General features: G+C 61.8%; 51 protein-coding genes, 3 tRNA genes and 1 riboswitch (2 of these 55 only partly in view). Of the genes, 31 read left to right on the top strand and 23 right to left on the bottom strand.

Features of this window, described 5'->3' with window-relative positions; translation table 11 throughout:
* Together ACUTQY_RS03665 and ACUTQY_RS03660 are read left to right on the top strand one after the other, a co-directional pair.
* On the top strand, window positions 1-286 hold the 3' end of the coding sequence (locus tag ACUTQY_RS03665) for an MDR family NADP-dependent oxidoreductase (protein ID WP_046687422.1). 746 nt of this gene lie to the left of the window's left edge; only the last 286 of its 1,032 coding nucleotides appear in the window; its start codon lies beyond the left edge, outside the window; it ends in the stop codon at window positions 284-286.
* 156 nt (window positions 287-442) lie between these two features.
* Window positions 443-1,231, top strand: a complete 789-nt coding sequence (locus tag ACUTQY_RS03660; RefSeq protein WP_033643720.1) for an alpha/beta fold hydrolase — start codon at window positions 443-445, stop codon at window positions 1,229-1,231.
* Window positions 1,232-1,366: 135 nt separating this feature from the next.
* Here the strand turns inward: ACUTQY_RS03660 and ACUTQY_RS03655 are convergent, their stop codons facing one another.
* Entirely contained in the window at window positions 1,367-2,287 is a 921-nt protein-coding gene (locus ACUTQY_RS03655; protein ID WP_046687421.1) for an AraC family transcriptional regulator, read from the bottom strand.
* A 105-nt stretch (window positions 2,288-2,392) separates the two neighbouring features.
* Here ACUTQY_RS03655 and ACUTQY_RS03650 point away from each other — a divergent pair, with 105 nt between their 5' ends.
* Complete coding sequence (locus ACUTQY_RS03650) at window positions 2,393-3,226, top strand: oxidoreductase (protein WP_033644318.1); 834 nt, start codon at window positions 2,393-2,395, stop codon at window positions 3,224-3,226.
* Window positions 3,227-3,323: 97 nt separating this feature from the next.
* Here ACUTQY_RS03650 and ACUTQY_RS03645 read toward each other — a convergent pair.
* From ACUTQY_RS03645 to dpiA, 3 genes are all read right to left on the bottom strand, one after another.
* Window positions 3,324-3,399 (bottom strand) — tRNA-Asn (locus ACUTQY_RS03645).
* A 114-nt stretch (window positions 3,400-3,513) separates the two neighbouring features.
* Entirely contained in the window at window positions 3,514-6,603 is a 3,090-nt protein-coding gene (locus ACUTQY_RS03640) for a beta-galactosidase (protein ID WP_046687420.1), read from the bottom strand.
* Between the two features lie 102 nt (window positions 6,604-6,705).
* Window positions 6,706-7,392, bottom strand: coding sequence for a two-component response regulator DpiA (gene dpiA, locus ACUTQY_RS03635; protein WP_033654924.1), 687 nt, complete (start codon window positions 7,390-7,392; stop codon window positions 6,706-6,708).
* A gap of 313 nt (window positions 7,393-7,705) precedes the next feature.
* Here dpiA and citC point away from each other — a divergent pair, with 313 nt between their 5' ends.
* The 11 genes from citC (at window position 7,706) to dhbA (ending at window position 18,868) form a co-directional block, all read left to right on the top strand.
* Window positions 7,706-8,776 (top strand): [citrate (pro-3S)-lyase] ligase, encoded by a 1,071-nt coding sequence (gene citC / locus ACUTQY_RS03630; protein WP_046687419.1) that lies wholly within the window; start codon window positions 7,706-7,708, stop codon window positions 8,774-8,776.
* Window positions 8,776-9,084 carry a citrate lyase acyl carrier protein gene (gene citD / locus ACUTQY_RS03625; protein ID WP_046687418.1) on the top strand — a complete coding sequence of 103 codons (309 nt, stop codon included), beginning with the start codon at window positions 8,776-8,778 and terminating at the stop codon, window positions 9,082-9,084. The genes citC and citD overlap by 1 nt, the downstream gene beginning before the upstream one ends.
* A complete protein-coding gene (citE, locus tag ACUTQY_RS03620) occupies window positions 9,068-9,988 on the top strand; it encodes a citrate (pro-3S)-lyase subunit beta (protein WP_016927085.1) in 921 nt (306 codons plus the stop codon). The genes citD and citE overlap by 17 nt, the downstream gene beginning before the upstream one ends.
* Window positions 9,988-11,493, top strand: coding sequence for a citrate lyase subunit alpha (gene citF, locus ACUTQY_RS03615; RefSeq protein ID WP_028130661.1), 1,506 nt, complete (start codon window positions 9,988-9,990; stop codon window positions 11,491-11,493). The genes citE and citF overlap by 1 nt, the downstream gene beginning before the upstream one ends.
* 3 nt (window positions 11,494-11,496) lie before the next feature.
* On the top strand, window positions 11,497-12,045 hold the full coding sequence (gene citX, locus ACUTQY_RS03610) for a citrate lyase holo-[acyl-carrier protein] synthase (protein ID WP_046687416.1): 549 nt from the start codon (window positions 11,497-11,499) through the stop codon (window positions 12,043-12,045).
* Complete coding sequence (gene citG / locus ACUTQY_RS03605) at window positions 12,026-12,910, top strand: triphosphoribosyl-dephospho-CoA synthase CitG (RefSeq protein ID WP_046687415.1); 885 nt, start codon at window positions 12,026-12,028, stop codon at window positions 12,908-12,910. The genes citX and citG overlap by 20 nt, the downstream gene beginning before the upstream one ends.
* Before the next feature lie 25 nt (window positions 12,911-12,935).
* Entirely contained in the window at window positions 12,936-14,399 is a 1,464-nt protein-coding gene (locus ACUTQY_RS03600) for an anion permease (protein ID WP_033643712.1), read from the top strand.
* Window positions 14,400-14,545: 146 nt separating this feature from the next.
* Entirely contained in the window at window positions 14,546-15,775 is a 1,230-nt protein-coding gene (gene agp, locus ACUTQY_RS03595) for a bifunctional glucose-1-phosphatase/inositol phosphatase (RefSeq protein WP_342188159.1), read from the top strand.
* A 161-nt stretch (window positions 15,776-15,936) separates the two neighbouring features.
* The gene (locus ACUTQY_RS03590) at window positions 15,937-16,629 is read left to right on the top strand and encodes a 4'-phosphopantetheinyl transferase family protein (RefSeq protein WP_084710300.1); all 693 of its coding nucleotides are present in this window, start codon (window positions 15,937-15,939) and stop codon (window positions 16,627-16,629) included.
* Between the two features lie 189 nt (window positions 16,630-16,818).
* On the top strand, window positions 16,819-18,009 hold the full coding sequence (locus ACUTQY_RS03585) for an isochorismate synthase (protein WP_047025376.1): 1,191 nt from the start codon (window positions 16,819-16,821) through the stop codon (window positions 18,007-18,009).
* A 100-nt stretch (window positions 18,010-18,109) separates the two neighbouring features.
* Window positions 18,110-18,868, top strand: a complete 759-nt coding sequence (gene dhbA, locus ACUTQY_RS03580) for a 2,3-dihydro-2,3-dihydroxybenzoate dehydrogenase (protein WP_039565253.1) — start codon at window positions 18,110-18,112, stop codon at window positions 18,866-18,868.
* 1 nt (window position 18,869) lies between these two features.
* Here dhbA and rarD read toward each other — a convergent pair whose 3' ends face one another.
* Window positions 18,870-19,748, bottom strand: coding sequence for an EamA family transporter RarD (gene rarD, locus ACUTQY_RS03575; protein ID WP_033643705.1), 879 nt, complete (start codon window positions 19,746-19,748; stop codon window positions 18,870-18,872).
* A gap of 139 nt (window positions 19,749-19,887) precedes the next feature.
* Between rarD and alkB the strand changes: the two genes are divergently transcribed.
* Window positions 19,888-20,535: a DNA oxidative demethylase AlkB gene (alkB, locus tag ACUTQY_RS03570; RefSeq protein WP_033643703.1), complete on the top strand. Its 648-nt coding sequence runs from the start codon at window positions 19,888-19,890 to the stop codon at window positions 20,533-20,535.
* Here the strand turns inward: alkB and ACUTQY_RS03565 are convergent.
* Complete coding sequence (locus ACUTQY_RS03565; protein ID WP_047574552.1) at window positions 20,518-21,453, bottom strand: LysR family transcriptional regulator; 936 nt, start codon at window positions 21,451-21,453, stop codon at window positions 20,518-20,520. The genes alkB and ACUTQY_RS03565 overlap by 18 nt on opposite strands.
* 85 nt (window positions 21,454-21,538) lie before the next feature.
* On the opposite strand from ACUTQY_RS03565, the gene ACUTQY_RS03560 reads away from it, so the two are divergent.
* On the top strand, window positions 21,539-22,168 hold the full coding sequence (locus ACUTQY_RS03560; RefSeq protein WP_033651838.1) for a serine-tRNA(Ala) deacylase AlaX: 630 nt from the start codon (window positions 21,539-21,541) through the stop codon (window positions 22,166-22,168).
* A gap of 5 nt (window positions 22,169-22,173) precedes the next feature.
* Here the strand turns inward: ACUTQY_RS03560 and ACUTQY_RS03555 are convergent, their stop codons facing one another.
* On the bottom strand, window positions 22,174-22,416 hold the full coding sequence (locus ACUTQY_RS03555; protein WP_015378427.1) for a hypothetical protein: 243 nt from the start codon (window positions 22,414-22,416) through the stop codon (window positions 22,174-22,176).
* 319 nt (window positions 22,417-22,735) lie between these two features.
* Here ACUTQY_RS03555 and ACUTQY_RS03550 point away from each other — a divergent pair, with 319 nt between their 5' ends.
* The gene (locus ACUTQY_RS03550; protein ID WP_046687411.1) at window positions 22,736-23,491 is read left to right on the top strand and encodes a glycosyltransferase family 2 protein; all 756 of its coding nucleotides are present in this window, start codon (window positions 22,736-22,738) and stop codon (window positions 23,489-23,491) included.
* A gap of 110 nt (window positions 23,492-23,601) precedes the next feature.
* On the opposite strand, the gene ACUTQY_RS03545 is transcribed toward ACUTQY_RS03550, so the two are convergent.
* The 4 genes from ACUTQY_RS03545 to ACUTQY_RS03530 form a co-directional block, all read right to left on the bottom strand.
* On the bottom strand, window positions 23,602-25,242 hold the full coding sequence (locus tag ACUTQY_RS03545) for a Na+/H+ antiporter (RefSeq protein WP_016927100.1): 1,641 nt from the start codon (window positions 25,240-25,242) through the stop codon (window positions 23,602-23,604).
* A 194-nt stretch (window positions 25,243-25,436) separates the two neighbouring features.
* Window positions 25,437-27,776, bottom strand: coding sequence for a membrane-bound PQQ-dependent dehydrogenase, glucose/quinate/shikimate family (locus ACUTQY_RS03540; RefSeq protein WP_060660524.1), 2,340 nt, complete (start codon window positions 27,774-27,776; stop codon window positions 25,437-25,439).
* Between the two features lie 457 nt (window positions 27,777-28,233).
* Window positions 28,234-28,407, bottom strand: a complete 174-nt coding sequence (locus ACUTQY_RS03535; protein WP_154219870.1) for a hypothetical protein — start codon at window positions 28,405-28,407, stop codon at window positions 28,234-28,236.
* A gap of 495 nt (window positions 28,408-28,902) precedes the next feature.
* Window positions 28,903-29,790 (bottom strand): helix-turn-helix domain-containing protein, encoded by an 888-nt coding sequence (locus ACUTQY_RS03530; protein WP_033643699.1) that lies wholly within the window; start codon window positions 29,788-29,790, stop codon window positions 28,903-28,905.
* Window positions 29,791-30,487: 697 nt separating this feature from the next.
* Here ACUTQY_RS03530 and ACUTQY_RS03525 point away from each other — a divergent pair.
* Window positions 30,488-31,336, top strand: a complete 849-nt coding sequence (locus ACUTQY_RS03525; protein ID WP_342188160.1) for a helix-turn-helix domain-containing protein — start codon at window positions 30,488-30,490, stop codon at window positions 31,334-31,336.
* A 719-nt stretch (window positions 31,337-32,055) separates the two neighbouring features.
* Here ACUTQY_RS03525 and ACUTQY_RS03520 read toward each other — a convergent pair.
* Window positions 32,056-33,975 (bottom strand): sigma-54-dependent Fis family transcriptional regulator, encoded by a 1,920-nt coding sequence (locus ACUTQY_RS03520; protein WP_046687409.1) that lies wholly within the window; start codon window positions 33,973-33,975, stop codon window positions 32,056-32,058.
* A gap of 279 nt (window positions 33,976-34,254) precedes the next feature.
* Here ACUTQY_RS03520 and ssuD point away from each other — a divergent pair, with 279 nt between their 5' ends.
* A complete protein-coding gene (gene ssuD / locus ACUTQY_RS03515; protein ID WP_033643695.1) occupies window positions 34,255-35,427 on the top strand; it encodes an FMNH2-dependent alkanesulfonate monooxygenase in 1,173 nt (390 codons plus the stop codon).
* Window positions 35,427-36,806: an FAD/NAD(P)-binding protein gene (locus ACUTQY_RS03510; protein ID WP_046687408.1), complete on the top strand. Its 1,380-nt coding sequence runs from the start codon at window positions 35,427-35,429 to the stop codon at window positions 36,804-36,806. The genes ssuD and ACUTQY_RS03510 overlap by 1 nt, the downstream gene beginning before the upstream one ends.
* A 28-nt stretch (window positions 36,807-36,834) precedes the next feature.
* On the opposite strand, the gene ACUTQY_RS03505 is transcribed toward ACUTQY_RS03510, so the two are convergent.
* On the bottom strand, window positions 36,835-37,470 hold the full coding sequence (locus ACUTQY_RS03505) for a flavodoxin family protein (RefSeq protein WP_046687407.1): 636 nt from the start codon (window positions 37,468-37,470) through the stop codon (window positions 36,835-36,837).
* A gap of 115 nt (window positions 37,471-37,585) precedes the next feature.
* Between ACUTQY_RS03505 and ACUTQY_RS03500 the strand changes: the two genes are divergently transcribed.
* From ACUTQY_RS03500 to ACUTQY_RS03490, 3 genes are all read left to right on the top strand, one after another.
* Entirely contained in the window at window positions 37,586-38,482 is an 897-nt protein-coding gene (locus tag ACUTQY_RS03500) for a LysR substrate-binding domain-containing protein (RefSeq protein ID WP_033643692.1), read from the top strand.
* Window positions 38,483-38,551: 69 nt separating this feature from the next.
* The gene (locus tag ACUTQY_RS03495; RefSeq protein ID WP_033643691.1) at window positions 38,552-39,139 is read left to right on the top strand and encodes a nitroreductase family protein; all 588 of its coding nucleotides are present in this window, start codon (window positions 38,552-38,554) and stop codon (window positions 39,137-39,139) included.
* 130 nt (window positions 39,140-39,269) lie between these two features.
* Window positions 39,270-39,563: a DUF2623 family protein gene (locus ACUTQY_RS03490; protein WP_033643690.1), complete on the top strand. Its 294-nt coding sequence runs from the start codon at window positions 39,270-39,272 to the stop codon at window positions 39,561-39,563.
* Between the two features lie 12 nt (window positions 39,564-39,575).
* On the opposite strand, the gene ACUTQY_RS03485 is transcribed toward ACUTQY_RS03490, so the two are convergent.
* Window positions 39,576-40,145 (bottom strand): helix-turn-helix domain-containing protein, encoded by a 570-nt coding sequence (locus tag ACUTQY_RS03485; protein WP_033643689.1) that lies wholly within the window; start codon window positions 40,143-40,145, stop codon window positions 39,576-39,578.
* A 38-nt stretch (window positions 40,146-40,183) separates the two neighbouring features.
* On the opposite strand from ACUTQY_RS03485, the gene ACUTQY_RS03480 reads away from it, so the two are divergent.
* Window positions 40,184-40,702 (top strand): GNAT family N-acetyltransferase, encoded by a 519-nt coding sequence (locus tag ACUTQY_RS03480; protein ID WP_046687406.1) that lies wholly within the window; start codon window positions 40,184-40,186, stop codon window positions 40,700-40,702.
* A gap of 17 nt (window positions 40,703-40,719) precedes the next feature.
* Window positions 40,720-41,160, top strand: a complete 441-nt coding sequence (locus ACUTQY_RS03475) for a DMT family transporter (RefSeq protein ID WP_043143187.1) — start codon at window positions 40,720-40,722, stop codon at window positions 41,158-41,160.
* Window positions 41,161-41,217: 57 nt separating this feature from the next.
* Here ACUTQY_RS03475 and ACUTQY_RS03470 read toward each other — a convergent pair.
* Window positions 41,218-41,293 (bottom strand) — tRNA-Asn (locus ACUTQY_RS03470).
* A gap of 328 nt (window positions 41,294-41,621) precedes the next feature.
* Between ACUTQY_RS03470 and nac the strand changes: the two genes are divergently transcribed.
* On the top strand, window positions 41,622-42,545 hold the full coding sequence (gene nac, locus ACUTQY_RS03465; protein ID WP_046687405.1) for a nitrogen assimilation transcriptional regulator NAC: 924 nt from the start codon (window positions 41,622-41,624) through the stop codon (window positions 42,543-42,545).
* 36 nt (window positions 42,546-42,581) lie between these two features.
* Here nac and ACUTQY_RS03460 read toward each other — a convergent pair whose 3' ends face one another.
* On the bottom strand, window positions 42,582-44,045 hold the full coding sequence (locus tag ACUTQY_RS03460; RefSeq protein WP_033643685.1) for an AMP nucleosidase: 1,464 nt from the start codon (window positions 44,043-44,045) through the stop codon (window positions 42,582-42,584).
* 139 nt (window positions 44,046-44,184) lie between these two features.
* Window positions 44,185-46,488, bottom strand: a complete 2,304-nt coding sequence (gene opgB / locus ACUTQY_RS03455) for a phosphatidylglycerol--membrane-oligosaccharide glycerophosphotransferase (RefSeq protein WP_046687404.1) — start codon at window positions 46,486-46,488, stop codon at window positions 44,185-44,187.
* 285 nt (window positions 46,489-46,773) lie between these two features.
* On the opposite strand from opgB, the gene ACUTQY_RS03450 reads away from it, so the two are divergent.
* Window positions 46,774-47,514, top strand: coding sequence for a transporter substrate-binding domain-containing protein (locus tag ACUTQY_RS03450; protein ID WP_046687403.1), 741 nt, complete (start codon window positions 46,774-46,776; stop codon window positions 47,512-47,514).
* Here the strand turns inward: ACUTQY_RS03450 and ACUTQY_RS03445 are convergent, their stop codons facing one another.
* From ACUTQY_RS03445 to tenA, 4 genes are read right to left on the bottom strand one after another with little or no spacing between them, the layout of a single operon-like run.
* Window positions 47,515-48,450 carry an ABC transporter substrate-binding protein gene (locus ACUTQY_RS03445; RefSeq protein WP_046687402.1) on the bottom strand — a complete coding sequence of 312 codons (936 nt, stop codon included), beginning with the start codon at window positions 48,448-48,450 and terminating at the stop codon, window positions 47,515-47,517.
* 35 nt (window positions 48,451-48,485) lie between these two features.
* Window positions 48,486-49,253, bottom strand: a complete 768-nt coding sequence (locus ACUTQY_RS03440; protein ID WP_046687401.1) for an ABC transporter permease — start codon at window positions 49,251-49,253, stop codon at window positions 48,486-48,488.
* The gene (locus ACUTQY_RS03435; RefSeq protein WP_046687400.1) at window positions 49,250-49,990 is read right to left on the bottom strand and encodes an ABC transporter ATP-binding protein; all 741 of its coding nucleotides are present in this window, start codon (window positions 49,988-49,990) and stop codon (window positions 49,250-49,252) included. Before ACUTQY_RS03435 ends, ACUTQY_RS03440 begins: the two co-directional genes overlap by 4 nt.
* The gene (tenA, locus tag ACUTQY_RS03430) at window positions 49,987-50,670 is read right to left on the bottom strand and encodes a thiaminase II (protein ID WP_046687399.1); all 684 of its coding nucleotides are present in this window, start codon (window positions 50,668-50,670) and stop codon (window positions 49,987-49,989) included. The genes ACUTQY_RS03435 and tenA overlap by 4 nt, the downstream gene beginning before the upstream one ends.
* A 62-nt stretch (window positions 50,671-50,732) precedes the next feature.
* A riboswitch (TPP riboswitch) is annotated at window positions 50,733-50,835 on the bottom strand.
* 149 nt (window positions 50,836-50,984) lie between these two features.
* Between tenA and ACUTQY_RS03425 the strand changes: the two genes are divergently transcribed.
* From ACUTQY_RS03425 to gap, 4 genes are all read left to right on the top strand, one after another.
* On the top strand, window positions 50,985-52,007 hold the full coding sequence (locus ACUTQY_RS03425) for an LLM class flavin-dependent oxidoreductase (RefSeq protein ID WP_046687398.1): 1,023 nt from the start codon (window positions 50,985-50,987) through the stop codon (window positions 52,005-52,007).
* Between the two features lie 13 nt (window positions 52,008-52,020).
* Entirely contained in the window at window positions 52,021-52,755 is a 735-nt protein-coding gene (locus ACUTQY_RS03420; RefSeq protein WP_033643677.1) for an SDR family NAD(P)-dependent oxidoreductase, read from the top strand.
* 125 nt (window positions 52,756-52,880) lie between these two features.
* Entirely contained in the window at window positions 52,881-53,855 is a 975-nt protein-coding gene (locus tag ACUTQY_RS03415) for a GlxA family transcriptional regulator (protein ID WP_046688511.1), read from the top strand.
* A 77-nt stretch (window positions 53,856-53,932) separates the two neighbouring features.
* On the top strand, window positions 53,933-54,943 hold the full coding sequence (gene gap / locus ACUTQY_RS03410; protein ID WP_015378397.1) for a type I glyceraldehyde-3-phosphate dehydrogenase: 1,011 nt from the start codon (window positions 53,933-53,935) through the stop codon (window positions 54,941-54,943).
* A 54-nt stretch (window positions 54,944-54,997) separates the two neighbouring features.
* Here gap and ACUTQY_RS03405 read toward each other — a convergent pair.
* A tRNA-Asn gene (locus ACUTQY_RS03405) sits at window positions 54,998-55,073 on the bottom strand.
* Between the two features lie 99 nt (window positions 55,074-55,172).
* Window positions 55,173-55,879 carry the 3' portion of a DgsA anti-repressor MtfA gene (gene mtfA, locus ACUTQY_RS03400; RefSeq protein ID WP_046687397.1) on the bottom strand. Its footprint extends 94 nt past the window's final position, so the window shows 707 of its 801 coding nt (coding positions 95-801); its start codon lies off the right edge, out of view; it ends in the stop codon at window positions 55,173-55,175.

The raw sequence follows: 55,879 nt of genomic DNA, 5'->3' as shown, positions 1-55,879 counted from the left end.
GCTCGGTGCGCTCACCGCTGAGCTGAACGCAGAAAAGGCGTCTTTGCAGGCTCCGGTTACATTGGACAGCTTTCAAATCATCTTCAAAGGTATGACATTACGCGGCTTCAGCGCGGATCATTCGCCCGATGCGTTTGGATTCTGGTTACGCGATCTGAAGACATGGAAGCGTGACGGACGCATTCATCTTACGTCCACGACCTTCAAGGGAATTGAAAGCTCGATATCTGCATTGCAGGAAGCCTGTGCCGGTCGCCTCAAAGGCGTGGTCCTGATCGAGCTATAAAACGGACGTCGTCATCTGGCATAGCCGTTCGGATGACTTACCCGCCATTCCTAAGCCTTATCGGTTAAATCGTCGTGTGATGGCGCAATGGCGTCTACGGAAAGTTCACGTCACGCAGGCTGAAAACCACATTTTTCTCACATTGGAGTCAACAATATGACTAACACATATCATCGCGTGGGCAACGGACCCCACCCCGTTCTCGTGCTTCACGGTTGGTTCGGTGACGCGCACTCGTTCGAAGAGATTGAACCCTGGTTGAATGTCCACGCGTTCAACTATGTGTTCATGGATTATCGTGGCTACGGGGGCATGCAGGAAACGCGCGGCGCATACACGATCGATGAGATTGCCTCCGATGCGCTGGCGCTTATTGACGCTCTTGGCTTTCACGACTTCAGCCTGATAGGTCATTCGATGGGGGGGATGGTGATTGAGCGGATTGCAACGCGCGCGCCCGATCGAGTGCGGGCACTCGTTGCCGTTGCACCCGTTCCTTGCGGCGGCATTTCGTACGATGCTACGACGCGCCGTCTGCTTGAAGATGCTGCTGAGCAACTGGACAATCGAAAAGCCATCATAGACCGCAGTACTGGCGGACGGTTGCCCTTATCCTGGGTCGAATGGAAAGCAGCGTATTCGGTATCGCATTCCTCTCAGGAAGCATTTTCTGCGTATTTTCATGCATGGGCCGATACCGATTTCAGCGATGAGATTGTCGGTTCGCATCCGATAAAGGTGCTTGTGGGTGAGCACGATCCAACATTCAATGCCGGGTTAATGGCCAAAACCTATCTTCAACGCTATCCCCATGCAACGGTTGAGATTCTGGAAAACGCCGGCCACTATCCGATGAACGAGACACCGCTCGCGCTTGTCAGGGCTATCGAATCCTTCCTTGCCGAAACAGCCACTGTCGGGCATATCCCCTCGTCCGCTCGGTGACGAGGGTAAGAGGCACAGAGGGCCTTAACTTGTCGGCATCTTTCATTCCGGCGGTGACTGGAATCGTTCGCGTTCTTATGCGCCAGAAGCGGGCACTCCATACCTCAAGGTAGAGTGTGCCATACCAAATAAGCCTCAGTGCGATGAAACAAATACCGAGGCAGGCTGCGCGGGTGGAATGGCGAAGTGATGCTGCATACGCTTTATCTCCTCTGCCGGTGGCAGGCCAAACAGACGCTTGAATTCGCGGTTAAATTGCGATGGACTTTCATAGCCAACGGCGTAACTCGCGGCGGCGGCGGTGATTTGTTGGCGTACCATCAGCATCCGTGCCTGGTGCAGGCGTACCGATTTTACATACTGCATTGGCGGCATCTGCGTTATCGCTTTGAAATGGCTATGAAAGGTCGGCACGCTCATGCCGGCCATCATCGCCAGCTGCGTCAGCGTTAACGGCTCCGCGTAAGCGGCATGGATGTGCTGCAACGCTTTACCGATTTTGCCAAATTGGCCCTGCAAGGCCAGCGCGGCACGCATTGCGTTGCCCTGTGCGCCTGTCAGCACGCGAAAATAAAGCTCACGCACCCGCGCCGGGCCGAGGATCGCCGCCTCAAGTGGGTTAGCCAGGACTTCAAGTAAGCGAAGTACGGCCATTTTTACCGCGCTGTCCATGGGGCTCGACATCATGCTTTGCGGCGCGACGGGAGGATGCGGGGCGCCATGCTGTTCAATCTGCAACATCAGTTCCGCGGCAAGCTGAAAATCCAGATGCATATAAATCGCCAGCAGCGGATGTGCTGCCGACGCGTTGGTTTCCATCACAAACGGCACCGGCACCGAAACCGCCAGGTAGTGCTGCTCATCATATAAATAGGTCTGTTGACCGAAATAGCCGCGTTTGCTGCCCTGGCAGACGATCACGATCCCCGGATCGTAAAGCACCGGCGTTCTGGCAAGCGGGCGATCGGAACGCAAAATTCGCACATCAGGTAGGGCAGTGAGGTTGTATCCCTCTTGCACCGCAAGTCTATTCATCAGGGCAATCATGTCGGACATCCCACCACCTCATAAAATCAGGCAAGAAAAAGAGAAAATACGGCCTAAAAATACGGCAGGGAAGAGAATACCATGCAACCTTCATGGTTCATGGGAGTTCTTTTTATGGCATCTGCAAAAACGATTTTAATTACCGGCGTCAGCAGTGGCTTTGGTCAGGCGCTGGCGCGGGAAGCCCTCGCCGTAGGGCATCGGGTTGTAGGGACGGTGCGCAACAGCGAAGCACTGCAGGCTTTCGCCGCGCTCGATACGCAGCGGGCTTTTGGCTATCTGCTTGATGTCACGGACGATGAACGTATTGATGAGGTGGTTGGAGAGATAGAGTCCGCCGTCGGTCCGATAGATGTGCTGGTGAACAATGCCGGTTACGGCCATGAAGGCATTCTGGAAGAATCCCCGCTTGCAGAGCTGCGCCGCCAGTTTGACGTCAATGTGTTTGGTGCGGTGGCAATGATCAAAGCCGTGCTACCGGGCATGCGCCAGCGCCGTCGGGGCCACATTATCAATATCACCTCAATGGGCAGTTTCATTACCTTGCCCGGTATCAGCTATTACTGCGGCAGCAAATTTGCACTGGAAGGAATATCAGAAACCTTAAGTAAAGAGCTTGCCCCGTTCAACCTACACGTGACCGCCGTGGCGCCTGGCTCGTTTCGGACGGACTGGGCCGGGCGTTCAATGGTGCGCAGCCCTCGTCGTCTTCCGGACTATGACGCGTTATTTGAACCTGTTCGTCAGGCGCGCCAGGAAAAAAGCGGCAAGCAACTCGGCGATCCGGTTAAGGCGGCTCACGCCATGCTGGCATTGATCGAGAGCGGGAACCCGCCTACGCATCTGTTGTTAGGCAGTGACGCATTAAGTTTGGTGCGGCAAAAGCTCGAGGCGTTAGGTCAGGAAATTGAACAATGGGAGAAACTCACCCGTTCAACGGATGGCTGAACGGTGTCGGGTAGCGAGAGCGTAGGGGATCGCCGATTATGATCCGCCCAACAGCAAAAAGCCCGCTCAGGTTTCCCTGAGCGGGCTTCTCTAAATATGGCTCCTCTGACTGGACTCGAACCAGTGACATACGGATTAACAGTCCGCCGTTCTACCGACTGAACTACAGAGGAATCGTGTGAACGGGGCGAATAATAGCGAGGCGCCGTCGGCATGTCAAAGGCGGATTACACATTCTGTGACTGTTTGCTTACAGAATGCGCAACCCGTTGAGTTTTTTGGCAGATTTAGCCCTCTGGCGCTCGCTGCAGGCGCAGCTGATAGCGGTAAACGCCGGCGGTGAGCAGGTAATCCCGGTGCACGCTCGGGCTCCAGGAATCGTCGCCGCCCACCCCCATGTGGAAGCCGTCCAGATGCAGCCAGGTGCCTGCTTCCGGCTGCAGCAGGTGCTGGTGGCTGCAGGCCATCAGCTGTTGCAGGCCGTAGCGGCTGAGCGAGAAGTGGAAGCGGCCGTCGATGCGCCAGCCGCCGTAGCGCAGGCTGCGGGTGTCGCAGCGCAGGCCGTTCTCGCCGGGGAAAATATACGGCGTGTGCAGATCTGCCAGCGGCAGGCGCCAGCGCCCGTATTGCGCGGCCAGGCGGCGATCCGGGTAGTTCTCGTGCGGGCCCAGGCCCAGCCATTCCGCCTGCGGTTGCACCGTTGCCAGTTGGCAGTGCAGGCCGATGCGCGCCGGCGGCGGCAGAGTATCGGCCACCTCGACCTCCACGCTCACGCTCACCGCGCCCAGCGCGTCGAACAGCCACTGCTTGCGGCTAATCAGCAAAATCTGTCCGTCCACGCCGAACTGGTGTTCGCTCACCACCCGCACGCCGTTTTGCAGCGCATCGGCCTGCAGCCGCGTGCAGCGCTCCTCCAGCCGGTACAGGCCCGCCAGCTTCCAGCGTTCGACCCAGGCGTTGGGATCGATATGGTCCGCTTCGCTGACGCCGATGTCGTTATCGATCGGCGCGCGCGCAAAACCGTCGCGCAGCGGCGTCAGCAGCTGCGGTTGCTCATTCTGCCACCACTGCGTCAGGTGGCCGCTGCTGCGCTCGAAGCGCCAGCGCTGGTCGCCGTGGGTGAGGGTCAGCCCCTGATCGTCTTCAATCAGCGTGGGCGGCACGCCCTGCGCCGGCGGCGGGGCGGGATGCAGCGCGCGCGGCACCCGCCACTGATCCCAGGCGCAGCGGTGGTGCGCTTCGGACCAGTCGGTGGCCTGCGGCTGCACCACCTCCACGTTCAGCCACAGCTCGCCGGGCTGGTGCAGCATCGGCAGGCGATCGAGCAGCGTGAAGCGAGTGCTGCCCCGCGGCGGCAGCGCCAGATCGAAGCTGCCGCTGGCGCGCTCCACGCCGTCCAGCTCCAGCCGCCAGTTGAGCTGCTCGTTGTCGGTGTGGCGGAACAGGTAATCGCTGGTGACGGTCAGCGTCAGCGAGGCAGCGTCGAAGGCGAAGCGGAACAGCTGCTGCGCCCGCTGCGCTTCGAACAGCGCCGGGTGCGGGATGCGATCCGCGAACACCAGCCCGTTCAGGCAGAACTGGCGATCGTTGGGGGTGTCGCCGAAGTCGCCGCCGTAGGCCCAGAACTCTTCGCCGCGATCGTCGCGTTTGATCAGCGCCTGATCGACCCAGTCCCAGACAAAGCCGCCCTGCAGGCGCGGATGTGCGTGGAACGCGCGCCAGTAGCGCTCGAAACCGCCGAAACTGTTGCCCATCGCGTGGGCGTATTCGCACAGGATCAGCGGGCGCGGCTCCTCCGGCAGGCCGATCCACTTGCCGATCGCCCATTTGGGCACCGCCGGGAACGGCTGATCCTGATCCACTCGCGCATACATCGGGCAGATGATGTCGGTGGCGGCGGTGTCGGCGCCGCCGCCTTCATATTGCACCGGGCGGGTCGGATCCTGGCTTTTCACCCAGCGGTACAGCGCGTCGTGGTTCGCGCCGTGGCCGGACTCGTTGCCCAGCGACCAGATAATGATGCAAGGATGGTTGCGATCGCGTTGCACCATGCGCGTGACGCGCTCGCTCATCGCCGGCAGCCACAGCGGATCGTCAGCCAGGCGGTTCATCGGCTGCATGCCGTGGGTTTCGATATTGGCTTCGTCCATCACGTACAGCCCGTAGCGGTCGCACAACCGGTACCACAGCGGGTGGTTGGGGTAATGCGAGCAGCGCACCGCGTTGAAGTTGTGCTGCTTCATCAGCAGGATATCGTGGCGCATCGTCGCCTCGTCCATCACCTGGCCGTGGCGCGGATGATGCTCGTGGCGGTTAACGCCGCGGATCAGCAGCGGCTGCCCGTTGAGCTTCAACAGCCCGCCGCTGATCTCTACCTGACGGAAGCCGACGTCATAGGCCTCCACCTCGATAATCTCCCCTTCGGGCGAGAGCAGGGCGACGGTGGCGCGATACAGCGCGGGCGTTTCGGCGCTCCACAGCGCCGGGCGCTCCACCGGCAGCCGCAGGGTGACGCGATCGTCATAGGCGCCGCGCTCGTCCACGATCTCGCTGCCGAGCGGTTGGGTGCGTTCGGCCACTCGCGCGCCGTCGCGCCACAGCTGAATCTGCACCTGCAGCGGGCCGGGCCGGCTGGCGCGCGCCGTCACCACCAGTTCGCCGCGGGTAAAGCTGTCATGCAGCGGCGTGGTGATGCGCACATCGCTCAGGTGCGCGGCGGGTTTGTGCAGCAGGCTGACGTCGCGGAAGATGCCGCTCATGCGCCACATGTCCTGATCTTCCAGATAGCTGCCGTCGCACCAGCGCAGCACCATCACCGCCAGCCGGTTTTCACCCGGCCGCAGCCACGGGCTGAGATCGAACTCCGCCGGCAGGCGGCTGTCCTGAGAATAGCCGACCCAGTGGCCGTTGCACCATAAATAGAACGCCGAGTTGACGCCGTCGAAGATGACGCGCGTCTGACCGGCGGCCAGCCAGGCCGGATCGACGCTGAAGGCGCGCGAGTAGCAGCCGGTCGGGTTGTCTTCCGGTACGCGCGGCGGATCGACCGGGAACGGGTAGCGCACGTTGGTGTAGATCGGCGCGTCGTAGCCGGCGAGCTGCCAGTTGCCCGGCACCGCCAGCGGGGCGGCGTCCGGCAGATCCTGCTGCAACCAGCTCTCCGGCGCGGCCTCTGGGCGCGGGAAATAGCTGAAGCGCCACTCGCCGTTCAGCGATCGGCGGCTGGCGCTGGGGGCGTCGTCGCGCGCGTCTTCCACCGTGCGCCAGCTGGCGAAAGGCGGGTGGGCGTCCAGCCGGCGGTAGTGGGTGCAGGCGGGGTTTTGCCAGTCACGGCGGGCAAGGATCTCGGTCAGGGAAGCTAGGGGCGCAGCAGGCATCGGCGATCGTCCAGTCGGCTAGGTGATGCTCACCAAGATGCTGACCGGCGCATAAAAAGTAAAGCGGTTACACGCAACCTTGCAAGGGCGATCAAATAACCGTTAATGCGGTTCGCCGGCGCGATAGATCCGCTGTGGGCGGCCTACCTTGCCGTAAATGATCTCGGCGCGCAGCTGCTGCGCGGCGGTGCAAAACTCCAGATAACGGCGCGCGGTGGTGCGGCTGAGCCCCATTTTTTGCGCAACGCTTTCAGCGGTGTGCCGCGCGGCGGGTTCGGCGAACAGCGCGCGGACCTTGCCCAGCGTCAGCTCGTCGATGCCGGCGGGCAGCGCCGCCTGCTGCTCGCCGCGGGCGTAGGTATTGAACATCTCGTCGATGCGGCGCTGGTTGAGGCGCGCTTTGTCCTTCAACGCTTCGCGGCGCTGGCTGAAGCGCAGCAGCGTCTGGCTCAGCCGGTCATAGGCCAGCGGTTTGATCAGGTAGTCGAACACGCCGTAGCGCAACGCCTCGGCCACGGTGGCCATGTCGCTGGCGGCGGTGATGAACACGATGCCGCCGCGATAACCGCTCAGCGTCAGTTCGCGCAGCAGGGTGATGCCCTGGCCGTCCGGCAGAAAGTTGTCCAGCAGGATCAGATCCGGCTTGAAGCGTTCGGTCATGGCGCGCGCCTGCGCCAGCGTGCCGGCCAGCCAAATCTGGCGGCAGCCGCCGTTCTGGCGGATAAACTCCGCGTGCATCTCCGCCAGCGGCGTTTCGTCTTCAACGATCAGGATGTTCAGCCATTCCATAGTGCGACCCGTAATTGCAATAAAAATGCTAAGTGAATGTAAGTGAATTGCGGCGCCAAATAAAGATTATCTCAATAATAAACACCATAAGATTAATTAAGCAAATAAAGAACATTAAATAACTTATTAACCGGGATCGGTTTGTGAAATAGGTCAATAATCCGCGTTTTTTTTCTGCTTACCATGGGTTTATCGAACGAGAGGGCGATTTTATCTTCATGGTTTTTAAGGTTTTAATTGTCATTCCTGATGTTAATTAAAATGCCTTTTTGTATTTCATTTGTTGTTTGCCAGTTAACCCAGAGAGCGTGTTATGTTAGGCGATGCCGTATTTAATCGGGTAAAGCGATCGGATCATAAAGCGATTTCGGAAATAAGCGCCTTCTTGCGCAGTAACGATCTGAATATCGATACCACGGTTGAAATATTTATTACCGTTACCCAGTACGACAAATTGGTCGCCTGCGGCGGCATCGCCGACAATATTATCAAATGCGTCGCCATCAGCCCGCTGATGCGCGGCGAAGGGTTGGCGCTGGCGCTGGCGACCGAGCTGGTGAACCTGGCCTACGAGCGCCACCACACCCAGCTGTTTATCTACACCAAGGTGCAGAACGAGCCGCTGTTCCGCCAGTGCGGTTTCTACCCGATCGCCACCGTGCCGGGCATCGTGGTGCTGATGGAAAACAGCCCGTGCCGCCTGAAGCGCTACGCCGCCCAGCTGGCGAGCCAGCGCCGGCCGGGCGACACCATCGGCAGCATCGTGATGAACGCCAACCCCTTCACCCGCGGGCATCAGTATCTGGTGCGTCAGGCGGCCAAGCGCTGCGACTGGCTGCACCTGTTTCTGGTGAAGGAAAACACCTCGCGCTTCAGCTATGAAGATCGACGCCGGCTGGTGCTGGCCGGCACCGCCGACATCCCCAACCTCACGGTACACGAAGGCTCGCAGTACGTGATCTCGCGCGCCACCTTCCCCTGTTACTTCATCAAGGACCAGGGCGTGGCCGACGACTGTTACACCGAAATCGATCTGAAGATCTTCCGCCAGTATCTGGCGCCCGCGCTGGGCATCACCCACCGCTTCGTCGGCAACGAGCCGTTCTGCGCGGTGACCGCGAAATACAACCGCGACATGCGCTACTGGCTGGAAACGCCGGCGCTGCCCAGCCCGCCGATCGCGCTGGTGGAAATCGAGCGTTTGCAATATCAGGGCACGGCGATCTCCGCCTCCTGGGTGCGCAAGCTGCTGGCGGCGGGGGACTTCCACGCCGCCGCGCCGCTGGTGCCGCCGGACACCCTGTACTACCTGCAGGATCTGCAAACGCAGCGCCGGGCCAAGACGGCCCCGCATCCTTTTGAGTCCGCACAATCAGGTGAATGATGAAAATTATCCGAGAAGCAATGGCCGGCACGCTGGAATCCAGCGATGTCATGGTGCGCATCGCGCCCGCCGAGGGGCCGCAGCACGATCTGTTGATCGCCAGCAGCGTGGAAAAACAGTTCGGCGCGGCGATCCGCCGCACCCTGCTGGAGGTGCTGCAGCGTTATGAGGTGGAGCCGGTGCAGGTGATCGTCGACGACAAAGGGGCGCTGGACTGCGTGCTGCGCGCCCGGCTGGAAACCGCGCTGATGCGCGCCTGCGAGAGCGGCCAACTGCCGTGGGAGGCGAAAGATGAAAACGCTGAATAAAACCCGGCTGCGCCGCAGCATGCTGTTCGTTCCCGGCGCCAACGCGGCGATGGTCAGCAACGCCTTTATCTATCAGGCCGATGCGCTGATGTTCGATCTGGAAGACTCGGTGATCCTGCGTGAAAAAGACGCGGCGCGCCGGCTGGTGTACCACGCGCTGCAGCATCCGCTGTACCAGGAGGTGGAAACCATCGTGCGCGTCAATGCGCTCGACTCCGCCTACGGCCTGGCGGACTTGCAGGCGGTGGTACGCGGCGGCGCGGACATCGTGCGCCTGCCGAAGACCGACAGCGCGCAGGACGTTGTTGACATGGAGCGCGAGATCGCCGCCATCGAGGCGGCCTGCGGCCGGCCGGTAGGCAGCACCGGGCTGCTGGCGGCGATCGAATCGGCACAGGGCATCACCAACGCGGTGGCGATCGCGCACGCTTCGCCGCGGCTTATCGGCATCGCGCTGGGGGCGGAAGACTATGTGCGCAACCTGCGCACCGAACGCTCGCCGGAGGGCATTGAGCTGCTGTTCGCCCGCTGCTCGCTGCTGCAGGCGGCGCGCGCCGCCGGCATTCAGGCGTTCGACACCGTCTACTCCGACGCCAACAACGAGGCCGGCTTCCTGCAGGAAGCGGCGCTGATCAAACAGCTCGGCTTCGACGGCAAATCGCTGATCAACCCGCGCCAGATTGAGCTGCTGCACAACCTGTATGCGCCGACCGCCAAAGAGGTGGCGCACGCGCAGCGGGTGGTGGACGCCGCCGAAGCGGCGGAGCGGGAAGGGCGCGGCGTGGTGTCGCTCAACGGAAAAATGGTCGACAGCCCGGTGATTGAACGCGCCCGGCTGGTGCTGGAGCGCGCCGCGCTGTCCGGCTTACGGGAAGAACCGGCGCAGCACGGGGAGGAAGCATGATGAACCGCCAACAACGATTGATGACCTTCGCCAACCCGGCGGATCTGCCGGGTTATCAGGACGTGTCCAAAGCCAACCTGCAGGCGCGTAAACCGCGCGATCTCAAGCTGTGCGACTCCTTGCAGGAAGCGGTGCGCCGCAGCGGGCTGCAGGACGGCATGACCATCTCCTTCCACCATGCGTTTCGCGGCGGCGATCTGGCGCTCAATCAGGTGATGGAGACGCTGGCGGCGATGGGGTTCCGCAACCTGACGCTGGCCTCCAGCTCGCTGACCGACTGCCATGCGCCGTTGGTTGAGCATATCCGCCACGGCGTGGTGAGCCGCATTTACACCTCCGGGCTGCGCGGCCCGCTGGCGGACGCCGTATCGCGCGGCCTGCTGGCGGAGCCGGTGCAAATTCACTCGCACGGCGGCCGGGTCAATCTGATCGAATCCGGCGAGCTGAAGATAGACGTGGCCTTCCTCGGCGTGCCGGCCTGCGATGAGTTCGGCAACGCCAACGGCTACAGCGGTGAAGCCTGCTGCGGCTCGCTCGGCTATGCGCGGGTGGACGCCGAGGCGGCGGGCACCGTGGTGCTGCTGACCGAGCAGCTGGTGCCGTATCCGCATCATCCCGCCAGCCTGGCGCAGGATCGGGTGGATCTGATCGTGCAGCTGGAGCGGGTGGGCGACGCCGACAAGATCGGCGCTGACGCCACGCGCATGACCTCGAACCCGCGCGAGCTGCTGATCGCCCGCCGCGCCGCCGAGGTGATCGCCGGTTCAGGCTACTTCACCGAAGGGTTTTCACTGCAAACCGGCACCGGCGGCGCCTCGCTGGCGGTGACCCGTTTCCTGGAGGACAAGATGCGCGCCCGCGGCATTCGCGCCGCGTTCGCCCTCGGCGGCATCACCTCGACCATGGTGGATCTGCACGAGAAAGGGTTGATCGGCAAGCTGCTGGACGTGCAGAGCTTCGATCGGGCGGCGGCGACCTCGCTGGCGCGCAACCCGCGCCATATCGAAATCAGCGCCAACCAGTACGCCAACTTCAGCTCCAAGGGCGCGTCGGTCGATCGGCTCGACGTGGTGGTGCTGAGCGCGCTGGAAATCGACACCGGCTTCAACGTTAACGTGCTGACCGGCTCCGACGGCGTGCTGCGCGGCGCGTCCGGCGGCCACTGCGACACCGCCGCCGCTGCGCGGCTGGCGATCATCGTCGCGCCGCTGGTGCGCGGGCGCATCCCGACGCTGGTGGAGCAGGTGACCACCTGCGTCACGCCGGGCTCCAGCATCGACATTCTGGTGACCGACCACGGCATCGCCGTCAACCCGGCGCGGCCGGAGCTGGCGCAGCGCCTGCGGGAGGCCGGGCTCGAGGTGGTGAGCATCGACTGGCTGCGCGCCCGTGCGCTGCAGCTGACCGGCGAACCGCAGCCGATCGCGTTTACCGACAAGGTGGTGGCGGTGGTGCGCTACCGCGACGGCTCGGTGATCGACGTGGTGCATCAGGTGGCGGAGTAAACGATGGCCGCCGTCGATCCTCAACTGGCCGCCGAACGTGCGGTCAGCCTGCCGGAGCTGCTCACCAGCCGCGAATGCCGTCAGGCGCGCCAGCAGGCGTGGCTGGCGCAGCACGAGTGCACGCTGCTGGTGCTGACGCTGGTGGTGCCCGGCCCGGTGAAGGACAGCGCGTTGACGCGCGGCATTTTCAACCTCGGGTGGGCGGCGCTGCTGCGGCTGTGCGCCGAACAGGGCTGGCCGAGCCCGCAGACCGAGGCGCTGGCGCTCGCCACCGGCTGCGAAGGGTTTGTGGCGCTGCGCGCCGACGCCCAACGGGTGAAAGATTGCGCCATGCAGCTGGAGGTGAGCCGCCCGATCGGCCGGCTGTGGGATATCGACGTGCTGGATGCGCAGGGGCGAATCCTGTCGCGCCGCGATATCGGCCTGCCGGCGCGGCGCTGCCTGCTGTGCGGCCAACCGGCCAAGATCTGCGCCCGCCAGCGGCGGCATGGCAGCGAGCAGCTGCTGCAAGAAATGGAAAGGATGTTCAACGATGCGATCTCTGCCGATTAATCCACCCGCCCGCCGAGCCGAGCCGGCCTGCGACTTCGCCCGCGCCGCCTTTCGCGCGCTGTTGGTGGAGGTCAACCTCACGCCCAAACCGGGGCTGGTGGATCGCCATAACACCGGCGCCCATCGCGACATGGATCTTGGGCATTTCTACCGCAGCGCCCGCGCCATCGGCGTGTGGCTGCCGCGTTTTATCCAGCGCGGACGGGAAGACGCGGCTTTGCCGGCCGAGCGGCAGCTGGCGCGGCTGCGGCCGCTCGGCCTGGCCTGCGAAAACCAGATGTTTCGCGCCACCGGCGGCATTAACACCCACAAGGGCAGCGTGTTCTCACTCGGGTTGCTGTGCGCCGCCTTCGGCCGCCTGCAGCAGCAGGGCCGGACCATCAGCGCCGCATCGTTATGCGCCGAAGTGGCGGCGATGTGCCGAGGGCTGGTGGACAGCGAACTGCGATGCAACAACGCCGGGCAGACCGCCGGCCAGCGCTTGTTCGCTGCGTATGGCCTCAGCGGCGCGCGCGGCGAGGCGGAATCCGGTTTTCGGTTGGTGCTTGACGGCGCGCTGCCGCTGTATCGGCAACGGCTGGCCGCCGGCGGCGACGAACAGCGGGCGCTGCTGGACAGCCTGCTGTGGCTGATGGCCCACAACGATGACACCAACGTCGCCTCGCGCGGCGGCCTGCGCGGGCTGCGCTGGCTGCGGCGCCGGGCGGCCTTGCTGCTGGCGCAGGGCGGCTCGGCGGGGGAGGCGGGCCTGGCGCGCCTGCGGCGCTTCGATGCCGATTGCATTGCCCGCAACCTCAGCCCCGGCGGCAGCGCCGACTTGTTGATAGTGACCTGGCTGCTGGCGCAGCTGGGTGCCCAAGAATAATAACCAAGCCTTCAGGAGAGTCCCTATGTCCCAAACCCAGGAAAAGATCTGGAAAGCGATAGCGCCGCTGGCGGTGCTCGCGATCCTGTTATTGATACCGGTGCCCGACGGCATGCCGCCGCAGGCGTGGCACTATTTCGCCATCTTTGTGGCGATGATCGTCGGCATGATTCTGGAGCCGATCCCGGCCACCGCCATCAGCTTTATCGCGGTGACCGTCAGCGTGCTGAGCGCCAACTGGGTGCTGTTCGGCGCGCAGGAACTGGCGGAGCCGGGCTTCAAGGCCGGTAAAGAGGCGCTGAAATGGGGGCTGGCAGGCTTCTCCAGCACCACCGTCTGGCTGGTGTTCGGCGCCTTTATCTTCGCGCTGGGCTACGAGGCCACCGGGCTGGGGCGGCGCATCGCGCTGTTCCTGGTGAAATTCATGGGCAAGCGCACGCTGACGCTGGGCTATGCGGTGGTGATCATCGATATCCTGCTGGCGCCGTTCACGCCGTCCAACACCGCGCGCACCGGCGGCACGGTGTTCCCGGTGGTGAAAAACCTGCCGCCGCTGTTCGATTCCTTCCCTAACGATCCCTCTTCGCGCCGCATCGGCGGCTACCTGATGTGGATGATGGTGGTCGGCACCAGCATCAGCTCCTCGATGTTCGTCACCGGCGCCGCGCCGAACGTGCTGGGCATCGAGTTCGTCGGCAAGATAGCCGGGGTGCACATCAGCTGGATGCAGTGGTTCCTGGCGTTCCTGCCGGTCGGCCTGCTGCTGCTGATCATCGCGCCGTTGATCTCCTACTACCTCTACAAACCGGGCGTGACCCACAGCAGCGAAGTGGCCGCCTGGGCGAATACCGCGCTGGGGGAAATGGGTAAGCTGACGCGCAAGGAGTACACCCTGATCGGCCTGGTGCTGCTCAGCCTGTGCCTGTGGGTGTTCGGCGGCAAGGTGCTGGACGCCACCGCGGTGTGCCTGTTGGCGGTGTCGCTGATGCTGGCGCTGCACGTGGTGTCGTGGAAAGACATTACCAAATACTCCAGCGCCTGGAATACGCTGGTTAACCTGGCGACGCTGGTGGTGATGGCCAACGGCCTGACGCGCTCCGGCTTTATCGACTGGTTCGCCCAGACCATGAGCACCCACCTGGACGGCTTCTCGCCGAACATGACGGTAGTGGCGCTGGTGCTGGTGTTCTACTTCGCCCACTACCTGTTTGCCAGCCTGTCGGCGCACACCGCCACCATGCTGCCGGTGATCCTGGCGGTCGGCAAAGGGTTGCCGGGCGTGCCGATGGAGCAGCTGTCGATGCTGCTGGTGCTGTCGATCGGCATCATGGGCGTGCTGACGCCGTACGCCACCGGGCCAGGGGTGATCATCTACGGCTGCGGCTATGTGAAGTCGAAAGACTACTGGCGCCTGGGGGGCATTCTCGGCGTGGTGTACATCGCCGCGCTGCTGCTGATCGGCTGGCCAATCATGAGCCTGTGGTACTGAGTTGACGCACAGCGGCCGCCGCCCGGTGGCCGCTGGTACGATCTTTTCCCGTGAACCCTGTCACACACTTGTCACACTAACCCCGCCATCATACGCAGGCAAACGCTAACACCTTAAAAATAATCATTTTCCGGGAGCCTCTGCGGATGAGAAAAAAAACGTTATTGCTGTGCCTGCCTTTGTTATTCACCGGGAACGCGCTGGCGGACGCCGGTGGTTATCAACTGGAACAGGTGCTGGTGATGAGCCGCCATAACCTGCGCGCGCCGCTGGCCAACAACGGCAGCGTGCTGGCGCAGTCCACGCCGAAGGCCTGGCCGGCCTGGGAAACGCCGGGCGGCCAGCTGACCACCAAGGGCGGGGTGCTGGAAGTGTATATGGGGCACTATTTCAACGCCTGGCTGAAGCAGACCGGCCTGTTGCCGCAAGAGGGCTGCCCGACCGCCGGCAGCGTGTACGTCTACGCCAACAGCCTGCAGCGCACGGTGGCCACCGCGCAGTTCTTCAGCAATGGCGCGTTCCCCGGCTGCGACGTCAGCGTGCACCATCAGGACAAGATGGGCGAGATGGATCCGACCTTCAACCCGATCATCACCGACACCAGCGAAGCCTTCAACCAGCAGGCGCTGGCGGCGATGAACGCCGCGCTGGGATCGCTGAAGCTGGACGCCTCTTATCAGCAGTTGGCGAAGATCATCGACTACAAGGATTCCGCCGCCTGCAAGACCGACAAACACTGCGACCTGAACAAAGAAGCCAGCGTGATGAGCGCGGTGCCGGGCAAAGAGCCGGGCGTCTCCGGCCCGCTGCGGGTGGGCAACTCGCTGGTGGACGCCTTTATGCTGCAGTACTACGAAGGTTTCCCGATGAAAGAGGTGGCCTGGGGCAAAATCGCCACGCCGCACCAGTGGCAGCAGCTGGCGCAGTTGAAAGACGGCTATCAGGATTCGCTGTTCACCTCGCCGGTGGTGGCGCAGAACGTCGCCAAGCCGCTGCTGACCTACATCAACAACGCGCTGCTGGGCGAGCGCAAACCGGACGCGCCGAAGCTGACGGTGCTGGTGGGCCACGACTCCAATATCGCCTCGCTGCTGTCGGCCATGCAGTTCCAGCCGTATCAGCTGCCGCAGCAGTACGAGAAAACGCCGATCGGCGGCAAACTGGTATTCCAGCGTTGGCGCGACGCGCAGAACGACCGTGAATTGCTGAAGATCGAGTACGTCTATCAGTCCACCGAGCAGTTGCGCAAGGCGACGCCGCTGACGCTGCAAACCCCGCCGCAGCGCGTGACGCTGGCGCTGAAAGGCTGCCCGATCGATAAAGACGGCTTCTGCGCCTGGAGCGATTTCGAGAAGACCATGAAAGGCATCTTGTAATGCCCGGCCTCTCTCCCGAATGCGGGGGAGAGGCCTTTTCCCACTTCGTCCAACGCGCCGCCGCGCGGGACTTAACGCCATTTATTTTGCCCAGGGTCATTGTTGCAGGCCGTTTCGGGGGCTAACATCATCAGCCTGCCTGCTTATCATGGATACCGCCGTTGCCCACTTTTATCCGCAATATCGAATTTTTCACGCCGGACGGCTATCCGGGCCAGGTGGCGTGCTGCCAGTTTGCGCTGGCGGAGTATCGCGACGACAGTTTTCCCGAGGCGGGATTTGCGCTGCCGGACCATCTGGCGCGCGCGGTGCCGAAACGCCGTGCGGAGTATCTGGCCGGGCGTGTGCTGGCACGGCAGCTGCTGGCGCCGCTCGGTTTCGCCGACTTCACCCTGGCGCGCGGCGAAGATCGCGCGCCGCAGTGGCCGCCGGGCATCGCCGGGGCGCTGAGCCATAATTCGCATACCGCGTTGTGCGCCGTACACCGAGAGAGCGGGCTGGGCGGCGTTGGGCTGGATGTGGAGACGCTGCTGTCCGTGGCGCGAGCGGAGGAGCTGTGGAGCGCGATCGTTTCACCGGTGGAGCGCGAGACGTTGCTGGGCGAAACGCTGCCGTTCAACGAGCTGCTGACGCTGACGTTTTCCGCCAAAGAGAGCCTGTTCAAAGCGCTGTACCCGCAGGTGCGCCGATATTTCGATTTTCTTGATGCGCGGATGGTGGCGGTGGATGCGCAGCGGCAGACGTTCGAATTGGCGCTGCTCACCACGTTGACGCCGCATTGCTGCGCCGGACGGCGTTTCGCCGGGCGGTTTTGGCGTGAAGGTGACGATGTCACGACTTTTATTTTTTGCTAAAACACAATAATAACAGTGTGTTATTTCTTGTTGTGGCGTAACGCGAATTTGCCGCGGCGTGCGGAAAGATTCATTCATCGGAGATTGACCGACGGTGGGGATCCGGTGTAATTTACCCACCCTTTACAGCTAATGATAATTATTCGCATAAACATTATCATTGGTGAGGCGCAACAAAGGAGTGGTCTTGTGGCGACACTGACGACAGAAAACCAAACCTTCTCCGGGTTTGAGTACGCCGAACAATCGACCTTTTTGTACCGGTCAGAATTCCGTTCCCTCTCCGCCCACGGCGTGTTTGAGCGTATCGAGACGCCGGCGTTCGGCGGCGAGCAGGAAGGCAGCGCGCTGGCGCAGCATATTCGCCAGGCGCTGGCGCGCGCCAAAGCCGCCGGCCAGGCGGCTCCGGTGGTGGTGGGCGCCATTCCGTTCGACACGCGCCGGCCTTCCTGCCTGTATATACCTGAAGAAAGCCGATTCGTCGCCAACGACAGCTTTATCCGCGCCGCGCGCCCGATGCTGCAACAGCCGCATCGCCTGGTCGCCTGCACCAGTATTCCAGACGAACCGCGATTCAAACACGCGGTCGCGGAAGCGGTCAGCCGCTTTAAACAAGGCAAGCTGGACAAGGCGGTGCTGTCGCGCATCCTCGATATCGAGCTGGAGCAGCCGGTGGCCGGCCACCGGATCCTCAATAACCTGATGGTGCAGAACCCGACCGGTTACCACTTCTCCCTGCCGCTGGCCGATGGCAGCGTGTTGATCGGCGCCAGCCCTGAACTGCTGATCCGCAAGCAGGGCGGCGAGATCCACACCAATCCGCTGGCGGGCTCGGCGCGCCGGCAGGACGATCCGCAGCAGGATCGCCTCGGCAGCGAGCGCCTGATGCGCTCGACCAAAGACAAATACGAACACAAGCTGGTGATCGACGATATTCGTCGGCATCTGACGCCGCTGTGCGCCACCCTGAGCGTACCCAGCGGCCCGTCGCTGCTCAGCACCGGCACCATGTGGCACCTGTCCACCCGCATTCGCGGCGAGTTGCTGAATCCGGATCTCAACGTGATGCAGCTGGCCTGCCTGCTGCATCCGACGCCGGCGCTGTGCGGCTTCCCGACCGAAAGCGCCCGCCAGCTGATCGCCGCTCTGGAACCGCACGATCGCGGCTTGTTCAGCGGCATCGTCGGCTGGTGCGACGCCAACGGCGACGGCGAGTGGGCGATCGTCATCCGCAGCGGGCTGCTGCGCGGCAACCGGGTGCGGCTGTTCGCCGGCGCGGGCATCGTCGCCGCCTCGACGCCGCAGTCCGAGTGGATGGAAACCACCGCCAAACTGGGCACCATGCTCAACGCTTTCGGCCTGAACAGCGGCGCGCTGTAGGCCTCTTTGCGGCGCAGTCCGCGCCGCGTCATAGCCTTTCGCAGGAGACAACGATGAACAACAACATGACCCGGCGGTGCGCCCGGATGGCGGTGCGCGCATGAGCATTCAGATGGATTTCACCGGCAAACGCGTGTGGGTGACCGGCGCGGCGCGCGGCATCGGCGAGCAGATCGCCCGCCACTTTTTAACCCAGGGCGCCGAGGTGGTGGGGTTTGACCGAGAATTCGCCAATCCGGATCTGCCTTACCCCTGCGTGACGTTGGACATCAGCCGGCCGGAGCAGGTGGAGGCGGTGTGCCGCCAACAGCTGGCGGAGAACCCGCGACTGGACGTGTTGGTCAACGCCGCCGGCATTCTGCGCATGGGCAATACCGAAGATCTGAGCGTGGATGACTGGCACCAGTGCATCAACGTCAACGCCTCGGGGGCGTTTTACCTGTTCCGCGCCGTGCTGCCGCACTTCAAGGCGCAGCGCAGCGGGGCGATCGTCAGCATCGGCTCCAACGCCGCGCACGTGCCGCGCGCGCAGATGGCGGCCTACTGCGCCTCCAAGGCGGCGCTGACCAGCCTGAACCACTGCGTGGGGTTGGAGATGGCGCCGTTCGGCGTGCGGTGCAATCTGGTGTCGCCGGGCTCGACCGACACGCCGATGCAGCGCGGCATGTGGCAGACCGACGATGCGCAGCAACGCACCATCGCCGGCTTCCCCGAGATGTTCAAGTTGGGGATCCCGCTGGGCAAAATCGCCCGCCCGGATGAGATCGCCAACGCGGTGCTGTTCCTGGCCTCGGATTTGGCCAGCCACATCACCATGCAGGACATCGTGATCGACGGCGGCGCCACGCTGGCCGCCTGAGTCAGACCCGCTGGCGGCGCAGCAGGTGCCGCGCGCCCTCCGCCGCCAGCAGCAGCACCGCCAGCCAGATCGCCAGATAGGTTGGCCATTCGCTTTGGCTGATGCTCTCGCCGAGCAGCAGCGCGACGAGCACCAGCAGCACCGGTTCCACATAGCTCAGCAGGCCGAACAGGCTGAACGGCAGCATGCGGCTGGCGAGGATGTAACACACCAGCGCCACGGCGCTGATGACGCCGAGCAGCGGAATGCGCCAATACAGCTCGGCATTGATCTGCAGCGCCGCCGCGCCGCCGTCGCCGAAGGCGAACCAGGCCGCCGCCGGCAGCATCAGCGTCAGCTCGCACCACAGGCCGCCGAGATTGTCGGTGCCGAAACGCCGCCGCAAAATAAAGTAGAGCGGATACCCCAGCGCTACCACCAGCGTCGGCCACGATACGCCGCCCGCCTGATACAGTTCATTGCCCACCCCCGCCACGGCGCACGCCACCGCCAGTTTTTGCAGCAGCGACAGCCGATCGCGGTAGATCAAACGGCCCGCCAGCACCATGGTCAGCGGCAGCAGAAAATAGCCGAGCGACACGTCGAGCGCCTTGCCGTGCAGCGGCGCCCACAGGAACAGCCACAGCTGCACTCCCAGCAGCGCCGAGGTGAGCAGCAGGCCCAGCAGACGCGGCGGCCGTTGGCCTATCCCGACCAGCGTGTCGCTCACCTTGCGCCAATCGCCGGACAGCGCCATGAACAGCGTCAGGAACGGCAGCGTCAGCAGCGTGCGCCAGCCGTAGACCTGTTCGCCGTTCAGCGGGGTGAGGGTAGAGGTGAAGTAATACATCGCGCCGAACAAGATGGAGGCGACGACCGAAAGAGTGATGCCCTTAATCACACGCATTCCTGGTGAGTGATTGATTTTATGGCGGCTACTGTAGAGAAATTTGCCGCCAACGACAATGGCGCAGCCGGGCGCTGGACAATCGGCGGCGGCGGGTTACAATGGATACTGTGTATTCATACAGGCTTTGGCGATGACAATCGATCTTTTTGAAGACGCGCTGCCGCCGCCGTGGCGTGAAGAGATCGCCCCCGGCGCGGTGGTGATGCACGGCTTTGTGCGCGATCACGGGCCGGCACTGCTGGCGGCGGTGCAGGGCGTGGTGGCGCAGGTGCCGTGGCAGCATTTGACCACCCCCGGCGGGCACGTGATGTCGGTGGCGATGAGCTGGTGCGGCAACGGCTGGACCAGCGACAGCCGCGGCTACCGTTACTCGGAACGCGACGCGCGCAGCGGCAAACGCTGGCCGCCGATCCCGCCTATTCTGATGGCGTTGGCGGACGAAGCCGCGCAGCAGGCGGGCTTTGGCCCCTTCGTGCCGGATTCCTGTTTGATGAACCGTTACGATCCGGGCAGCAAGCTGTCGCTGCATCAGGATAAAGACGAGCACGACTTCGGCGCGCCGATCGTCTCGGTGTCGCTCGGGTTGCCGGCAGTGTTTCAGTTCGGCGGGCTGCAACGCAGCGACCGGGCGCGGCGCATCCCATTGGCGCACGGCGACGTGGTGGTGTGGGGCGGCCCGTCGCGGCTCTGTTTCCACGGCATCCTGCCGGTCAAGGAAGGCTACCACTCGCTGGTGGGGCCGCACCGCATCAACATCACGCTACGCAAGGCGCTTTAGCTGCGGCTCCTGCGCCAGGCAGGCGACGAGATAGTCGATAAACACCCGCAGTTTGGGCGGCAGATACTGGTTGGGCGCGTAAAGCAACCACAGGCCGCCGTGATAGCTGCTGAGGAAATCCCATTCCGGCAGTACCTGCACGATCTCGCCCTCGTCGAGCGCCTGGCGGGCGGTAAAGTACGGCAGGCTGCCGATGCCGATATGCCGTTTCACCGCGTCCAGCCGCACGCCGGTGTGGTTGGCGGCGTAGCGGCCGCGCACCTTGACCGTCACCGTTTTGCCGCTGCGGCGGAACTTCCATTGCGCGTCGCTCGGCGTTTCTCCCAGATAGATGCAGCTGTGCGCCGCCAAATCGTGCGGGTGCTGCGGCGCGCCGTGCTGCGCCAGATAGTGCGGCGTGGCGCACAGCAGGTGGTCTATTCGCATCAGCTGACGGCCGATCAAGCCCGGCGACGGGCGATCGGTAATGCGTAGCGCCAGATCGACGCGGTCGTCGATCAGATCCATATAACGATCTTCCAGCCGCAGCCTCACGTCCACCTTCGGGTAACGTCGCAGGAACGCCGGCATGTGCGGATGCAGCACGAAACGGCCTACCGCCTTGGGCACGCTGACGCTGACCAGCCCTTCGGGCTCTGCGGCGCCGCGCCCGCCGATCGCCATCACCGCGTCGGCCGCCGCCAGCAGGGTGCGGCAGTGCGCAAACGCCTCTTCGCCGCTTTCGCTCAGCCGCAGTTTACGGGTGGTGCGATGCAGCAGCTGCAGCGCCAGCGCCTGTTCGAGCTTCGCCACGCTGCGGCTGACGGCGGAAGGTGAAGCGCCCAGTTTGCGGGCGGCGGCGGAAAAGCTGCCGCTCTCCACGACCTGGACGAAAACGGCCATTTCGGCCAACAGCGCGTAAGAAAGATTTGTGCTCATGACGCAAAGGTCCATTGTGATGGCGACGGATTATGCTCCGATTATGACATGAATATAATGGCTCTTCGAACCGAGGAGAAAAATGATGACCGAGCGACGTTATTACTACAGCGACGATTTACAGGGCCAGGCGCAGGTATTGAGCTGTGAGCCGGCCGAGGCGGGCGCTTACGCCGTGGAACTGGACGCCACGCTGTTTCACCCGCAGGGCGGCGGGCAGCCGGCCGACGTGGGAGCGTTGAACGGCGTCGCCGTGTTGCGGGTGCAGCAGCAGGGGGATAGGGTGTTGCACTATACCGCGGCGCCGCTGCCGATCGGGCCGGTCAATATGCAGGTCGACGAAGCGCAACGCCGGCTGCACGCCCGCTGGCACTCCGGCGGCCATCTGATCGGCTGGCTGGGGGAAACCCGCGGTTGGCGGCCGATGAAAGCGCATCATTGGCCGGGAGAAGGGCGCATCACGTTCACGCCGGGGCCGGACGTACAGACGCTGGAGGCGGCGTTTTTACACGCGGAGCTGGCGCGCCTGATCGCCGCCGATTTGCCGCGTCGCCAACAGGCGGTGGACGGGATGCGCCAGATCGGTTTCGGCGATCTGCCCGCCTACGGCTGCGGCGGCACGCATGTCGCCACGTTGGGCGAGGTGGGCGCGATCGCGATTACCGGCGTAAAGATGAAGAAAGGGCAGCTGATCGTGCAGTATGCGCTGGAATAAAAGCGTCAGCGCCCGGCCTGCCGCAGCTGGGTGCAGAAGGCGCACTGGCATCCCGCCACCGGCACCGCCTCACAGCGGCCGATATTCACCGGCTGGGCATCCATAGCGTGAAAGCCGTAAAACAGATTTTCGATGTTCTGTTCCGCCGCACGCGCCTGTTCGGTGCGTGGCTCGGGCACTTTTGACTGAAACGCCGCAGCCTTGCCGGCCAACAGGCTGAGAAACAGCAGCGACAGCTGGATTTTCATCGTCGTCTTCCCTTTACTTTTTTTGATACGTTATAACAAAACCAAAGCGCCGCCAAGCGCCGCTCTCGCGCTCGGCGCCCGCCGGCGCGTGAGCCGGTGCGGTGAACGCCTGAGCTAAATTCGGATTAATCGTTGATTTTATTGAAATTGATGAAATAGTCAGATGCCATCATCCAGGGCATGACAGGGCAGCCAATATTCTAAATACTTAATTGAAGAGGCGCTCGGGGCAGGAGAAGCGCTTTGGGCGCGCGCTTTTGCACGGTGCGCCCGCCGTTTTTGGCATGGACTGCATTTTCTCAGTGTCGTGGATTGTAAAATGGATTTTTGTAACCGGATTTCCGTGTGTTTATTGACGTTTAATTCATCGCGCCTGCTGCGTGACGTGTTGCAACCTGTGGCGGCGTTCGCCGATGAAATCATCGTGGTGGATTCGGGCAGTACTGACGGCACCTTGGCCATTTGCGACGACTTCAATATCAAGCCTCTTTATCACCCGTTTGAAACCCATGGCCGGCAAATGAATTACGCCATATCCCGCGCGCGATATGACTGGGTTTTGTGCCTGGACAGCGATGAGATCATGGATGATGAAGCGGTCGACGCGATGCGGCTTTTCAAGCGCACCCCAGGCCCCGACAAAAATAACGCCTATCGCATTCGTCGCGATTGGTTTGTGTTGGGACAGGCGGTCAGAACGCTTTATCCCGTCTCGTCACCGGATTTCCCCATTCGCTTTTTTCATCGCCAGGTGGTGAAGTTCAATGATGCGCCGGTAGATGATGCGGCGGAAGGGGGCACATCCACCTTGATACTGGCCGGGCACGTTAAACACGACACTTTTTTCTCAATCGAGGAAGTGTTTGTCAAGCTGAACAGCTATACGGCGCGCGTGGTGAAATACAAGGCGATAAGGCCATCGATTCTCCGTGGGGTGATTAGCGCCATCGGCGCATTTTTCAAGTGGTACATTTTCAGCGGCGCCTGGAAAGCGGGCCGGGTCGGGGCTGTGACCGGCGTTTACGCGGTGTCCTACAGCTTTTTGAAGTATTTCAAGGCGTGGTACCACAGATAGCCGAACGGCGGGCGTGGCGTGAGCTCCCGTTCGATTGCGGCGCGCGATTACGGCGTTGGGCCGGCAATCGCGCGCCGAAGGCGGGGGGCGAACCGCCTTCATCTCCTCGTTTAAACGCTGTCTTCAGCGATCAGCACCTCAGTAATATCAATGCGATGCAGCAGCTTTCTCTGTTTCTCATGGCTGATTTTCTTCATGCGGCGCAGCCGATACAGCTCTTCTCTTTCCGCGTGCAACGAGGCTAAGTACAGCTGCTTTTCCAGCCGCTTCAGCGCCACGATATTCTTAACGTCTTCTTTAGTCAGAATTTTACGTTGCAGCACGTCCAGCATCCGCCGCGTCGTTTCTTCAATCAGTTCCGGCGTGGCGTCGTCCGGCGGGGCGACGAGCAGCTTTTCCTTGGTTTCGTTGACGGCCTTGGTCGCCGCGCTCGCCAAGGCTTCTGAAACGGAGAAAGCCTCTTCCTGATCTTCTTCCGGCGGCAGATTGCCGCGCAACAGGAAGGGCAGCGTGACGATGCCGACGACGATCGACAGCAAGATGACTCCCGAGGCGATAAACACCAGCTGATACCGCCCCGGGAATGGCGAGCCATCCAATAGAAACAGCGGAATTGACAGCACGCCCGCCAGGGTCACCGCCCCTCGCACCCCGGCAAAGGCGGCGACGAACAGATCGCGCGTGCTGAATTTCGAAAATAACAGCGGATCTTTGCGCATCAGGGTCGCGCTGCCGACCTTCATCAGCCACAGCCAAATCAAACGCACGGCGATCAAACTAAAATAGATGATCACCACGTAAGCCAGCAGTGTCTCCAGGCTGATGGAATGATCGATACCGGTTTGCGCCACGGTGAAGTTCAAGATGCCCGGCAGCTGCAGCCCAAGCAGAATAAACACCATGCCGTTAAACACGAACTCGAGCATTTCCCAAATATTATTGGTGCGTAAACGCACCAGCGGCATGCTGCGATTCACTTTGGATTGGCCAATCATCATGCCGGCGCTGACGGCGGCCAGGATGCCGGATACGCCGATTCTTTCCGCAATCAGATAGCAGGAAAAGGGCAGTAACAGCGAGAAAATAATCTGGGTGGCGGAATCGTTATACATCCATTTATGGATGAACTTAACCATTTGATTATAGAGAAAGACAATAATGATGCCGCACAGCACCCCGCCAATCGATACCTGAAGAAAGGTCAGAAAGGCGCTCTCCAGGGTAAACGCCATCGCGCCGAGCGCGACAGCGATGGAGAAGTTGAGGGAAACCAACCCGGAGGCGTCGTTCATCAGCGCCTCCCCTTCAATTACGCTCATCACGGGTTTGGGCATGCGTCCTTTACCGACGATGCCGGACAGCGCCACGGCGTCCGTTGGCGACAGAACGGCGGCCAGGGCAAATGCGGCGGCGAGGGGGATTGACGGGAGCAGGAAGTGGATCAGATAACCCACCCCGACGACCGTGATGATCACCAGCACCAGGGCCAGACAAAGGATTTCTCTGCCGTAATGGATGAACTCTTGCGCCGGCGTTTTCCAACCGTCGGCGAACAGCAGCGGGGGAATAAACAGCATCAAGAAAAGCTCGGGATTGAAGTCGATATGCAACCCAAACTGCGGCCAGGCCAACACGGCGCCAACGATGATTTGCATCAGCGGAAGCGGGATTTGGAAGGGCAATATGCGCGTCACGACGCCGGACAACGAGACGGTGAGCAATAAGATCAATATGGTGAAGAATGTTTCCATCGTGAACCTTTTGTGGATTTAATTTTTCTCGCCGTTATCAAACGGTTTTTCTGCATGCCGCCCCTCTGGCGGGCTCGTCGGCCAAGGCTGAGCAGCGGCCACGGCGGCCGCTGTCGATAAAGAAAGCGCAGTTGAGCAAGGCCGGTCTTCGCCCCGCTGGCCTGTGTGATGGCGCAGGCAAACGGGGCAAAGGGTTAAGGCAGCGCAAACGCCATCACGTAATCGCCGGTTTCTGACGAATGCGCGGCGCCGCCGACCACAATAACAATGTATTGCTTGCCGGTTTTAGGCGAAACGTAGCTCATCGGCGTCGCGCTCGCGCCGACCGGCAGCGCATATTTCCAGACTTCTTTGCCGGTGCTGCTGTTATAGGCGCGCAGATAATAGTCCTGGAAGCCGGCGAAGAAGACCAGGCCGCCGGCGGTCGTCATGGTGCCCGCGTAGGTGGGCATGCCAACCGGCATCGGCAGGTGCGATCTGATGCCCAGCGGCCCCATTTTTTCGGCGGTGCCGGCCGGTATCTGCCAGGCGATCTTTTTGTTTTTGTAATCGACGGCGGTGATCGTGCCGTAAGGGGGTTGGTTGCAAGGCACTTCGAGCGGCGACATCCACATCAACGTGATCATGCCGTATGGCGTGCCGATCATGGGAGAAGGCCCGTGGCCATCGATCACTTTTTGCGGGTACTGCTTCGCGACGCGTTCATAGCTGTCGCGCGCCACTAACCAAAACACATTCGGGATGCGCACATCGTTCATGTAAGCCATATGGTTTACAGGATCAATCGACATGCTCCCCCAGTTGAGTCCGCCTAAATTGCCGGGCTGCTCGAGCGTTGGGCGGGTGCCGATCGGGGTCATGTCGCCCTGGTAATTCATCTGTTTGAACAGGATGCGGCAGGCCATCTGGTCAAACAGGGTGGTGCCCCACATTTTTTCTTCGGTCAGGCGCTCGGCGCCAATGGTCGGCATGCCGACGGAGAACGGCTGGGTTGGCGAGAGGCGCTCTTCCTCTGCGGCGCCTTGGGTCGGCACGGCTTTCTCTTCAACCTGCGCCAGCGGTTTGCCGGTCTCCCGGTTCAGGTAGAAAATCTGCCCGCGTTTGGTGCCGAGCAAAAGGGCGGGCACCGGGCGATGTTGCTCATCAAAACCGTCTACCAGCGCGGGTTGGGACGCGAGGTCATAATCCCAAATGTCGTGATGCGTGGTTTGGAATTTCCAGCGCTCACGGCCTGTTTCAATATCAATGGCGACCAGGGCAGAGTTGTACTCATCCGAATTTTCCGGGCGATTCATGCCGTAATAGTCGGGCGTTGCATTGCCAAGCGGCGCATACAACAAGCCTAATTTGTCGTCATAGGCGGCGGTGGTCCACATATTCGGCGTGCCGCGCGTATAGGTGCTTCCGGCCGGCGGCGCCTTGGTGATGCCCGGATTGCCTAAGTCCCACGCCCAGTCCAACTCGCCGGTTTTGGCGTCGAACGCCCTGATGACGCCGGAAGGCTCGCCTTTCATTACGTTATCGATAACCCAGCCGCCGACGATAATCTTCCCTCTGGCGATGGTCGGCGCCGAGGTTTGGAAGTAATAACCCGGTTTGACTTCCCCCATATGCTGGCCGAGATTCACCTCACCGTTTTGACCGAAGGCGGGGCATTTCTGGCCCGTTTTGGCATCCAGCGCAATTAGGCGGGCATCGATCGTGGTGTGAACGATCGTTTTCTCGCACAGAGCGCCTGGCGCAACATCCTCATTTTTGTAGTAGCCAAGCCCGCGGCAGCGTTGCCAAACGGGGGAGGTGGAATGCGAGTCAAATTTCCAGCGCGCTTTACCCGTATCGGCATCGATAGCGGTGATAAGACCGTTGGGCGTGCAGCTATACACCACATCATCAATCGCGAGCGGGGTATTTTGGTCCACGCCCGGCCGGAAATCGCCGGTGCGATACACCCAGGCGAGTTTCAGATCTTTGACGGTTGAACGGTTCACCTGATTGAACGGCGCGTAGCGCGTTCCTTCCGTCGTGCGGCCATAGGCGCTCCAATCGGCAGGCGCATTGTCGCTTTTGCTCTCGATAAACGTCACGTCGCCAGCAGGGGTAATTTCGCCATGGGGAAAGAAGGCGCCGATAAAGAAAGCGACAAAGGCCACGGATAATGCCGAACCGGCGATGTAAGCCTGCTTTCGACTCTTGGCGCCGTGCAGGTACGAGGGAAGTAAAAACGCGGCGATAATAGAGAGGCCGGCGGGCACCAGCAGACGAGGGAACAATGCCCAGTAGTTAAGCCCCGACTCCCAAAGCGCCCACAGCACCGTCATCAAAAACAGCAGGCCGGTTAAGTAACAAGCCGATTTGCTGCGCTTGAGGACCAGCACTGCGGCGGCGATGTAGCCTATCCCGGTAATGGCATAGTAGAACGATCCGCCGAGGGCGATCAGCCAAATTCCCCCCACGGTTAACGCGACGCCAGAAAAAACCAGCAAGCAAAAGAACGTGATTATTGCGGCTCTCTTACCAAACGATGTTCTAATCATATGTTTTCCTTTGACTTTTAAATCCACATTGGATCACCATCCCATCGCTGCCAACGCCTGAAAATGCCGGCGCGAAAGGCAAGGCATGTCCCGCCTTGAGACTTTTTATTCTTTAACGCTTTAGGGGCATTGAGTTGTCGTTTTGATATCCATTTCAACAGTGGCCATTGCGGCTTGGATCAGTCGCCAGACCAAGATAAGGGGTTTTTATTGGGCGATGACAGAACGCGCGCGATAAAAATAACCATCAACATTTTTATTTAATACCGGGTTGTAACCGTCTCGCAGAGATACGGTTTTGGGTGCGCTGGGCAATCCGATATTTTATTGCAGTGATAAGCGCATTGAATGAAAGAGCCTCTCTGGACTAATTATTTAGAGTGATGATGAATGCGAAATTGCTTTTAATCACGAGGTTGCGTAGAGGTTTACCCTGCGTTGAGTTCAGGGTGAAACATCATTCTTTATCAAGCCGGTGTCGATAGAAACGGCGAAAAAAATGATTTAATGCCATTCTTTCCCCATCGACATAGACAATATAACCTTTCCCGCGTTCGCCGACGGTGACTTTTTCAACATTAACATTAGGATAGTGTTTTTTTAGGTTTTTAGACCATACTTGAATACTCATAATTCTATTTTCCTGACGCGCTTTATTCTTGTTTAAGGCATATTGATAGCACCCGTAAAAATAAGTCTCGTAGAAATAAAATATCGTCACTACCTGGGGATGTCTACAAGCGTGCGGGCGGGATAAAGCGAAAAATGCCGGTTGCGCTCAGGCGGGGTATTTAGTGCAAATAGAATAAAAACAATAAGTTATCCAATCGGCCGCACAAAAAGTAAATGTGGGTAACACATTGATATTTAAGGTTTTGGTACGTAAGTCATATCGAAGTCAACGCTTAACGGATAAGCGGTGATTCCTTGTGGGGGCGAGAAGAACTCATCTTGGCGCGATCTTCATGGCGATATTGACGTGTTTTCCAATTAGATAAGTCTTAAAGTTGGCGCTTTGCAGCGAGTGGGTAATGAGTGGTTTTGAGCCTAAATTCATCATAACTCTTTATTGTTTAATATAAATCATTACTCTTTTTAATAAATGGCAACGCCGATAGTGACAGGGTTACCGCGCTGGCCCTGGCGCTACCTCTTTCTCTCTGTGCTTGATAGGGAAGACAATGGGGATATAGGTCTTCATCTCTATTCTATCGCCGCCTTTGGGGGTGATAATTTCAATGAGAAAGCGATCGATCATGCCAACTTTATTTATCGGGAATGATTTGGTGTAGATACTTTGCGTGAATTTTTGCGCCTCATCGCTTGCGCCGTCATAACTGAACTCTGCATAAAGTTGCATGTCTTTTTTTCCCTGGGCGTCGGCCAGAGAGGCAAGCACGCTGCCAAGACAGTCTTCTTCAGAAATATAGAGGGTCTTCAAATAGATGCTGACGTAATTCTCTTTCTTGATGCTCGCGCCAAAATTGAAAAAGTTAATCACGCCGCTATCCGTTTTTTTCATGTTATCAATTGCCGCCAATCGCAGCGCGGAAACCGCAGGATGGAAGTGATCTATCTCTGCATCAACGCCATCCCCTGAATCGTCGAAAAATTTTGGCAGGTGCACATAGCGATGCTCGGGAATGCCGTCGAGAAACAGCAATGGGATGGCGGAGGACACGTCCCACGATTTACTTTTGCGATACTGCATCGGCGAGGTTCTGAATTGCTTGCGAAACGCCCGTTCAAAGGATTGATATGACTGAAAGTTCAGCGCTTTAACGATATCGGAAATAGAGAGGTTCGTCGCTTTCAACATAAATGCGGCGCGAATGAGTTTTCTGCCCCTCACATAGCTCCCGAAAGTCATCCCTGTTTCATCTTTAAACGCTTTTTGGATATGCCCGCGTGAATATCCGCTTTTTTCTGACAGCATCTCAACGGTGAGCTTCTCATTGAACCCACTTTCTTCCACCCAGGCGAGCAGCTCCTCAATGACTTTGGTTATAAACATGCAGGAGCTCCCTTTTAGTTATCTGCCTAATGGTTGCGTTGGGTAAAATAACGCGTTATCGGTATTCAGCGATAAGCCCCCAATTTATCCGTTCTTTTAGGAAATATCCTGAGTATAGAACGCTTGCAATATTAACGCGGTAAATTAAAAAAAATGTACTTAAAAGTGTCATTTACCAAATAGCAGCGTATGGCGAAGAAGGAGAAAGTGCAGGGATACATTTTAAGTGTATTAATTTATTGATTTTTATGAGTTTGTATGAATGAATCAAGGCGGTTGGAGCACATTTTTTGCTCATTGATAGATAAAAACTCTATATGGCTGTCAATTTATTGACAGTAACATCTTTTCGAATCGAAATAATTAACTATTCTATGTTTAAGAGTGGGTGGCTAAGCGGCAAATAGGCCAGGCAGGGGATTGCGCAATTAAATAATGGTTAATCCAAGGGGGTATCAAGGATAATGACATTCAGGGAGGAGTATGAGGGGGGTATTTTCACGAGAAATAGCGTTTGCTATTTATCTTCTGGCTGTGGCCTGCGTTTTTTGAGGCAGAATAAACGCTGAGCGTTGTTCTGTCTTGGCGTCCGTGGTTTATCAGCGTTTTTCCACACGACTTCTTTGTGAATCTCATCTTGTGCGAGAGGTGAATCGGCATCTTTCGCCCTGGAAATGATTTTTGTGCAACGTGATGCGTGAATATATTTGAACGGATATGGGAATGCCATTCTTCGAAAGAAAGCAAGCCGGACAGCTTTTGGTTCCGCAAGAAGAGAGATGCATTCAATAATAAAAATAGCAAGATGACAGGCTTTACTATGGATTGTTCTAACAAGTTCAGACGCAATATTTTAGATGAGATAATCGCTATCATTGAAAAAGCCATTGATACACAAAGCCATGTATCAATAAGGGCGCTATCCATTAAGTCAGGGTATTCCATCGGGCATTTACAGCGGATGTTCTATTTGTATGAAGGGATGAAGATAGGGACCTATATCAGAAAGCGCAGACTAAGCCGCGCGACGTTATTGCTGAAATGTACCGATATGAAGATCTATGAAATCGCGTTGCTCTCCGGGTTTAGTTCTCAGCAATCATTTAGCCGTGCGTTTTCAAATCAATTCGGTTGCCCGCCGAGAACATTCAGAACCCTGCGCGATTGGCCTTTTCTCAATTATCAACCGATTATTGGCTTCGATAAAGAGCCTTTCCCCAGCAGCATCGTGTACTTGAATTTGCATGAGTATTACGAGAATAAAAGGATCGTGCAACTGCTTTCGCCGGTAATCAGCCGGGGGCAGATGAAGGTAAACGTAAAGAATCCAATAACCTGTAGCCTGTACAACGCATCGGCAAAGTACATTGCGATCAGACGCAATGAAAAAAAGATGAGCGAAAATGAGTTCATCCTATCGCTCTATGAGGGGGTGTTGGCTTCCCTGGATATCTTCATCACGCAAAGCGTAATCTTTAAAATTCACGATCACTGCCCAGGTGAAAAGGAAAACGTCAGCATGTGGTATTTCATCCCGATAAAATGAGCTTTGTTTATCGCGCGCGGCAGCAGGTTGCCTGATCACAACGGAAAGCTTGGGTTATGCCATCGATATTTTGATGGCGCCCTCCCGTCAACGCCCCATAAGCCTGTTTCCGCCAACGGAACGGTTGGTGAGGGAGAAAAAAAACCGACCGCGAGGGTCGGTAAGCATGGGGTATTCAATAGGTATGACAACACTACAATTAAATAATAGCGCGCGTTGAGGTTTTGTCTTTACCGAAAAGTGTTATCCCACGGAACAATAGACTCGGCATGCGCGCATCCTCTTTGGCAATAAGACGTGGGGCCTGCGACGCGCAGGCGTCATGAAATGAAGATAAAAAAAGCCGGCGATTAACGCCGGCCAATGAAACATCGACAATCTCTCTGAGATGCACGGCCCTACACGGGAAATAAGGCCATGCAGTTGCTATGTAATCCTACCTGGCGCGTTTTTTTTTACCAAAAAGCGATATTTTTTGGCAGGGGAGGTGGGGGAATAAAAAAGCCGGTCGTGACGACCGGCGAATGCGAAAATAACAGGGTAACGTTAATTGAAAGTGCACATAAAATGATAGCGAATTAATCCTAGCACTGACATCGGCGGTATATTTTACCTAAAAATGTCTTTGCGGCATTGGCATTACCGCCCGGCTCCGACGGCGATATGAGTTTGTGCGCAGAGGAGAAAGGGCGGCCGATGCTGCGCCCTCCGAAGCCAGGCTAAGATCCCAGCGGCCAAACCGCCTCGCGCACGGCGATCGCTTTGGGCAACAGCCCCAGGGCGTAGAAGCGGTCGGCGATGCTTTGCTGCTGGCGGATCACCTGCAAATCCATGGCGCGGATCTCGTGGCTGCGGCGCGACAGCGCGAGTTCCAGCGAGGCGCTCGCCAGCCCCAGTTCGTCGGAAAGGTGACGAGCGGCTTCTCTCGGCTGCGCGGCAATGTAGCGGCCGGTGTGCTGCAATGCTTGCATCAGCGGCTGCAACAGATCGCCCGAGCGTTCGGCGAACTCGCGGCGCGCCAGATAGAATTGCTGATTGAGCACCCGTTGGGTGCCGTCGGCGATCACGCGCAGTTCCCTGCTGCGCTGCGCGTCGCTGAGCAGCGGATCCCACATCATCCAGGCGTCCACCGCCTGCAGGTCGGTCGCCGACAGCGGATACTTCGGCGGCGCATAGACGATGCGCACATCGTTCAACGTCATTCCCTGTTCGTCCAACATCTGCAGCAATAAATAGTGCACGTTGGAGCCTTTGTTGAGCGCGATGCGTTTGCCGCGCAGATCGGCGGCGCTGCGTATCGGGCTGTCTTGCGGCACCACCATCGCCACGCTTTGCGGGGCTGGCGGCTCAAACCCGACATACACCAGCGCATTGCCCTGCGCCTGCGCGAAGATTGGCGGCACTTCGCCGGTGGTGCCGAAGTCTATTTCATCGCCGTCGAGCGCGTGCAGCAGCTGCGGCCCGGCGGGAAACTCGCTCCACAGTACGCTGATGCGCTGTGCGGCGAAGTGCTGTTCCAGGCTTTGCCGCGCCTTGAGCACGCCGAGGTTGCCAAATTTTTGATAGCCGATGCGCAGTTCGCGTTCGGGCAGCGGCGCTGCGCTGATGGCCGACGAATGCGCGGGCGCGCGGGCGCTGCGGCGGCGCGGTTTGATCAGGCCAAGATGCGCCAAATGGGTGCGCAGGGTATTGCGGCTGACGCCGAGCAAGGCCGCCGCCTGCAGCTGGTTGCCGCCGCTGCGTTCGAAGGCGTTGCGCACCAGCGCATCCAGCACCCGTTGGTAGAGCTGGGTACCGTCGCCTTGCAACTGCTGCTGCACGAAGCGATCGATGGCGTCGTCACCGCCGCCGCCGTGATCCGTCAGGCGTTGCGTGAGCCGCAGTTGCTGCGGGGCGATCGGCCCCTCCTGGCTCAGCAAGACCGCATTATGCAGCGTGTTCTCCAGCTCGCGCACGTTGCCGGGCCAGGGGTAGTCCAGCAGCGCCTGCTGCGCCTCCACCGTCAACTGCAGCGGCGGCCGTCCCAGCCGGCGGGCGTACAGCGCAAGAAAGTGTCTGGTCAGCGCCGGAATGTCCTCCGGCCGCTGGCGCAACGGGGGTAAGGTCACCGCCGCGACGTTCAGCCGGTAATAGAGATCTTCGCGGAAGCGTCGTTGGCGGATTGCGCCGGCCAGATCGACGTGGGTGGCGGCGATGACCCGCACATCGATCTTCAGCGGTTTGCGCGAACCGACGCGGGTGATTTCTCGTTCCTGCAACACGCGCAGCAGCTTGACCTGCAGCGACAGGTTGAGTTCGCCGATCTCGTCCAGCAGCAGGGTGCCGCCTTCCGCTGCTTCGAACCAGCCTTGATGGGTGCCGACGGCGCCGGTGAAGGCGCCTTTCTCATGGCCGAACAATTCGGCTTCCGCCAGGCTTTCCGTCAGCGCGCCGCAGTTGACCGCCAAAAAAGGGCGATGGCGGCGCGCGCTGTGGTGGTGCAGATAGCGCGCCACCACCTCTTTGCCTGTGCCGGTTTCGCCGACGATCAGTACGGTGGCATCGGTGGGGGCCAGCCGATCGAGCACGCTTTGCAGAGCGAGCGACGCCGGATCGATCAGCACCGGTTTGTCGGCGGCGAACGGTTGGGGATCGTACATGGGCGTCTCCTGGCTGGCGGCGAAGGGGGAAAAAATCTTATCCCAGCCCATGAGCGGCCGCGAGAGGGTAAAAGGCGCATGGTGCTGCATTGGCAACAGCTTTTTGCCGCCGCCTGCTGCCAATGCAGCAGCGCTCGGGCGGTAATGTCTTTTCAACGCATTGATATGTATTGCTTTTTAAAATCCGCCACTGTGGCATGCATCCTGCTTTTCGTTTTATAACCAAGCAAGATTTTTCTATCGATAAATATTGAGAATAGTTATATAGGAAAAGCATAAATGACTGAGTCAGCGAAAGAACGCATCAACGTTTTCTGGTTTCTGCCGACCCACGGCGATGGCCGCTATCTGGGCACGGCGCAGGGCGGGCGCCCGGTAGACCTGCCTTACTTGCAGCAGGTGGCGCTGGCCGCCGATAACCTTGGCTATTACGGCGTGCTGATCCCAACCGGTAAAAGCTGCGAGGATTCCTGGCTGGTGGCGGCGGCGCTGGCACCGATCACCCGTCGGTTGCGCTATCTGGTGGCGGTGCGCCCCGGCCTGCAGCCGCCGAGCCTGGCGGCGCGCATGGCCGCGACGCTGGACCGGTTGTCGGACGGGCGCCTGCTGATCAACGTGGTGACCGGCGGCGATCCGGTGGAAAACAAAGGGGATGGCATCTTCCTCAGCCATGCCGAACGCTACGAGGTGACACAGGAATTTCTCACGGTGTATCAACGGCTGCTGCAAGGGGAGAAGGTGGATTTCAGCGGTAAGCATATTCGCGTCGAAGGCGCCGAGTTGCTGTTCCCGCCGGTGCAGGAAAACGGCCCGCCGCTCTATTTCGGCGGCTCCTCGCCGGAAGCGATCGACATCGCCGCCGGGCAGATCGACACCTACCTGACCTGGGGCGAGCCGCTGGCTCAGGTGGCGGAAAAGCTGGCGGCGGTGCGCCAGCGCGCCGAGCGGCAGGGGCGTAAACTCAGCTACGGCATTCGCCTGCACGTTATCGTGCGCGAAACCGAAGACGAAGCCTGGGCGGCGGCTGAGCGCCTGATCGCGCATCTGGATGACGACACCATCGCGGCGGCGCAGCAGATTTTTGCGCGCATGGACTCCACCGGCCAGCGCCGCATGAGCGAGCTGCATGGCGGCTCGCGCGAGAGTCTGCGCATCGGCCCCAACCTGTGGGCCGGCGTCGGCCTGGTGCGCGGCGGCGCCGGCACCGCGTTGGTGGGCAATCCGCAGCAGGTGGCGGCGCGCATACGCGAGTATCAGGCGCTGGGCATCGACAATTTCATCCTTTCCGGCTATCCGCATCTGGAAGAGGCCCACCGCTTTGCCGAACTGGTGATGCCGCTGTTGCCGCTGGCGCAGCCGGCCCATCAGACGGCCCGCACGATCAATACCGGCCCGTTCGGCGAAACCATCGGCGGCGATCGTCGCCCCGGCCCGGTACAGCGGGAGGGCTGATGGCGAAGCGTGCCCATATTATCGTTATCGGCGGCGGTTTCACTGGCGCGGCGCTGGCGATCCAGCTGGCGCGCGGAGCGGTGGATGTCACGGTGATCGAACCGCGCGCGGCGCCGGGCTATGGCGTGGCCTACTCGACCACTGAACCGACCCACCGCATCAACGTCCCGGCCGATCGGATGCAGCTGGCGGATGAGCCGGCGGGGGATTTTGACCGCTGGTATCGCCTGGGCGGCGGATTGGTGGCCGATCCGCAGGCGTTGTGGCGCGACGGTAAAGCCTATCCGCAGCGCGGCGCCTTCGGCCGCTATGTCGAGGAACGTTTCCATCAGGCGGCGCAGTCGGGCCGGGCCCGCTTGCGGCACCTGCGCGATCGGGCGCTGCACCTGCAGCCGCAGGCGCAGGGCGCGACCGTCATCACCGCGGGCGGCGAACGGCTGTGGGGCGACTATGTGGTGTTGGCGACCAGCCATCCGCCGCCCGCGCTGCCGCGGCAGATCGCCCCGGAGCTGGCGCGCGATGCGCGTCTGATCGCCAATCCCTGGGCGGCGGAGGCGCTGGACGAAGTTGAACCCGGTGAGGCGTTGGCGATCGTCGGCACTGGGTTAACGATGGCCGATACGGTGGCGGCGTTGCACCGCCGCGGGCATCGCGGGCCGATTACCGCCTTCTCTCGTCACGGCCTGCTGCCGCGCCCCAATGCCGAAGGGGAGTACCCGACATGGTCGTTTGCCCCGCCCGCCGGACTGCGCGATGGGGTGCGGCAGGTGCGCCTTGAGGTGGCGCGCGCCGCTCGGCAACGGGTGCCGTGGCAGGCGGTGTTGGACGCGGTGCGCGCCCAGGGGCAGCGCCTGTGGCAAGCGTTGACGCCGACCGAACAGCAGCGCTTTCTGCGGCATTTGCGCGCCTATTGGGACGTGCATCGCTATCGCCTTGCGCCGCAGGTGAGCACGCTGCTGGCGGAGCAACAGACGGCGGGCACGCTGCAGGTATTGGCCGCTCGTTTGCGGCGGGCGGAGCGAACGCCGCAGGGCGTAAGGTTGACGATTCTGCCGCGCCAAGGCGCAGAGCGGGCGCTGCAGGCGCAGCGGCTGCTGATCACCACGGGCCCGGCCCATGCCGGCCTGATCGCCGCCAGCCCCTTGCTCCGTTCACTGGCGGAGCAGGGGGCGCTGCGCGCCGATCCGCTGGGGCTGGGGCTGTGGGTCAATGCCGACAGCCAGGCGATCGGCGGCGACGGCCTGGCCAACCCGCGCCTGCTGGTGGCCGGCCCGGCGGCGCGCGGCCGCTTCGGCGAACTGATGGGGCTGCCGCAGGTGGCGGAACACGCCGAAAGCGTCGCGCGTCATCTGCTGGCGGCGATCGCCGCCGGAGGGTGACAGCGCGGTTTGCCGGCAGGCTCAAGCGTCAGTCCGCCCACACCTGCGTGCTGCGCGGGCTGTCCATCTGATAATCCGAATAGGGGCGGGTGAAGAACTCGCGCCCCAACTCGCGGGCGGCCCGCAGCGGGTTGCGCGGATCGCGGGCGATCTCGCCGCGTTGGTTGCCGGCGCCGTGCACCAGCCCAACGAAGGCGGAATGGGTGTAGCGGCTGAACTCCTGGATCTGATGCACGATGCCCAGCGCCGCGCCGGGGTAGGTCTCTTCCGACGCCACCGCCAGCCCGATGCGCTTGCCGCTCATGCGTTGGTGCACGTCCGCCGCCTGAGGGTAGGCATTGGAATAGAAGCTGAACGAGCGATCGAAAAAGGCCTTGGTTTGCGCCGACATGCCGTACCAGTAAATCGGCGTGCAAAATACCGCGCCGTTGGCCGGCAGAAAGTGCTCCAGGAACAGCTCGGCGTAGCGATCGGCCGGCGGCGGCGTATGGCGTTCATCGCTCAGAAAACCGCTCAGGTAATCGTCGAGAAAATGCAGGCTGGCGACGGTGCCGGCTTCGGCGGCGCCCGCCATGATCGCCTGTGCCAGCGTGGCGCTGTTGCCGTCGCGGCGCGGGCTGCCGACCAGCACCGCCAAACGCTTGGGTTGATGAGTTGCATTCATGTCATATTCCTCTGTGTGAAATGAATTCAGCCTTACTCTAGAAACAAACCCCGGCGGGCGACAAATGACGGCTTTTCTGCCAGGATGAATTCAACTCACCTGGAGAGGCTTCGCCATGTTCGCCACGCTGCCCGTCAACGCATTACGCACCTTCGAATCCGCCGCTCGCCTGCGCAGCTTCAAGCTGGCGGCGGCCGAACTGGCGGTGACGCCGACGGCGATATCACACCAGATCAAAGCGCTGGAGCAGCAGTTGGGGTTTGCGCTGTTCGAGCGGGTGCCGCGCGGCGTGCGGCTGACACCGAAGGGGGAAACGCTGTTTGCCGGGGTGCACGGCGCGCTGCTGGACGTCGCCGCCACGCTCGAAGGCCTGCGGCCGCAGCCCAGCGCAGGATCGCTGTGCGTTTCGGTGACGCACTCGTTCGCGGCGCTGTGGCTGGTGCCGCGCCTGGGGCGCTTCTATCAGGCGTATCCGCACTATCTGGTGCGCCTGGAGGCCTGCGCCGAGGTGATCGATCTGCAGCAAGACGCCAGCGTGGACGTGGCGGTGCGCTACAGCCGCGCGCACTATCCCGCGCTGCATCAGGCGGCGCGGCTGGAGGAAAGCTTTGGCGTCTACGCCGCGCCGGGGCTGGCCGCCGCCGAGCCGGAAAATCCGGTGCTGATCACCGTCAAGTGGGGGGATTCGGCGCTATACGACAGCGGCTGGCATGACTGGTGCCGGGCCGCCGGGGTCGATTGGTGGCGACGCCATGCGGCGATGCGCAGCTATCACGAGGAGCATTACGCCCTGCAGGCGGCGGTGGCCGGGCAAGGGTGGGTGCTCGCCAGCTCGGTGATGGTGTCCGAGATGGTGGACAACGGCCTGCTGGCGGCGTACCGGCCGGAGGTGCGCGTACCGGGCGCCGCATACAGCGTACTGTGCGCGCCGGGGCGCGAGCGGCATCCGCCGGTCAGGGCGTTTCTGGCCTGGCTGCAGCAGGAATTGCCGCAGGACAATGGCACGAAATAAAAGTTTTACCGTCCTAAGCTGTGGGAATATCAGCGAACTTTTGTTTTTACTTCACTGCGAGAACCTATCATGAGCCAGCCAAGAATCTCCGATTACCCGATTGATGCGCAATTTATCGAGCGCTGGTCGCCGCGCGCGATGACCAACGACGCCATCGACGATCAAACGCTGCTGAGCTTCTTTGAAGCGGCGCGCTGGTCGCCTTCGGCCTACAACATTCAGCCGTGGCGCTTTGCCTACAGCAAGCACGGCTCCGACAGCTGGGAGAACTACCTGGAGTTCCTGATCGATTTCAACCGCGGCTGGGCGCAACACGCTTCGGCGCTGGTGGTGATCGTCTCCAAAACCACCAGCCTGAACGGCGAGCGGCTGGTGGACAACCCGACCCACGCGTTCGACACCGGCGCCGCCTGGGCCAACCTGGCGCATCAGGCGCACCTGAAAGGCTGGCTGACCCACTGCATGAGCGGCATTCACCACGACAAGATTAAGGCGGCGCTGCAGCTGCCGGACGACTATGCGGTGCACGCCATGGTGGCGATCGGCAAACCGGGCGACAAATCCCGCCTGCCGGATTTCCTGCAGGAGAAAGAAGCGCCGTCGGGCCGCCTGCCGCTGGGCAACACCGTCAGCGAAGGGCTGAATTTCACGCTGTGATCGCGCCTTCTCGCCGAGGCCCGCTTGGCGGGCCTTTTTTATGCGGCGAGTAAAACTTTGGGAGTATGTTCGCGTTCGCCCATTCGCTGTATATTTTGTTATATAGCGATTGCGTGATAAGGAGGAACCGATGGGGGATCATTTTGGCAAAGGGCTGTTGGCGGGATTAAAAGCGGACAACCTGAAACCGGAGGCGGAGCTGTCGCGCTTTTGCTCCGACTACAAGCGCGGTTTCGTGCTCGGCTATGCGCACCATTTGGCGCAGCGCTGCGGCGACGAGAACCGGGCGGCGTTCGAGGCCGGGCAGCTCAGCCGCGCCTATGGGCTTGGCAGCGAGCCGATGAGCGAGTTCTTCTCCGGCGGCGACAGCCGGTTGGCGGAGAAGTTTTTCCGCGCCGGCTATAACCGCCCGGCGCAGGGTTAGGACAGACGGCCGTCAGGCGGCGCTCAGCACCGCCACCATATACACGCACGGTTGGTCGCTCTGATTTTCAAATCGGCAGTCCGCCGGCGGGCCGAGCTCAAGGCAGTCTCCCTCGGCCATCTCATGGCGCGCGTCACCCTCGATAAAGACCAGTGCGCCGGATAAGACCCAGATCAGCTGACGTTTGAAGGCGTACACCGAAGCCGGCATCGGGATCGCCGCGCCGGCCGGCAGTTCGATGCGCACCAGATCGAGCGGCAAATCGGTGCGGGGCGACACGTGGCGCCGCACGTAACCGCTCTCGGGATCGACCCAGACCGGTTGATCTTCCCGGCGCAGCAGCCGGCCTTCCTGCGTTTCCGCTCGGGCGATCAGCTTGGACATGCTGAGGCCGAACGCGCCCGCCAGTCTGCCCAACAGCATCGCCGTCGGGCTGCTCTCGCCGCGCTCGATCTTATGAACCATCGCCCGTGAGACGCCCGCCCGTTCGGCCAAATCGGACAGCGACCAGTGGCGCGCTTCGCGTTCAATGCGAATGCGTGCGCCGATCAGCTGATTTAGATTGTCTAATTTAATATTCATATCGTAGTATTATAGTGGACAATTGGCCGGGGTAAACCATGATTATACGAAATGCGACGTTCAACGATAGCGCGGCGATTGCCGCTATCTATAACGACGCGGTGTTGAACAGCACCGCCATCTGGAATGAACAAACCGTGGATGCGGCCAACCGCGCGGCGTGGATCGGCGAACGGCAGGCGGCGGGTTACCCGGTGCTGGTGGCGGTGAACGCCGAGGACGAGGCGATCGGCTACGCGTCGTTCGGCGACTGGCGCGCCTGGGACGGTTATCGCCACACCGTGGAACATTCGGTGTATGTCCATCAGGCGCATCGCGGCGCCGGGATTGGCAAGGCGCTGCTGCTGGCGCTGATCGCACGGGCGCGGGAAATCGGCAAACATGTGATGGTGGCCGGCATCGAATCCAGCAATCAGGCCTCGATTAAGCTGCATCTGGCGCTGGGATTCCGCGACGTGGGGCGCATGGAACAGGTGGGCGCCAAATTCGGCCAATGGTTGGATCTGACGTTCCTGCAACTGAGGCTCGACGAACGGGCGATGCCGCCCGCGCGCTGATCCCGGGAGACAGGGCGATGAATATGCTGTTACTGCTGATCGCGGCCGGGATGGGGCTAGTGGTGCAGAATTTGCTGATGGTGCGCATCACCGAAAGCGTCTCGACCATCCTCATTACGCTGGTGATCAACTCCAGCGTCGGTTTGCTGCTGCTGGTGGGGTTGCTGCTGGCCAAAAATGGCCTCGGCGCGGTGGCGGAAGTGACCGGTGCCGCCAGGTGGTGGATGCTGCTGCCGGGGCTGCTGGGATCGCTGTTCGTGTTTGCCGGTATCCTGGGCTACCAAAAACTGGGCGCGGCGGCCACCATCTCGATCCTGGTCGCCAGCCAGCTGTGCATGGGGCTGCTGGTGGACGTCTACCGCGCCGGCCCGGCGGCGCTGCGTGAGAATCTGCCGGCGCTGTTCGGCGCCTTGTTGCTGGTGGCGGGCGCCTATCTGGTGGCGAAACGCAGCTTTTGACGGCGGCTGAAAGGCAAAAAGCCCGCTCGGGTTTCCCTGAGCGGGCTTCTCTAAATTTGGCTCCTCTGACTGGACTCGAACCAGTGACATACGGATTAACAGTCCGCCGTTCTACCGACTGAACTACAGAGGAATCGTTGGAACGGGGCGAATAATAGCGGGGCGGTTGCGGCTTGTAAAGCGCGAAAACGCCCGGCGCGCGCGTTTGCTGCAAGATTACCCAACCTGCTGCTTTTTCTCGCTTTTATCGCTTACCTCACGCGCAGCGCCGCCGGATTGCCCGCTGAGGCGGCGCCGTTGCCTGCCGGTGGTGCAACGCGTGCCCTGCGTTGTGGCGCGCCTCGCCCGATAAACGGCCATTTGCCGCCGTTTTTGGCCTTTTGACGACTCTGGCCTGGATCTTGCTGCGGTTGCATGACCGGATTTCGGCATTCTCAATTTAGCGGCTCGCTGGAGGCACTATGAATCTCAGACGTCTGAAGTACTTCGTGAAAATCGTCGATGTCGGCAGCCTGACCCAGGCGGCGGAGGTGTTGCATATCGCCCAGCCGGCGCTCAGCCAGCAGTTGGCGACGCTGGAGGGGGAGCTGAAGCAACAGCTGCTGATCCGCACCAAGCGCGGGGTGCAGCCGACCGAGGCCGGCAACATTCTGTATGCCCACGCGCAAACCATTTTGCGCCAGTGCGAGCAGGCGCAGAGCGCGGTCAACAGCGCCGGGCAGGCGATGAGCGGCCAGGTGTCTCTCGGGTTGGCGTCGGGGAGCACCGCAGCGCAGCTGGCGCTGCCGCTGCTGCAAACCCTGCGCGATCAGCAGCCAGGCATTTTGCTCAGCCTGCATGAAAACAGCGGCGCGGCGCTGGCCGGACAGGTGGCCAACCAGACGCTGGACATGGCGATGGTCTACGGCGCCAAAATGCCCGCCGGTCTGCACACCGTCGCGCTGATGCGAGAGGATCTCTATCTGGTGGCGACGCGCGCGGTGCCGCATCCCGGCAACAGCGTCGAGCTGCTGGACGTGGCGCGGCTGAACCTGTTCCTGCCGCGCGAGGGGGATGCGGTGCGCAACCAACTGGAGGAGGCGATGGCGCTGCGCAAGCTGGCTGTCAACGTGGTGGGGGAGATCGAATCCTCGGGCGCGCTGAGCGCTGCGATCGCCGGCGGGTTGGGGGCGACCGTATTGCCGGAGTCGGTGGCGCGCGCGATGATCGGCCCGGCCAAGGCCTGGATGGCGCGCATCAATGCGCCGACGATGTCGGTGCCGCTGGCGCTGTGCATGTCGGGCCAACAGGCGCTGTCCGCCCCGGCGCTGCTGGTCAAAGACCTGCTGCTGTCGATCGCCGGCGGCCGCAGCCAGGAGAAGCGCGCGCTGGCGCTGGTGCGTTGAGGAAAAAACGGCCCGTTGCCGCGGGCCTGAGAACCGTTACCGGAACGGCGGTTCGTTGAAGGTGCGCAGCTTGCGCGAGTGCAGGCGATCGCCCTCGGCGCGCAGCAGATCGATGGCGCAGATGCCAATCTGCAGGTGCTCGGAGATCGCCCCTTCGTAGAAGCGGTTGGCCTGGCCCGGCAGTTTTATTTCGCCGTGCAGTGGTTTGTCGGAGACGCACAGCAGCGTGCCGTACGGCACCCGGAAGCGGTAACCCTGGGCGGCGATGGTGGCGCTCTCCATATCGACCGCCACCGCGCGGCTGAGGTTGAAGCGCCGCGCCGAAGCGGAGTAACGCAGCTCCCAGTTGCGATCGTCGGTGGTGACCACGGTGCCGGTGCGCAAACGCTGTTTGACTTCTTCACCGGGCATGCCGCTGACCATCTTGGTGGCGTCGTACAGGGCGCGCTGCACCTCGGCGATGCTCGGGATCGGGATATCCGGCGGCAGCACCGCATCCAGCACGTGATCGTCGCGCAGATAGGCGTGGGCCAGCACGTAATCGCCGATCTTCTGGCTTTCGCGCAGGCCGCCGCAGTGGCCGATCATCAGCCAGGCGCTCGGGCGCAGCACCGCCAGGTGATCGCAGATGGTTTTGGCGTTGGACGGGCCGACGCCGATGTTGATCAGCGTGATGCCCTGGCCGGTGCGCGAGATCAGGTGATAGGCCGGCATCTGGTGGTTTTTCCACGCCAGATCGGACACCGCCTGTTCGGGCGCGCTGGTTTCCGGCGTGATGTAGGTACCGCCGGCGCTGGAGAGCGCGATGTACGGGCTGGCCGGATCGGCGATCTGCGCGCAGGCCCAGCGCACGAACTCGTCCACATAGCGGGTGTAGTTGGTGAACAGCACGAACGGCTGGAAATGCTCCACCGGGGTGCCGGTGTAGTGCCGCAGACGCGCCAGCGAGAAATCCGCGCGCAGCGCATCGAAATGCGACAGCGGGAAATGGTTGTCGGTGGTGTGGTACAGGCCGTCGGCGGTCTCGTCACCGATCTGCGCCAGCTCGGTGGTGGGGAAATGCTGCGCGATACCGGCGCTCATTGAGCGATCGAGCGCCAGGCTGGAGCCGTCGATCACATAAGGGAACGGGATCTCCTGCTGCGACGGCGCCACTTCGATATGGGCGGCGTAGTCGTGTTCCAGCATCGCCAGCTGTTCGGCCAGATAGTGGCGGAACAGCTGCGGCCGGGTCACGGTGGTGCTGTAGCTGCCGGGATGGGTAAAGCGGCCGAAGGCGCGGGTTTTGTTCGGGCCGGACTGCTGCCCGTCCCAGCTGACGCGCAGCTCGGGATACACGAACAGCCCGGCGGCGCGCGCCTGCGGGTCCGGCAGGGTGCCGTGGCTGATAAAGTCACTGACCGCCTGACGCAGCGCGTCTACCGCGGCGTCATACAAGGCTTCCAGTTGATCGAGTGCCTGATCGGCGCTGAGGCCGCTGCGAGGTGGGGCATAGCTCATACTTTCTCCTTCGATGTCCCGGCTCTGGGGCGGGATTGGCGGCGTTTCACCGTCACAGGTTAGCCGAAGCAGGGCGTAAAAGCTTGGTCGAAATGACGGGCGCGGCAAAGAAATTACCGCGCCCGTGAAGGCGGGGGGATCAGGAGGCGGGAGCGGCCGCTTCGACCTTCAGCGATACCAGGCCGATGCCCAGCTTCTTCGGCGTGAAGCCGCCGCTGGCGCTCTCTTTCGGCTCGGTCGGTGCCGGCGGGGTAATGCTGATCTTCTGCGCGCCGCGCGGGTTGTCGAAACGCAGGGTGACGGTGCTGTCCTGCTCGCCGAGCGACACGAAGCGCTCTTCGTCGCCGACGCGCACCGAAATCGGTTCGCCGACGTTGTTGCCGTAGGCGCGGGCGCGCAGCACCAGATCGAAGGTTTTCGGCAGCGGATCGACATAATCGATGTCGACCGCCGGCGCCAGGTTGGCGTCGGACCAGCGGCCCCACTCCTCGACGGCGGAGACGCCGGTAATGGCTTTCACCTGTTCCGGCATGCCGGGCAGCATGAACTCGATGGCGTCCGCCCGGTACTTCATCGCCGCGTCGTCCACCTGCAGGCGGGCGACGGCGTTTTGGTAATCGGCGACGCTGTCCGCCGCCGGGCCGGTAAAGTTCACCTTGCCGCGGAAGCGCTCGCCGCTGGCCTGCACGATCTGCGGCGGCGAGGCCAGGGTGCCGGAGGCCACGCAGATGTCGGTGCTCAGCGCCAGCTGCGGCGCCCAGACCCGGCCGATCTCGTAGCATTTATCGACCCAGACGAATTTCTCCCCCGCCCCCAGCCCGGCCAGCTGCTTGCGCAGCGGGGTGGAGAGGTAGACGTTGAACATCGGTTCGATGCGGTTGTCGCCCACCCGCAGGATGAACGGCACCTTGTAGGTGACGCCGGAGAAGCTGAAGCTGCGCTGGCGCGTGTCCACGCTGTAGTCGCTGATGCGGTTCGGCAGGCCCCACTGATTGATCACCGCCGGTTTCCAGCCGTTGATTTTCTCTTCGATATTCAGGAACACCGTAGACAGCGACGGCGCCGACAGGCTGCTGCGGCCGAGGCCGATATAGTTGTCACCGCCCATCACGTCCAGCACCGTGGCGCCGTTATCCAGCGTGCTGCGTTTCTCGTTGCGCTGCTCCGCCTGCGGCCGGGTGCCGTCGATGATAAAGAACAGGTTGCGGCGCTTCTGTTTGGTCAGGATGTCGTAGGCGGTGTTGTTCATCGCCAGATGATCGGAGGACACCACGATCACGGTGTTGCTGAAATAGGGCGAGCGTTTGATTTTGTCGATCAGCGCGGCGATGTGTTGCTGGCTGCAGGCCACCGCGCTCAGCGAGCGGTTTTCCTTGTTCTGCCAGGCGTAGCTTTTCTTGCTGCAGCCGGCGGAGATAAAACCGTCCGGGTGATGGGTATCGACGGTCAGGGTAAACAGCGAGAACGGCTGGCGCTGTTTGGACAGCTCGACGAACTTGCCGTACACCACGTCCAGCACGCTGTCGTCGTACCAGCCCCAGTCGTTTTTGTAGCTCGGATCGGCGACCTGTTCGCGCAGCTCTTTGAAACCGTAAACGTGGTCGAAGCCGTGGGATTTCAGGAAGGTGTCTTTGCCGGCGAACGCCAGCTCGGCGCCCTGATAGAAAGAGTTGCTGTAGCCGGCGGCCTTCAGCACGTCGCCCAGGCAGACGTTCTCCGGGTAGAAGGTGGAGACCGCGCTGGAGGCGTTGCCGTCGAAGGGCGCGAACAGCGGAATGCCGCACTGTGAGGCGACCATGCCGGCGATGGTGTAACCGGTGCCCGGCAGCTGCTGGGTGTTGCTGAAATCGATGCTGTCTGCGCGCAGGGCGTTCAGCTCGTCGGCCAGGCCGGGAAACAGCTCGGTATCGAAGTAGGTGCGCTCCAGGCTCTCGGCATAGATGTACACCAGGTTCGGCCGCTTGCCCTGCACGGTCTTTTTCGGCGCCTTGTAGTAGGTGGTGAAATCGGCGGTATCGCCGACGATCTGGCTCTTGACCAGCAGCGAGATGTCCTGAAACGCCGGGGTGGTGCCGACCGAGAACAGCGCCAGCAGCACGGCGACGAGGCTGTAGGCCACGCTGCTGCCTTTGGCCTTGCGGCGCAGCAGGCTGCGGGCCAGCACCGCGAAGATAAGCCCCAGCGCCGCCAGCAGGCCGATGAACGGCAGCACGTATTTGCTGATGCCCGCGCCTTTGAGGCTGCTGGTGACGGTGTAGATCACCGCATCGGTGATGCCGTCGCCGGTGAAGTAGTTGCTGGCGATCAGAATGACGTTCAGCACCAGATAGCTGCCGAGCAGCGTCAGCAGAATGGCGAACCACCAGCGGTTGGCGGCGGCCCGGGTGCGATAAATCAAGATCGACGCCAAAAAAAGAACAAACGAAACGACTGCGAGAACCATCCGCCAAACCTTGTCTGATTGGAAAAAAACGTTGCTGCCCTGGTCTGCGCCGCCGACCGTGCCGCGGCGCGAAAAGTGAAGGGTATAGCCTATTGTCGGCGGCGGAACAACGCGCGATGTCCCGCTCCGGCCGACGGTCGGCGGCTATTGTACATTTTTATGACAATAGTGTGACGTTAATCACGTCGGCGGCGGCCGCGGCGGCGAAATCTTGCTGGTCGGAGGTTTCGCTCTACGCTTAATGAGCGCCACGACGGCGCGTCCATCAGCCATTCAGGAGGAAGTATGCAGACGATTTCCGCAGCGGTACTCGACGATCTGGCCCCGCAAGGCGTGTTGCGCGCGGCGATCAATCTCGGCAATCCGGTGCTGGCGCAGGCCGGGCCCGGCGGTAAACCGCAAGGCGCTTCGGTGGAGCTGGCCGCCGCGCTGGCTCGCGAACTGGACGTGGCGCTGGAGCTGGTGACCTATGACGCGGCCGGCAAGGTGTTCGCCGACCTGGACAGCGGCGCCTGGAATCTGGCGTTTATGGCCATCGAGCCGGTGCGCGCGGCGCAAATCGCCTTCAGCGAACCCTACGTGATCATTGAGGGGACTTACCTGGTGGCGAACGACGCGCCTTACTTTGAGGTGGCGCAGCTCGACAGGCCGGAGGTGCGCATCGCGGTCGGCCAGGGCGCCGCGTACGATCTGTTTTTGTCGCGCACGCTGCAGCAGGCGCAGCTGGTGCGAGCGGCTACTTCCGCCGAGGCGATCGCGCTGTTTTTCGAACGCGGGCTGGAGGCGGCGGCCGGCGTGCGTCAACCGCTGCTGGCCGCCGCGGCCGCCCATCCCGGCTACCGGGTGCTGGATGGGCATTTCACCGCCATTCGCCAGGCGATGGCGGTGCCGAGGCAAAAAGCGCAGGGCGCCGCCTACGTGAACGCGTTTATCGAACGCTGCAAGGCCAACGGGCTGGTGAAGGCGGCCTTGCAGCGCAGCGGCCAGGGCGAGGTGACGGTGGCGCCGCCGGCCGCCTCGGCGTGATCAGTCGAGCTCCACCGCATACTGGTCTACCGGGGTGATTTTCTTGATCAGCTTGTTGTCGAACAGGAACTGTTCGTAAGCCTCATAGCGGGCCCGATCCAACTTGGCTGGATCGCGCGCGAACAGCGGCAGGCTGGCTTGCCACGCCTGTTTGTTCAGCTCGGTATTCAGCTCCGGGTGCGCCTTGGCGAACGCCAGCCAGGTGTCCTGCGGGTGCGCATGCAGGTAGTCGCTGCCTTGCTTCAGCGCGGCGAGGAACTTGCGGATTTTCGGCTCGTTCACCGCATCGCGGTTGGCGACGATGATCAGCTCGTCGTAGGCCGGCACGCCGTAGTCTTCGACGTTGAACACCACCGGCTTTTTGCCCTGCAGCTTCAGCTCCAGCGCTTCGATATTGCGGTAGCCGCCGATCACCGCATCGACCTGGCCCGCCAGCAGGGCGCTGGTCAGCTGGAAGTTGACGTTGATGAGCTTGATGTCCTGCGGCTTGAGGTGCTCGTGCTCGACCATGGTGGCCAGCGTCGCCTGTTCGATGCCGCTGACCGAGTAGCCCACCGTTTTGCCCTTGAGATCCGCCGGCGACGTGATGCTTTTATCCAGCGCGATCACCGTATTCAACGGCGTGTTGATCAGCGTGCCGACGCGCATCAGCGGCAGGCCCTGATCGGCGAAGAAATGCAGCTGCGGCTGATAGGTGATGGCGAGGTCGGCCTGTTTGGCGGCCACCAGCCGCGGCGGCAGCGCCGGATCGGACGGCGGCACGATCTTGACGTCCAGCCCTGCGGCCTTGAAGGCGCCGATCTGCTCGGCCACCATAATCGGCGCGTGATCGGGGTTGATGTACCAGTCGAGCACCAGCGTCAGCTTGTCGGCCGCGCCGGCCTGGCCGGTGAGGGCGGCGCCGAGCAGCAGCCCGCAAACGGTTTGTTTGATCATGGTCGTTCCTTTATCCCTGGTTATGGTTGCAATCATCAGTCGTTTTCCGGCGCCCAGGCGATCAGGCGCCGCAGCAGCGCATCCACCGCGGCCCACAGCAGCACGGTCATCAGCACCAAAATAAACAGCGCGGTGAAGCAGACGTCGGTCTGCATGCGCGCGTTGGCGTTCAGCATCACGTAGCCCAGCCCCTCGGCCGAGCCGACCCATTCGCCGATGATGGCGCCGATCGGCGCGACGGCGGCGGCCATGCGCAGGCCGGAGCCGAAGGCCGGCAGCGCCGCCATCACCCGCACGTGCCGCAGCTGCGCCCAGCGCGAAGCGCGCATCGTGCGCGCCAGATCGAGATAGTCGTTGTTGACCCGGCGCAGCCCGTCGAAAAAGGCCGACACCACCGGGAAGAAGATCACCAGCACCGCCATCGCCACTTTGGCGCTCATGCCGAAGCCGAACCACAGCACCAGCAATGGGGCCAGGGCGAACACCGGTATCGCCTGGCTGGTGACCACCAGTGGCATCAGCCAGCGCTGCAGGCGCGGCGAGAAGATCATGCACAGCGCCAGCGCCGCGCCGAGCAGCACGCCGAGCGCGAGACCGCTGACGATCTCCGAAGCCGTGACCAGCGTGTGCCAGGCGAGATAGCCGCGTCCGTCCCACAGCGCCTGCGCCACCGCGCCCGGCGTGGGCAGCAGAAAGGCCGGAATGCCGCTTTGCGCCGCCAGCCACCACAGCAGCAGCAGGCCGATGAAGACCGTCAACCCACGCCGCAGACGGGTGAAGCCGCGCTCTTTGGCGATATTCATTGCGCTGCCCTCACCATTTGCAGCAGCAGCTCGGCCTGGCTTTTCAGCAGGTCGGCGTCATCCGGCGCGCGCGGCGGTTGCCCGCGGATGCGGTGGGTATCGTCGAGGCCCAGCGGCCAGGGCGACAGCACCAGCAGCCGGTGGCTCAGGCGGCAAGCCTCCATCGGGTCGTGAGTGATCAGCAGCACGGTATTTTGCGCCAGCAGCTCGGCGGCCAGGCTCTGGATCTCGGCGCGGGTAATGGCGTCCAGCGCGGAAAAGGGTTCGTCCATCAGCACGATTGGCTGGCGTTCGTAGAGCGTGCGGGCGATGGCGGCGCGCTGGCGCATGCCGCCGGACAGCGCGGCGGGCAGGCTGCGGCTATGCGCGGCCAGGCCTACGCGCTCGAGCAGATGCGCTGTCCATGCCCGATCCGGCGCTTCGCCGCGCAGCCGCGAGCCGAGGGCGACATTGTCTTCGACGCTCAGCCACGGGTAGAGCAGGTCTTTTTGCCCCATGTAGGCGATGCGCCCGGCGATCGGCAGGCCGTCGCTGCCGCTCACCGTACCCGAGCTGGCCTGCGCCAGCCCGGCGATGATCTTCAGCAGGCTGGTTTTGCCGGCGCCGCTGGCGCCGAGCAGGGAGACGAAGCTGCCGCCGGCGATGTCGAAGCTCAGCCGCTCAAAGATCGTCTGTTGACCGAAGCGCAGAGTGAGATCCCGCACCTGGATGCCGGGCGGGAGGCGCGGGGAGATCATGAGGCGTTCAGCCCCATTTGCCAAAATGCCGCTTCCAGCTGAGTGGCGGTGGTGAAAATCTGCGTCAGCTCGGTAAAGCGGCTTTGTGCGCCGCGCTGGTGGCCGACGGTTTCCAGCAGTTCGATGGCGGCGCGCACGCCGGCCAGATAGCCCTCGTCGCCGTAGTTGCGGATCCAGGAGGCGTAAGGATTGCCCTCCATTTGGGTGGCGGGATCGTGCAGCAGCCGCAGGCCGATTTCGGCATAACCGGCCACGCAGGGCAGCAGGCCGGCCAGCAGATCGAGGGCGTCGCCGGCATGGCCGATGTCCAGCACGTAGCGGGTGTAGTTCATGGTTTCCGCCGCCTCCGGTTGGGCGGCGATCTGCGCTTCGCTCAGCCCCCATTCGGCGCAGTAGGCCACGTGCAGCGGCAGCTCGGCGACGATGCCGTTGAGCGAGGCGGTGGCGGCGCGCATTTCCGGCAAGGTGCGCAGCTTGCTGACCAGCAGCGCGTAGGCGCGGGCGAAGTGCAGCAGGAACAGGTAGTCTTGGGTCAGGTAACGGCGAAAAGCGCGTTCAGGCAAGGTGCCGGCGGCCAACTGCTGCAGAAACGGGTGTTCGACGTAATTTTGCCAGTGGCTGCCGGCCTGTTGGCGCAGCCGGCCGTAAAGACCGCTTTCGAACAGGGTGGTGATGGACATGGGACCTCCTTGAGTCAGTGGAGATCCGGGCACGCTGAGGTATGAACAGACAACGGGTGATCGCGCGGTTGCCTAACCGTCCCTTCGCTGGCATGACCCAGATCAGGTTCAAAGGGTTCGGCTTGCGCCATCTCAGCCCGTAACAGGACACCCCTCGGAGCTGCCTGTTATACGACATTTGTTTTTTGATTACAATCGCCGGGCGGCGCGGCGGCAATCGGTTCGTTTAGTGCGATCGGGGGCGATTTTGCTGGCGCAAAGCGCGCGGTTTTTGTCACTGTAGGCCCATGTTTTGCCTCTGAGGATGATGCCCGATGAAAAAAATTGGTTTTCTCTCGTTTGGCCACTGGTCGCCTTCCGCCCAGTCCGGCACCCGTTCCGCGGCGGATGCGCTGCTGCAGTCCATCGATCTGGCGGTCGCCGCCGAAGATCTGGGGGCGGACGGCGCCTATTTTCGCGTACACCACTTTGCACGCCAGCTGGGGTCGCCGTTCCCGCTGCTGGCCGCCATCGGCGCCAAAACCCAACGCATCGAGATCGGCACCGGCGTGATCGACATGCGTTATGAAAATCCGCTGTACATGGTGGAAGACGCCGGCGCGGCGGATCTGATCGCCGGCGGGCGGCTGCAGCTCGGCATCAGCCGCGGCTCGCCGGAGCAGGTGATCGACGGCTGGCGCTATTTCGGCTATGCCCCGGCCGATGGCGAGACCGATGCGGACATGGCCCGCCGCCATACCGAAGTGTTCCTGGAAGCGCTGCGCGGCGAAGGGTTCGCCGAGCCCAATCCACAGCCGATGTTCCCGAATCCGCCTGGGCTGCTGCGGCCGGAGCCGTTTTCCGCCGGGCTGCGCGACCGCATCTGGTGGGGCGCCGGCTCGAACGCCACCGCCGTCTGGGCGGCGAAGCTGGGCATGAACCTGCAAAGCTCGACGCTCAAGAACGACGAAACCGGCGAACCCTTTCATATCCAGCAGGCCAAGCAGATCCGCGCCTATCGCGCGGCCTGGCAAGAGGCGGGCCATGCGCGCGAGCCGCGGGTTTCCGTCAGCCGCAGCATCTTCGCGCTGGTGGATCAGCGGGATCGCAACTACTTCGGCGGCAGCGGTAAGGAAGGCGACCAACTGGGGTATATCGATGCGCAAACCCGGGCGATCTTTGGCCGCAGTTACGCCGCAGAACCTGACGCGCTGATCGAACAGCTGGCGCAGGACGAGGCCATCGCCGAAGCGGATACGTTGCTGCTGACCGTGCCTAATCAGCTGGGCGTGGATTACAATGCGCACGTCATCGAATCGATTTTAACCCATGTCGCGCCGGCGCTCGGCTGGCGCTAAACGGAGGAGTGGCATGTCACGCATTTTCATTACCGGTTCGGTCGATGGGCTGGGCCGCGCCGCCGCGCAAACGCTGTTGGACGAAGGGCATCAGGTGATTCTGCATGCGCGCGCACCCGGCCGTCTGGACGCGGTGCGCGATCTGCTGGATCGCGGTGCACAGGCGGCGATCGGCGATTTGTCCGATGTGCAGCAGACTCGGCAGCTTGCCGAGCAGGTCAATCGCCTCGGCCGTCCGGACGCGGTGATCCACAATGCCGGCATGTTCACCGGGCCGCAGGTGATGCCGGTGAACGTCATAGCGCCCTACCTGCTGACGGCCCTGATCGAACGTCCCAAGCGAATCGTCTACCTGAGCAGCAGTATGCACTTTGACGGCGTGGCGGAGCTGAACGGCGTAGACTGGCTTGGCGGCGCCGCAGGTTCTTATTCGGACAGCAAGCTGTTCGTCACCACGCTGGCCGCCGCCGTGGCGCGCCTGTGGCCCGACGTCATCAGCAGCGCGGTCGATCCCGGCTGGGTGCCGACCAAAATGGGCGGCGCGGACGCGCCCGACGATCTGGCGCTGGGGCATGTGACGCAGGCATGGCTGGTGAGCAGCGATGAACCGCAGGCCCTGGCCTCCGGCGGCTATTGGCATCATCAGCAGCGCTTCGAGCCTCACGCGGCGGTACACGACGAGGCGTTTCAAACGGCGCTGCTGGCGCAATTGGCGCGCGCCGGCGGGGTGAGCTTGCCGCAGGTTTAAATGGCTATTCCTTCTAGGCCCGTCGGGTTGCCGGCGGGCTTTTTTATGCCTGCAGGGTGAACCGACGGCGCTTTTCTTATACAGTGGCTTCCTGACCTGTTTTGACCGTTCTCTCTATTATCGCCATGCACACATTCCTGATTATCGTCCCTGAAGGGGGCATGCTGTTCGAAGCGGCGGGCATCGCCGATATCCTGATGCAGGCTAATCGCCTGAGTGCCGCCGAGACGCCGCTGTATCAGATCGCGGTCGCCACCACGCAGTCTCATCGGGTGGTGCACGGCCTGTCCGGGCTGAGCCTGTTGGCCGACCATCGCCTGGCGGATCTCGATCCGCGCCTGCCGCGCGATACCGTGATCGTCGCCGGCAAAGGGGCGAGCGAAGAAGAGGGCGCCCTGGTGGCGGCTTGGCTGCGCCGCGCGGCGCCGCAGACGCGCCGTATCGCCTCCGTTTGCGGCGGCGCACTGTTGCTGGCCGAAGCCGGGTTGCTGGACGGACGGCGGGCGACCACCCACTGGCGACTGGCGGAAACGCTGCAGGCGCGTTTCCCGCAGGTGCAGGTCGAAAACGGCCCGATCTACGTGCAGGACGGGCCGATTTGGACCTCCGGCGGCGTCAGCTCCGGCTTCGACCTGACGCTGGCGCTGGTGGAGGACGACTACGGCTTCGTGCAGGCGCGTGAAGTGGCGCAGGATCTGGTGATGTTTCTGCGCCGCCCCGGCGGGCAGGCGCAGTTCAGCCGCTACCCGCTCAACCAGGCCAAATCGCCGGGCCCGATCCGCGACCTGCAGTCCTGGATCCTGGAGAATCTCGCCGACGATCTCAGCGTTGAACGGTTGGCCGAACGCGTGGCGATGAGCCCGCGCAACTTTACCCGCGTGTTCACCCGCGAGACGGGCATTTCTCCCGCCAAATTCGTCGAAGAAGGGCGGTTGCATACCGCCAGACAGCGCCTGGAGCAGAGTGCGCAAGGCATCGAACAGATCGCCCTGGCCACCGGCTTTGGCAACGGCCTTAACCTGCGGCGGGTGTTTGAGCGAAAACTGCAGCTGACCCCGAGCGAATACCGCGAACGCTTTCATGCGCGCAATTTGGCGTAAATTGATCGGTAAACGTCATTTACGCCGCTTCGAGGCAGAGCTAGAGTTGAGGCAAAGCCCAAAACGAGGAGTGCATCATGGTGAGAGTAGGCATTAATGGATTTGGCAGGATCGGACGCAACGTGCTGCGCGCGGCGCTGGGGCGCAGCGATTTTGAAGTGGTGGCGATCAACGATCTGACGGACAGCAAAACGCTGGCGCACCTGCTGAAATACGACACGCTTTCCGGCACGCTGGCGGCCAGGGTGGAAGCCGGCGACAACCAGCTGCTGCTGGACGGCCGGCCGATTCAGGTGTTTTCGCAGCGCGATCCCGCCGAGATCCCCTGGAGCAGCGTGGGCGTTGACGTGGTGATCGAAGCGACGGGCTTCTTTACCGATAAAGCCAAGGCGGAAGTGCACATCACGCACGGCGGCGCCAAGCGGGTGATTATCTCGGCGCCGGCCAAGAACGACGACATCACCATCGTCATGGGGGTTAACGACCAGCTCTACGATCCGGCGCTGCATAAGGTGGTCAGCAACGGCAGCTGCACCACCAACGGGCTGGCGCCCGCCGCGCAGGTGCTGCATCAGGCGTTCGGCATCGAATACGGGCTGATGAACACCACTCACGCCTATACCAACAGCCAGGCGCTGCACGATCAGCCGGAAAAAGATCTGCGTGGCGCGCGGGCGGCGGCGGAGTCTATCGTGCCTTACTCCAGCGGTGCGGCCAAGGCGCTCGGCAAGGTGATCCCCGAACTGGACGGCCGCCTGACCGGTTATTCACTGCGGGTGCCGGTGCCGGTGGTTTCCATTGTCGATCTGACGGTGACGCTGAAACGCCCGGCGACGGTGGAGGAGATCAACGCCGCTTTCCGCGCGGCGGCGGCGTCCGGCCCGCTGAAAGGGATCCTGGGGTACAGCGATGAACCGCTGGTGTCGAGCGACTATCGCGGCGATGCGCGTTCGTCGATCATCGACGGCCTGTCCACGCTGGTGATCGGCGGCAACCTGGTGAAAGTGCTCGCCTGGTATGACAACGAATGGGGCTTCTCCAACCGCTTGGTCGATCTGGCGCTGCTGATGGAACAACGCGGGCTGTAAACGCCCAACAGCAAAAAGCCCGCTTAAGTTTCCTTAAGCGGACTTCTCTAAATATGGCTCCTCTGACTGGACTCGAACCAGTGACATACGGATTAACAGTCCGCCGTTCTACCGACTGAACTACAGAGGAATCGTGTGAACGGGGCGCATCATATCCAGCGGCTCCGGGTGTGTCAACGCTAAATTGCCCCAGGCGGTGCGACTGCTCGGTATCTGAGCAATAAGCTCGTCAATCAGCCCATTGCGCGTCGTTTTCCGCCTGGTCTCGCAGCAGGCGCGCCAGCGGATCCTGGCGGTAGAAGCGGCAAAAGTGCTGATACAGCGCCGGGAAGCGTTCGGCCAGCAGTTCGGGAGCGCTGAAGAAATACTCCGACAGCACGGCGAAGCACTCGGCCGCATCGGTGGCGGCGTAGGCATCCATGCTGGCGGCCTCTTCGCCGACCATGTCGATCTCGTCCTGCAGGCTTTCCATCGCGGCGTGCAGATCATGTTCCCAGGCGGCCACCTCGCGCAGCGGGATCGGCGGCACGCCGGTGGCGACGCCGCCGTTGCGCATATCCAGTTTGTGTACCGCTTCGTGGATCACCAGATTAAAACCGGAAAGGTCGAAAGAGTCCTGCACGTCTTGCCAGTTGAGCACGATCGGCCCCTGTTCCCAGCTTTGGCCGGACTGCACCACCGGCCCCGAGTGCACCAGGCCGATCTCGTCCTGCCATTCGTCTTCCACCACGAATGGGGTGGGGTAGAGCAGAATTTCGTTGAAGCCGTCGAGGCACTCCGCGCCCAGCTCCAGCACCGGCAAGGCGAACAGCAGGGCGATGCGCGCCTGCATCTGCGAGGTGAGCTGCAGCCCCTGCAGCGGCACGATGCGCTTTTGCTGCAAAATCTGCCCGGCAACGGCCACCAGCCGCTGCTGCTCCTGCTCATTCAGCGGCG

The organism is Serratia sp. TSA_130.1 (genome assembly GCF_052691795.1).
Note: the sequence above shows the minus strand (reverse complement) of the source record. Positions and strands in the feature narration are given on the sequence as shown.

Bases quoted from the DNA above. Each gene is read 5' to 3' on its own strand.
- ACUTQY_RS03660 (WP_033643720.1), top strand. From the start codon at position 443: ATGACTAACACATATCATCGCGTGGGCAACGGACCCCACCCCGTTCTC.
- ACUTQY_RS03655 (WP_046687421.1), bottom strand. From the start codon at position 2,287: ATGTCCGACATGATTGCCCTGATGAATAGACTTGCGGTGCAAGAGGGA.
- ACUTQY_RS03650 (WP_033644318.1), top strand. From the start codon at position 2,393: ATGGCATCTGCAAAAACGATTTTAATTACCGGCGTCAGCAGTGGCTTT.
- ACUTQY_RS03640 (WP_046687420.1), bottom strand. From the start codon at position 6,603: ATGCCTGCTGCGCCCCTAGCTTCCCTGACCGAGATCCTTGCCCGCCGT.
- dpiA (WP_033654924.1), bottom strand. From the start codon at position 7,392: ATGGAATGGCTGAACATCCTGATCGTTGAAGACGAAACGCCGCTGGCG.
- citC (WP_046687419.1), top strand. From the start codon at position 7,706: ATGTTAGGCGATGCCGTATTTAATCGGGTAAAGCGATCGGATCATAAA.
- citD (WP_046687418.1), top strand. From the start codon at position 8,776: ATGAAAATTATCCGAGAAGCAATGGCCGGCACGCTGGAATCCAGCGAT.
- citE (WP_016927085.1), top strand. From the start codon at position 9,068: ATGAAAACGCTGAATAAAACCCGGCTGCGCCGCAGCATGCTGTTCGTT.
- citF (WP_028130661.1), top strand. From the start codon at position 9,988: ATGAACCGCCAACAACGATTGATGACCTTCGCCAACCCGGCGGATCTG.
- citX (WP_046687416.1), top strand. From the start codon at position 11,497: ATGGCCGCCGTCGATCCTCAACTGGCCGCCGAACGTGCGGTCAGCCTG.
- citG (WP_046687415.1), top strand. From the start codon at position 12,026: ATGCGATCTCTGCCGATTAATCCACCCGCCCGCCGAGCCGAGCCGGCC.
- ACUTQY_RS03600 (WP_033643712.1), top strand. From the start codon at position 12,936: ATGTCCCAAACCCAGGAAAAGATCTGGAAAGCGATAGCGCCGCTGGCG.
- agp (WP_342188159.1), top strand. From the start codon at position 14,546: ATGAGAAAAAAAACGTTATTGCTGTGCCTGCCTTTGTTATTCACCGGG.
- dhbA (WP_039565253.1), top strand. From the start codon at position 18,110: ATGAGCATTCAGATGGATTTCACCGGCAAACGCGTGTGGGTGACCGGC.
- alkB (WP_033643703.1), top strand. From the start codon at position 19,888: ATGACAATCGATCTTTTTGAAGACGCGCTGCCGCCGCCGTGGCGTGAA.
- ACUTQY_RS03565 (WP_047574552.1), bottom strand. From the start codon at position 21,453: ATGAGCACAAATCTTTCTTACGCGCTGTTGGCCGAAATGGCCGTTTTC.
- ACUTQY_RS03560 (WP_033651838.1), top strand. From the start codon at position 21,539: ATGACCGAGCGACGTTATTACTACAGCGACGATTTACAGGGCCAGGCG.
- ACUTQY_RS03555 (WP_015378427.1), bottom strand. From the start codon at position 22,416: ATGAAAATCCAGCTGTCGCTGCTGTTTCTCAGCCTGTTGGCCGGCAAG.
- ACUTQY_RS03550 (WP_046687411.1), top strand. From the start codon at position 22,736: ATGGATTTTTGTAACCGGATTTCCGTGTGTTTATTGACGTTTAATTCA.
- ACUTQY_RS03545 (WP_016927100.1), bottom strand. From the start codon at position 25,242: ATGGAAACATTCTTCACCATATTGATCTTATTGCTCACCGTCTCGTTG.
- ACUTQY_RS03540 (WP_060660524.1), bottom strand. From the start codon at position 27,776: ATGATTAGAACATCGTTTGGTAAGAGAGCCGCAATAATCACGTTCTTT.
- ACUTQY_RS03535 (WP_154219870.1), bottom strand. From the start codon at position 28,407: ATGAGTATTCAAGTATGGTCTAAAAACCTAAAAAAACACTATCCTAAT.
- ACUTQY_RS03530 (WP_033643699.1), bottom strand. From the start codon at position 29,790: ATGTTTATAACCAAAGTCATTGAGGAGCTGCTCGCCTGGGTGGAAGAA.
- ACUTQY_RS03520 (WP_046687409.1), bottom strand. From the start codon at position 33,975: ATGTACGATCCCCAACCGTTCGCCGCCGACAAACCGGTGCTGATCGAT.
- ssuD (WP_033643695.1), top strand. From the start codon at position 34,255: ATGACTGAGTCAGCGAAAGAACGCATCAACGTTTTCTGGTTTCTGCCG.
- ACUTQY_RS03510 (WP_046687408.1), top strand. From the start codon at position 35,427: ATGGCGAAGCGTGCCCATATTATCGTTATCGGCGGCGGTTTCACTGGC.
- ACUTQY_RS03505 (WP_046687407.1), bottom strand. From the start codon at position 37,470: ATGAATGCAACTCATCAACCCAAGCGTTTGGCGGTGCTGGTCGGCAGC.
- ACUTQY_RS03500 (WP_033643692.1), top strand. From the start codon at position 37,586: ATGTTCGCCACGCTGCCCGTCAACGCATTACGCACCTTCGAATCCGCC.
- ACUTQY_RS03495 (WP_033643691.1), top strand. From the start codon at position 38,552: ATGAGCCAGCCAAGAATCTCCGATTACCCGATTGATGCGCAATTTATC.
- ACUTQY_RS03490 (WP_033643690.1), top strand. From the start codon at position 39,270: ATGGGGGATCATTTTGGCAAAGGGCTGTTGGCGGGATTAAAAGCGGAC.
- ACUTQY_RS03485 (WP_033643689.1), bottom strand. From the start codon at position 40,145: ATGAATATTAAATTAGACAATCTAAATCAGCTGATCGGCGCACGCATT.
- ACUTQY_RS03480 (WP_046687406.1), top strand. From the start codon at position 40,184: ATGATTATACGAAATGCGACGTTCAACGATAGCGCGGCGATTGCCGCT.
- ACUTQY_RS03475 (WP_043143187.1), top strand. From the start codon at position 40,720: ATGAATATGCTGTTACTGCTGATCGCGGCCGGGATGGGGCTAGTGGTG.
- nac (WP_046687405.1), top strand. From the start codon at position 41,622: ATGAATCTCAGACGTCTGAAGTACTTCGTGAAAATCGTCGATGTCGGC.
- ACUTQY_RS03460 (WP_033643685.1), bottom strand. From the start codon at position 44,045: ATGAGCTATGCCCCACCTCGCAGCGGCCTCAGCGCCGATCAGGCACTC.
- opgB (WP_046687404.1), bottom strand. From the start codon at position 46,488: ATGGTTCTCGCAGTCGTTTCGTTTGTTCTTTTTTTGGCGTCGATCTTG.
- ACUTQY_RS03450 (WP_046687403.1), top strand. From the start codon at position 46,774: ATGCAGACGATTTCCGCAGCGGTACTCGACGATCTGGCCCCGCAAGGC.
- ACUTQY_RS03445 (WP_046687402.1), bottom strand. From the start codon at position 48,450: ATGATCAAACAAACCGTTTGCGGGCTGCTGCTCGGCGCCGCCCTCACC.
- ACUTQY_RS03440 (WP_046687401.1), bottom strand. From the start codon at position 49,253: ATGAATATCGCCAAAGAGCGCGGCTTCACCCGTCTGCGGCGTGGGTTG.
- ACUTQY_RS03435 (WP_046687400.1), bottom strand. From the start codon at position 49,990: ATGATCTCCCCGCGCCTCCCGCCCGGCATCCAGGTGCGGGATCTCACT.
- tenA (WP_046687399.1), bottom strand. From the start codon at position 50,670: ATGTCCATCACCACCCTGTTCGAAAGCGGTCTTTACGGCCGGCTGCGC.
- ACUTQY_RS03425 (WP_046687398.1), top strand. From the start codon at position 50,985: ATGAAAAAAATTGGTTTTCTCTCGTTTGGCCACTGGTCGCCTTCCGCC.
- ACUTQY_RS03420 (WP_033643677.1), top strand. From the start codon at position 52,021: ATGTCACGCATTTTCATTACCGGTTCGGTCGATGGGCTGGGCCGCGCC.
- ACUTQY_RS03415 (WP_046688511.1), top strand. From the start codon at position 52,881: ATGCACACATTCCTGATTATCGTCCCTGAAGGGGGCATGCTGTTCGAA.
- gap (WP_015378397.1), top strand. From the start codon at position 53,933: ATGGTGAGAGTAGGCATTAATGGATTTGGCAGGATCGGACGCAACGTG.